The sequence below is a fragment of the Nocardia sp. NPDC023733 genome, from assembly GCF_040639775.1.
Taxonomy (GTDB): Bacteria; Actinomycetota; Actinomycetes; order Mycobacteriales; family Mycobacteriaceae; genus Nocardia; species Nocardia rosealba.
Genome location: NZ_JBFAAN010000004.1, coordinates 224,870 through 280,915 on the forward strand (window position 1 = coordinate 224,870; position 56,046 = coordinate 280,915).

56 protein-coding genes and 1 riboswitch (2 of these 57 only partly in view) are annotated in these 56,046 nt (G+C 68.4%); of the genes, 30 read left to right on the plus strand and 26 right to left on the minus strand.

The window, feature by feature from the left end; all coding sequences use genetic code 11:
* The 6 genes in view from AB0F86_RS19490 to AB0F86_RS19515 are tightly spaced (at most 29 nt apart) and all read right to left on the minus strand, a layout consistent with a single transcriptional unit that may run on beyond the window.
* Positions 1 to 646, minus strand: the 5' portion of a protein-coding gene (locus AB0F86_RS19490; protein ID WP_225278411.1) for an AfsA-related hotdog domain-containing protein. Its footprint begins 347 nt before the window's first position; 646 of the gene's 993 nt are visible here — the first part of the coding sequence; the start codon lies at positions 644 to 646; its stop codon lies off the left edge, out of view.
* 29 nt (positions 647 to 675) lie between these two features.
* A complete protein-coding gene (locus AB0F86_RS19495; RefSeq protein WP_356985343.1) occupies positions 676 to 2,379 on the minus strand; it encodes an ABC transporter substrate-binding protein in 1,704 nt (567 codons plus the stop codon).
* Positions 2,372 to 3,913 carry an ABC transporter ATP-binding protein gene (locus AB0F86_RS19500; protein ID WP_356985344.1) on the minus strand — a complete coding sequence of 514 codons (1,542 nt, stop codon included), beginning with the start codon at positions 3,911 to 3,913 and terminating at the stop codon, positions 2,372 to 2,374. The genes AB0F86_RS19495 and AB0F86_RS19500 overlap by 8 nt, the downstream gene beginning before the upstream one ends.
* A complete protein-coding gene (locus AB0F86_RS19505) occupies positions 3,910 to 4,959 on the minus strand; it encodes an ABC transporter permease (RefSeq protein ID WP_356985345.1) in 1,050 nt (349 codons plus the stop codon). The genes AB0F86_RS19500 and AB0F86_RS19505 overlap by 4 nt, the downstream gene beginning before the upstream one ends.
* Positions 4,956 to 5,990, minus strand: coding sequence for an ABC transporter permease (locus AB0F86_RS19510; protein ID WP_356985346.1), 1,035 nt, complete (start codon positions 5,988 to 5,990; stop codon positions 4,956 to 4,958). The genes AB0F86_RS19505 and AB0F86_RS19510 overlap by 4 nt, the downstream gene beginning before the upstream one ends.
* The gene (locus tag AB0F86_RS19515; RefSeq protein ID WP_356985347.1) at positions 5,987 to 6,808 is read right to left on the minus strand and encodes a rhodanese-like domain-containing protein; all 822 of its coding nucleotides are present in this window, start codon (positions 6,806 to 6,808) and stop codon (positions 5,987 to 5,989) included. Before AB0F86_RS19515 ends, AB0F86_RS19510 begins: the two co-directional genes overlap by 4 nt.
* 167 nt (positions 6,809 to 6,975) lie before the next feature.
* On the opposite strand from AB0F86_RS19515, the gene AB0F86_RS19520 reads away from it, so the two are divergent.
* Genes AB0F86_RS19520 through AB0F86_RS19530 form a run of 3 tightly spaced genes read left to right on the plus strand, consistent with a single transcriptional unit; the run spans position 6,976 to position 10,138 of the window.
* Positions 6,976 to 7,887 carry a rhodanese-like domain-containing protein gene (locus tag AB0F86_RS19520; RefSeq protein WP_356985348.1) on the plus strand — a complete coding sequence of 304 codons (912 nt, stop codon included), beginning with the start codon at positions 6,976 to 6,978 and terminating at the stop codon, positions 7,885 to 7,887.
* A gap of 8 nt (positions 7,888 to 7,895) precedes the next feature.
* Complete coding sequence (locus AB0F86_RS19525) at positions 7,896 to 9,191, plus strand: NtaA/DmoA family FMN-dependent monooxygenase (RefSeq protein ID WP_356985349.1); 1,296 nt, start codon at positions 7,896 to 7,898, stop codon at positions 9,189 to 9,191.
* On the plus strand, positions 9,188 to 10,138 hold the full coding sequence (locus AB0F86_RS19530) for an LLM class flavin-dependent oxidoreductase (RefSeq protein WP_356985350.1): 951 nt from the start codon (positions 9,188 to 9,190) through the stop codon (positions 10,136 to 10,138). Before AB0F86_RS19525 ends, AB0F86_RS19530 begins: the two co-directional genes overlap by 4 nt.
* A gap of 84 nt (positions 10,139 to 10,222) precedes the next feature.
* On the opposite strand, the gene AB0F86_RS19535 is transcribed toward AB0F86_RS19530, so the two are convergent.
* From AB0F86_RS19535 to AB0F86_RS19550, 4 genes are all read right to left on the minus strand, one after another.
* Positions 10,223 to 11,572, minus strand: coding sequence for an aminotransferase class I/II-fold pyridoxal phosphate-dependent enzyme (locus AB0F86_RS19535; protein WP_356985351.1), 1,350 nt, complete (start codon positions 11,570 to 11,572; stop codon positions 10,223 to 10,225).
* A gap of 97 nt (positions 11,573 to 11,669) precedes the next feature.
* The gene (locus AB0F86_RS19540; protein WP_225278401.1) at positions 11,670 to 12,539 is read right to left on the minus strand and encodes an alpha/beta fold hydrolase; all 870 of its coding nucleotides are present in this window, start codon (positions 12,537 to 12,539) and stop codon (positions 11,670 to 11,672) included.
* Positions 12,539 to 13,171, minus strand: coding sequence for a TetR/AcrR family transcriptional regulator (locus AB0F86_RS19545; protein ID WP_225278400.1), 633 nt, complete (start codon positions 13,169 to 13,171; stop codon positions 12,539 to 12,541). The genes AB0F86_RS19540 and AB0F86_RS19545 overlap by 1 nt, the downstream gene beginning before the upstream one ends.
* A gap of 105 nt (positions 13,172 to 13,276) precedes the next feature.
* Entirely contained in the window at positions 13,277 to 13,399 is a 123-nt protein-coding gene (locus tag AB0F86_RS19550) for a hypothetical protein (RefSeq protein ID WP_255283991.1), read from the minus strand.
* A gap of 293 nt (positions 13,400 to 13,692) precedes the next feature.
* Here AB0F86_RS19550 and AB0F86_RS19555 point away from each other — a divergent pair, with 293 nt between their 5' ends.
* Positions 13,693 to 14,142, plus strand: coding sequence for an SRPBCC family protein (locus AB0F86_RS19555; RefSeq protein WP_067484645.1), 450 nt, complete (start codon positions 13,693 to 13,695; stop codon positions 14,140 to 14,142).
* Positions 14,143 to 14,195: 53 nt separating this feature from the next.
* Here AB0F86_RS19555 and AB0F86_RS19560 read toward each other — a convergent pair whose 3' ends face one another.
* The gene (locus AB0F86_RS19560) at positions 14,196 to 14,645 is read right to left on the minus strand and encodes a MarR family transcriptional regulator (RefSeq protein WP_356985352.1); all 450 of its coding nucleotides are present in this window, start codon (positions 14,643 to 14,645) and stop codon (positions 14,196 to 14,198) included.
* A 114-nt stretch (positions 14,646 to 14,759) separates the two neighbouring features.
* Between AB0F86_RS19560 and AB0F86_RS19565 the strand changes: the two genes are divergently transcribed.
* On the plus strand, positions 14,760 to 15,719 hold the full coding sequence (locus AB0F86_RS19565; protein ID WP_356985353.1) for a superoxide dismutase: 960 nt from the start codon (positions 14,760 to 14,762) through the stop codon (positions 15,717 to 15,719).
* On the opposite strand, the gene AB0F86_RS19570 is transcribed toward AB0F86_RS19565, so the two are convergent.
* Positions 15,699 to 16,472 (minus strand): alpha/beta hydrolase, encoded by a 774-nt coding sequence (locus AB0F86_RS19570; RefSeq protein WP_225278396.1) that lies wholly within the window; start codon positions 16,470 to 16,472, stop codon positions 15,699 to 15,701. The two genes, AB0F86_RS19565 and AB0F86_RS19570, sit on opposite strands and share 21 nt — an antisense overlap.
* A 38-nt stretch (positions 16,473 to 16,510) precedes the next feature.
* On the opposite strand from AB0F86_RS19570, the gene AB0F86_RS19575 reads away from it, so the two are divergent.
* Positions 16,511 to 17,065 carry a TetR/AcrR family transcriptional regulator gene (locus AB0F86_RS19575; protein ID WP_225278395.1) on the plus strand — a complete coding sequence of 185 codons (555 nt, stop codon included), beginning with the start codon at positions 16,511 to 16,513 and terminating at the stop codon, positions 17,063 to 17,065.
* On the opposite strand, the gene AB0F86_RS19580 is transcribed toward AB0F86_RS19575, so the two are convergent.
* Positions 17,066 to 17,557, minus strand: coding sequence for a hypothetical protein (locus AB0F86_RS19580; RefSeq protein WP_356985354.1), 492 nt, complete (start codon positions 17,555 to 17,557; stop codon positions 17,066 to 17,068).
* Positions 17,558 to 17,715: 158 nt separating this feature from the next.
* On the opposite strand from AB0F86_RS19580, the gene AB0F86_RS19585 reads away from it, so the two are divergent.
* Positions 17,716 to 18,513 carry a DUF6585 family protein gene (locus AB0F86_RS19585; protein WP_356985355.1) on the plus strand — a complete coding sequence of 266 codons (798 nt, stop codon included), beginning with the start codon at positions 17,716 to 17,718 and terminating at the stop codon, positions 18,511 to 18,513.
* A 177-nt stretch (positions 18,514 to 18,690) separates the two neighbouring features.
* Here the strand turns inward: AB0F86_RS19585 and groL are convergent, their stop codons facing one another.
* Together groL and AB0F86_RS19595 are read right to left on the minus strand one after the other, a co-directional pair.
* The gene (gene groL / locus AB0F86_RS19590; RefSeq protein WP_225278392.1) at positions 18,691 to 20,313 is read right to left on the minus strand and encodes a chaperonin GroEL; all 1,623 of its coding nucleotides are present in this window, start codon (positions 20,311 to 20,313) and stop codon (positions 18,691 to 18,693) included.
* A gap of 244 nt (positions 20,314 to 20,557) precedes the next feature.
* Positions 20,558 to 21,286: a Clp protease N-terminal domain-containing protein gene (locus AB0F86_RS19595; protein WP_356985356.1), complete on the minus strand. Its 729-nt coding sequence runs from the start codon at positions 21,284 to 21,286 to the stop codon at positions 20,558 to 20,560.
* A gap of 73 nt (positions 21,287 to 21,359) precedes the next feature.
* Here AB0F86_RS19595 and AB0F86_RS19600 point away from each other — a divergent pair, with 73 nt between their 5' ends.
* Positions 21,360 to 22,625, plus strand: a complete 1,266-nt coding sequence (locus AB0F86_RS19600; protein WP_356985357.1) for a hypothetical protein — start codon at positions 21,360 to 21,362, stop codon at positions 22,623 to 22,625.
* Positions 22,626 to 22,645: 20 nt separating this feature from the next.
* Here the strand turns inward: AB0F86_RS19600 and AB0F86_RS19605 are convergent, their stop codons facing one another.
* From AB0F86_RS19605 to AB0F86_RS19625, 5 genes are all read right to left on the minus strand, one after another.
* Positions 22,646 to 23,836, minus strand: a complete 1,191-nt coding sequence (locus AB0F86_RS19605) for an FAD-dependent oxidoreductase (protein WP_356985358.1) — start codon at positions 23,834 to 23,836, stop codon at positions 22,646 to 22,648.
* An 81-nt stretch (positions 23,837 to 23,917) separates the two neighbouring features.
* Positions 23,918 to 24,790, minus strand: coding sequence for an RNA polymerase sigma-70 factor (locus AB0F86_RS19610; protein WP_356985359.1), 873 nt, complete (start codon positions 24,788 to 24,790; stop codon positions 23,918 to 23,920).
* A gap of 85 nt (positions 24,791 to 24,875) precedes the next feature.
* The gene (locus tag AB0F86_RS19615) at positions 24,876 to 25,754 is read right to left on the minus strand and encodes a phosphatidylcholine/phosphatidylserine synthase (protein ID WP_225278387.1); all 879 of its coding nucleotides are present in this window, start codon (positions 25,752 to 25,754) and stop codon (positions 24,876 to 24,878) included.
* The gene (locus AB0F86_RS19620) at positions 25,751 to 26,464 is read right to left on the minus strand and encodes a phosphatidylserine decarboxylase (RefSeq protein WP_225278386.1); all 714 of its coding nucleotides are present in this window, start codon (positions 26,462 to 26,464) and stop codon (positions 25,751 to 25,753) included. Before AB0F86_RS19620 ends, AB0F86_RS19615 begins: the two co-directional genes overlap by 4 nt.
* A gap of 69 nt (positions 26,465 to 26,533) precedes the next feature.
* On the minus strand, positions 26,534 to 26,806 hold the full coding sequence (locus tag AB0F86_RS19625; RefSeq protein WP_225278385.1) for a GlsB/YeaQ/YmgE family stress response membrane protein: 273 nt from the start codon (positions 26,804 to 26,806) through the stop codon (positions 26,534 to 26,536).
* A gap of 240 nt (positions 26,807 to 27,046) precedes the next feature.
* Here AB0F86_RS19625 and AB0F86_RS19630 point away from each other — a divergent pair, with 240 nt between their 5' ends.
* The 5 genes from AB0F86_RS19630 (at position 27,047) to AB0F86_RS19650 (ending at position 32,053) form a co-directional block, all read left to right on the plus strand.
* Positions 27,047 to 28,078 (plus strand): beta-ketoacyl-ACP synthase III, encoded by a 1,032-nt coding sequence (locus AB0F86_RS19630; RefSeq protein WP_356985360.1) that lies wholly within the window; start codon positions 27,047 to 27,049, stop codon positions 28,076 to 28,078.
* A 190-nt stretch (positions 28,079 to 28,268) separates the two neighbouring features.
* Entirely contained in the window at positions 28,269 to 28,448 is a 180-nt protein-coding gene (locus tag AB0F86_RS19635; protein ID WP_067642018.1) for a hypothetical protein, read from the plus strand.
* A gap of 85 nt (positions 28,449 to 28,533) precedes the next feature.
* Complete coding sequence (locus tag AB0F86_RS19640; RefSeq protein WP_356985361.1) at positions 28,534 to 30,201, plus strand: FAD-dependent oxidoreductase; 1,668 nt, start codon at positions 28,534 to 28,536, stop codon at positions 30,199 to 30,201.
* 8 nt (positions 30,202 to 30,209) lie between these two features.
* Entirely contained in the window at positions 30,210 to 31,649 is a 1,440-nt protein-coding gene (locus AB0F86_RS19645) for an ATP-binding protein (RefSeq protein ID WP_356985362.1), read from the plus strand.
* Between the two features lie 59 nt (positions 31,650 to 31,708).
* On the plus strand, positions 31,709 to 32,053 hold the full coding sequence (locus AB0F86_RS19650) for a UBP-type zinc finger domain-containing protein (RefSeq protein WP_225278381.1): 345 nt from the start codon (positions 31,709 to 31,711) through the stop codon (positions 32,051 to 32,053).
* Between the two features lie 2 nt (positions 32,054 to 32,055).
* Here the strand turns inward: AB0F86_RS19650 and AB0F86_RS19655 are convergent, their stop codons facing one another.
* A complete protein-coding gene (locus tag AB0F86_RS19655; protein ID WP_225278380.1) occupies positions 32,056 to 32,418 on the minus strand; it encodes a hypothetical protein in 363 nt (120 codons plus the stop codon).
* 138 nt (positions 32,419 to 32,556) lie between these two features.
* Between AB0F86_RS19655 and AB0F86_RS19660 the strand changes: the two genes are divergently transcribed.
* The 8 genes from AB0F86_RS19660 (at position 32,557) to mnhG (ending at position 42,094) form a co-directional block, all read left to right on the plus strand.
* Positions 32,557 to 34,755, plus strand: coding sequence for an AAA family ATPase (locus tag AB0F86_RS19660; protein WP_225278379.1), 2,199 nt, complete (start codon positions 32,557 to 32,559; stop codon positions 34,753 to 34,755).
* 57 nt (positions 34,756 to 34,812) lie between these two features.
* Positions 34,813 to 36,087: a hypothetical protein gene (locus tag AB0F86_RS19665; RefSeq protein WP_225278378.1), complete on the plus strand. Its 1,275-nt coding sequence runs from the start codon at positions 34,813 to 34,815 to the stop codon at positions 36,085 to 36,087.
* A gap of 108 nt (positions 36,088 to 36,195) precedes the next feature.
* Positions 36,196 to 38,979 (plus strand): Na+/H+ antiporter subunit A, encoded by a 2,784-nt coding sequence (locus tag AB0F86_RS19670; protein ID WP_356985363.1) that lies wholly within the window; start codon positions 36,196 to 36,198, stop codon positions 38,977 to 38,979.
* Positions 38,976 to 39,362 (plus strand): Na(+)/H(+) antiporter subunit C, encoded by a 387-nt coding sequence (locus tag AB0F86_RS19675; protein WP_067484576.1) that lies wholly within the window; start codon positions 38,976 to 38,978, stop codon positions 39,360 to 39,362. Before AB0F86_RS19670 ends, AB0F86_RS19675 begins: the two co-directional genes overlap by 4 nt.
* A complete protein-coding gene (locus AB0F86_RS19680; protein ID WP_356985364.1) occupies positions 39,359 to 40,957 on the plus strand; it encodes a Na+/H+ antiporter subunit D in 1,599 nt (532 codons plus the stop codon). Before AB0F86_RS19675 ends, AB0F86_RS19680 begins: the two co-directional genes overlap by 4 nt.
* The gene (locus AB0F86_RS19685) at positions 40,954 to 41,508 is read left to right on the plus strand and encodes a Na+/H+ antiporter subunit E (protein ID WP_356985365.1); all 555 of its coding nucleotides are present in this window, start codon (positions 40,954 to 40,956) and stop codon (positions 41,506 to 41,508) included. The genes AB0F86_RS19680 and AB0F86_RS19685 overlap by 4 nt, the downstream gene beginning before the upstream one ends.
* Complete coding sequence (locus AB0F86_RS19690; protein ID WP_225278374.1) at positions 41,505 to 41,765, plus strand: monovalent cation/H+ antiporter complex subunit F; 261 nt, start codon at positions 41,505 to 41,507, stop codon at positions 41,763 to 41,765. The genes AB0F86_RS19685 and AB0F86_RS19690 overlap by 4 nt, the downstream gene beginning before the upstream one ends.
* Positions 41,762 to 42,094, plus strand: coding sequence for a monovalent cation/H(+) antiporter subunit G (gene mnhG, locus AB0F86_RS19695; protein WP_225278373.1), 333 nt, complete (start codon positions 41,762 to 41,764; stop codon positions 42,092 to 42,094). Before AB0F86_RS19690 ends, mnhG begins: the two co-directional genes overlap by 4 nt.
* Here mnhG and AB0F86_RS19700 read toward each other — a convergent pair whose 3' ends face one another.
* The 5 genes from AB0F86_RS19700 to AB0F86_RS19720 all read right to left on the minus strand — a co-directional run bounded on the left by AB0F86_RS19700 (position 42,095) and on the right by AB0F86_RS19720 (position 46,342).
* A complete protein-coding gene (locus AB0F86_RS19700) occupies positions 42,095 to 43,438 on the minus strand; it encodes a DUF5933 domain-containing protein (RefSeq protein ID WP_356985366.1) in 1,344 nt (447 codons plus the stop codon).
* Positions 43,439 to 43,488: 50 nt separating this feature from the next.
* Entirely contained in the window at positions 43,489 to 44,631 is a 1,143-nt protein-coding gene (locus AB0F86_RS19705) for a glutamate--cysteine ligase (RefSeq protein ID WP_225278371.1), read from the minus strand.
* Between the two features lie 12 nt (positions 44,632 to 44,643).
* Positions 44,644 to 45,342 carry a superoxide dismutase family protein gene (locus AB0F86_RS19710; RefSeq protein WP_225278370.1) on the minus strand — a complete coding sequence of 233 codons (699 nt, stop codon included), beginning with the start codon at positions 45,340 to 45,342 and terminating at the stop codon, positions 44,644 to 44,646.
* Between the two features lie 88 nt (positions 45,343 to 45,430).
* Positions 45,431 to 45,994: a LytR C-terminal domain-containing protein gene (locus tag AB0F86_RS19715; protein WP_356985367.1), complete on the minus strand. Its 564-nt coding sequence runs from the start codon at positions 45,992 to 45,994 to the stop codon at positions 45,431 to 45,433.
* A gap of 42 nt (positions 45,995 to 46,036) precedes the next feature.
* Positions 46,037 to 46,342 (minus strand): DUF3263 domain-containing protein, encoded by a 306-nt coding sequence (locus tag AB0F86_RS19720; RefSeq protein ID WP_225278368.1) that lies wholly within the window; start codon positions 46,340 to 46,342, stop codon positions 46,037 to 46,039.
* Positions 46,343 to 46,523: 181 nt separating this feature from the next.
* On the opposite strand from AB0F86_RS19720, the gene AB0F86_RS19725 reads away from it, so the two are divergent.
* The 9 genes from AB0F86_RS19725 to AB0F86_RS19765 all read left to right on the plus strand — a co-directional run.
* Positions 46,524 to 47,111: a peptide deformylase gene (locus tag AB0F86_RS19725; protein WP_225278367.1), complete on the plus strand. Its 588-nt coding sequence runs from the start codon at positions 46,524 to 46,526 to the stop codon at positions 47,109 to 47,111.
* Positions 47,112 to 47,222: 111 nt separating this feature from the next.
* The gene (locus AB0F86_RS19730; RefSeq protein WP_356985368.1) at positions 47,223 to 48,176 is read left to right on the plus strand and encodes a GNAT family N-acetyltransferase; all 954 of its coding nucleotides are present in this window, start codon (positions 47,223 to 47,225) and stop codon (positions 48,174 to 48,176) included.
* A 43-nt stretch (positions 48,177 to 48,219) separates the two neighbouring features.
* Positions 48,220 to 49,035 (plus strand): exodeoxyribonuclease III, encoded by an 816-nt coding sequence (locus AB0F86_RS19735; RefSeq protein ID WP_356985369.1) that lies wholly within the window; start codon positions 48,220 to 48,222, stop codon positions 49,033 to 49,035.
* Positions 49,036 to 49,092: 57 nt separating this feature from the next.
* Entirely contained in the window at positions 49,093 to 50,286 is a 1,194-nt protein-coding gene (locus tag AB0F86_RS19740) for a homogentisate 1,2-dioxygenase domain-containing protein (protein ID WP_356985370.1), read from the plus strand.
* 8 nt (positions 50,287 to 50,294) lie between these two features.
* Positions 50,295 to 51,470 carry a fumarylacetoacetase gene (gene fahA / locus AB0F86_RS19745; RefSeq protein WP_356985397.1) on the plus strand — a complete coding sequence of 392 codons (1,176 nt, stop codon included), beginning with the start codon at positions 50,295 to 50,297 and terminating at the stop codon, positions 51,468 to 51,470.
* Between the two features lie 63 nt (positions 51,471 to 51,533).
* Positions 51,534 to 51,722: a hypothetical protein gene (locus AB0F86_RS19750; RefSeq protein WP_067979020.1), complete on the plus strand. Its 189-nt coding sequence runs from the start codon at positions 51,534 to 51,536 to the stop codon at positions 51,720 to 51,722.
* Positions 51,723 to 51,847: 125 nt separating this feature from the next.
* Complete coding sequence (locus tag AB0F86_RS19755; RefSeq protein ID WP_356985371.1) at positions 51,848 to 54,103, plus strand: MMPL family transporter; 2,256 nt, start codon at positions 51,848 to 51,850, stop codon at positions 54,101 to 54,103.
* A gap of 55 nt (positions 54,104 to 54,158) precedes the next feature.
* Positions 54,159 to 54,285: riboswitch (TPP riboswitch) on the plus strand.
* Positions 54,280 to 55,932, plus strand: coding sequence for a phosphomethylpyrimidine synthase ThiC (gene thiC / locus AB0F86_RS19760; protein WP_067485802.1), 1,653 nt, complete (start codon positions 54,280 to 54,282; stop codon positions 55,930 to 55,932). Its footprint overlaps the riboswitch before it by 6 nt.
* A 79-nt stretch (positions 55,933 to 56,011) precedes the next feature.
* Positions 56,012 to 56,046 carry the start of a hypothetical protein gene (locus AB0F86_RS19765; protein WP_356985372.1) on the plus strand. It continues 166 nt past the right edge of the window, so 35 of the gene's 201 nt are visible here — the first part of the coding sequence; its start codon is at positions 56,012 to 56,014; its stop codon lies beyond the right edge, outside the window.

Sequence of the window (56,046 nt, forward strand, 5' to 3'; positions counted from 1 at the left end):
CCTCCCCGGTGAGCACCGGGTTGGCGAGGATGGCATTGCGCGGGTTGTGCCTGCCCACCGAACCCGGGCGCATCCGGGCGACCGGCGGCTGGGCCGGAATACTCGGCTCGGCCGGCAGGCCGAGCGATTCGCGCCCACGCACCCGGATCCGGTTCCACACCGGCGCGGGCATCCACTGGTAGACCATGATCTCCCGGGCCGCCTCGTGGCCCTCGATCTCGGCGACCATTTCCAGGGTGAGGCCGATGATCTGGTCGTCGCGTCGTTTGTCGGCGATCACGCGCGCCTCGATGACGCAGTGCCCGGGGCACTGGCCGATGCGCAGGGTGTCGGCGTCGGCGATGGTGAAATCGGCGGACCCGAAGATGAATTTCTCCGAGCGCGCCACCCCGACGAAGGAATGCGCGTAATAGATGGCGACCTGCCGGAACACCTCGATCAGCAACAGCGGGTCATAGGTGGTCGCGGTGCCGCGATGATCGCTGAAATAGGAATGGTTGCGCGGTAATTGGGCGGCGAAGATCGCACCGTCCGGCGTCGGTTGCGCGTCGGTGAGGAACACCTCGGCGATGGATTCGCGGTGCACGAGTCCGCGCGGGATATTGCGGTCGAAGGTGAGGGTAGGGGTGGGGGTGGCGACGGTCATGATCGAGCCTTCCGGGAGGAGGATGCTGGTCAGCGGACGGCGATGTCGTAGGCCCAGCCGTTGACGCTGTTGCGAGGGGCATCGAACAGCGAGGTCGGGTTGTGCACGGTCGCGTCGGCGGCGACGCTGTTGCGGTCGGTGTAGAGGGGGATCGCGACGGCATTGTCGAGAAGGTGGGCGGTGATGCGGTTGAACAGTTGTTTGCGCTGTTCACGGTCGGTGGCTTTGGTCGCGTCGACGAGCCACCGGTCCACCTGCGGGTCGGCCAGCTTGGAGCCGCCGACGATGGAGCCGATGGTGATGCCGTCGATCTGGCCGTATTTCAGGTCGGGGGTGGTCGACCCGTAGGCGCGGTTGAACTGCAGCGACAGGTCGAGGCCGCCGACCTGACGGGGGAAGGCCTCGTAGTCGTTGCGGGCCAGCAGGTCGTAGATCTGGGCGTTGTCGACGAATTGCAGTTCCACCTGAATGCCGAGGTTCTGGCGCAATTCGGCCTGCCAGGCCTTCAGGAAATCGTCCTCGGGGTAGGTGGGGTTGGTGGCGACCAACCGAACGGTCAACCGCTTGCCGGTGCCGTCGGTGCGGTAGCCCTCGGCATCGGTGCCGGTCCAGCCGGCCTCCGCCAGCAGCGCTTTCGCCGCGTCGAGATCGGGGCCGCCCTTGTTCTCGAACTTCGGGTCGTAGTAGGCGCTGTCCGGGGAGATCAGGCTCCACGCGCGCTGCTGGGTGTCCTTGGTGAGACTCTTGGTGACAGCGGCGATGTCGACACCCTTGGCGATGGCGCGACGCACACGCACATCGGTGGTGGCACCGTGGGTGAGGTTGAGCATGATGACCCACGGCGAGGCGGCCGAACCGATCTGCTCGTACTGGAATCCGCCGACACCGTCGAACAGGCCGATATCGGTGGCCTTCACGGTGCCGATGGCGTTCACCTCACCACTGCGCAGCAGTCCGGCGCGGGTGGCGGCCTCGGGGATGAACTTCACCACCAGTTCGTCGACGTAGGCGGCACCCTGGTGTTTCGCGGTGGCGGGAGCCCAGTTGTAGGCAGCGTTCTTCCGGTACCGCAGTTCCTGGCCCTGCACCACTTTGTCGAGCACGAACGGGCCGGATCCGACGAACCCCGCGCCGCTGGTCAGCGCCTGCTTGTCGGCCTTCAGGCTGCTCGGGGCGACGATGGCACCGCTGAGCCCGCCGAGGGTGGACAGGAAATCGGCGCGCGGGGTGCTCAAGGTGATACGCACCTTGTACGGGTCGAGCACGTCGACCGCGCTCACACTCGAATACTGCAGCAGGCCCAGCACCGTCCAGGACGGGTAGTCGGGGTTGCGCAAGGCGTCGATATTCGCCTTCACCGCCGCGGCGTCGAACTTCTCGCCGTTGTGGAAGGTGACGTCCTTGCGCAGGGCGAATTCGTAGACCAGGCCGTCCGGCGAGATGGTCCATTCCGTGGCAAGCCAGGGATGGAACTGCTCGTCATGGTCCTCCGCGATCAAGCTGTCGAAGCTGTTGCGCAGCACCTGGGAGGCGTCGAAGGCCGCGCCGTAGTGCGGGCTGAGGCCGCGCGACGGATATGTCGGCAAGGCGATGGTGAAGGTGCCACCTGCCTGCGGCGGAGTGGTCGGGCCACCACCGCCGCCGCCGGGTTCGGGGTCGGCGGCGCAGGCGCTCGCGGCCAGCGCGGTGGCCAGCAGCAGCGCGGTGAACAGTCGGGTGAGGCGATTACGCACGCGAGGAGCTTTCTGTGGGAGCCGGGACCGCCAGTCGGGGGACGGCATCGAGCAGGGCTTGGGTGTAGGGCGAGCAGGGGTGGTCGAAAACGTCGTCGGCCGTACCTGATTCGACGACCACGCCGTGATTCAGGACGAGCACCCGGTGACAGATCTGCCGGATGACGGCCAGATCGTGCGAGATGAACACGATCGCCACGTCTTCGGTGGCGGCGAGTTCGGCGACGAGGTCGAGGATTTGGGCTTGCACGGAGATGTCGAGCGCCGACACCGGTTCGTCGCAGACGATCAGGCGCGGGCGGGCGCCGAGCGCGCGGGCGATATTGACCCGCTGCCGTTGCCCGCCGGACAGTTCGCGTGGGTGGCGGTCGATGGTGTCGGCGGGCAGGTGCACGGCGTCGAGCAAGCGCAGCACCTCGGCTCGCCGTTCGGGGCGCGGCACACGCAGCGCGACACTCTCGGCGATGATCTCGCCCACCCGGTAGCGGGGGTCGAAGGAACCGACCGAGTCCTGTGCGACCAGACCCAGCTCACCCGGTTTGCGAGTCCTACGCGTCAAAGGCTCGGTACCGAAGCGCATCTCACCGCTGTCGGGCTCGATCAGCCCGGTGACGATCTTGGCCACGGTCGACTTACCCGACCCGGATTCACCCACCACGCCGAGCACCTCACCCGCACCGACCTCGAAGGAGATATCAGTGATCGCCGGAACTCCCCGGTACGACTTCGTGAGACCTTCCGCGGTGAAAACCGGCTCGGTGACCCGCGCGCGAGCACTGCCGTGCGGCACGGCCGCGAGCAGCGCGCGGGTGTACTCGTGCCGGGGTCGCTCGATGACCTCACGGGCGGACCCCGCCTCGACGACCTCGCCCGCCCGCATCACCAGGATGCGATCCGCGATCGAGGAGACGACCGCCAGGTCGTGGCTGACCAGGATCATGGCCCGACCACCGGCGACCTGTGCGGCAAGCAGCTCGAGCACCTGCTTCTGGACCGTCACGTCGAGGGCGGTGGTCGGTTCGTCGGCGATGAGGACGTCCGGGCCCGCCGCGAGCGCCGAGGCGATCAGGGCGCGCTGGCGTTGGCCGCCGGAAAGCTGAAACGGGCGCTGCCGCTTGCGGACCCGCGGGTCGGCGATGCCGACGGAACGCAGCAGTCCGTCGATGCGGTCGTTGCGCTCGTTGCGCGGGACCGCGCTCAGCGACTCACCGATCTCGTCGGCGATGGTGCGCAACGGATCGAGGGCCACCAGGGCGTCCTGGAACACCAAACCGACTCGGGCGCCGCGTATTCCACGCCACTGCCGTTCGGAGAGGTCGAGGGCCGAGGCGCCGAACAGATCGAGCCGGTCGGCGCTGACCCGGCCGCCCGCGAGACCGACCAGACTGCGGGTGGTCACCGACTTTCCGGACCCGGATTCGCCGACGATGGCGAGGATTTCGCCGCGGCGCAGCTCGAGATCGACCCCGCGCACCACCTCACGCCCATCGAATTCGACGCGCAGGTTCCGGACCTGGATCAGGGTGTCGGTCATAGCTGCGCCCTTCGCTCGAAACGGTGACCGGCGTAGCGGCCGAGGACGGTCGTCGCCAGGACGACGACGGTGACGGCGGCACCGGGGAAGACGACCGACCACCAGGCGATCCGCAGATCACCGTGCGCTTCGGCCAGCATCGAACCCCATTCCGGCACGGGCGGTTTCGGGCCGAAGCCGAGGAAGCTCAGCGCGGCGGCCCCGAGAATGCTCGTGCCGAGCCCGAGGGTGACCACCACCGGCAGCGAGCGCAGCGCGTTGGGCAGGATGTGGCGGACCACGATCCGTGCCCGCGACCGCGTGAGCAGCCCCGCCTGCGCCACGAACTCGCTGCCACGCACCGCCCGGGTCTCGGCCCGCATCACCCGGGCGAACCGAGGTGCGGCGGCGATACCGATCGCGAGGATGAGGTTGGCGGTGCCGGTGCCGGTGAACGTGATGAGCACCAGGGCGAGCAGGATCTCCGGAAACGCCCCGAGCAGGTCGAACGCCCGCGAGGCGACAGCATCGACGAGCCGATTGCCGATTCCGGCGATCAAGCCGAGCGTCACCCCGATGGCCACCGCCAGCGCTGTCGCAGTGACCCCGATGAACAGTGACAGCCGAGCGCCGTGCACGACGCGGGTGAGCACGTCACGGCCGAGCTGGTCGGTGCCGAACGGGTGTGCAAGGGAAGGTGATTCGTGGGCGGCGAGCAGATCGGTGTGCAGTGGGTCGCTGCCCGACAGCAGGTCCGGTGCGAGTGCGGCGACGGCGGCCGACGCGAGCACAGCCGCCGAAACAATCACGCCCAGCGGCCATTTCGAGGCTACTGCGACCAACTGATGCAGCGCATGCACCTTGCCGCGCGTCTCCTGCCGGCCCACCGAAGTCCGAGACTTCGATGTCGACCCGTTGGTGGACCGCTCGGAGACCCCTCGAGGCACGTCGGCTGCCTCGACCGCGACGGCCTCGCTGTACCGCCCATCGGACGGACCGCCGGCGGTCGGGTCGACGCCGCCGGTCGGCTTCGCGGCTTTCAGGTGAGCGGATGCGGTGTCGGTCATGCGGTCGGCTCCTGGAGGCGGGGGTCGATCCACAGGTAGGCGAGGTCTACGAGGACCGTGACGGTGAGGTAGATGGCGGCGGTGAGCAGGGCGACGCCGAGGACTACCGGCACATCCGAATGGGTGACGGCGGCGATGGTCTCCCGGCCGATACCGGCCCGGCCGAAGACCTCCTCGATCACGACCGTCCCGGTGAGCAGTCCACTCACTGCCCAGCCGGCCAGCGTGGCGGCGGGGATCAGCGAATGCCGCAACCCGTGCCGCACCCGCAACCGGGTGGCGCTGATCCCGCGCGAGCGGGCGGTGAGGGCGAACGGCTGCTCCAGGGCGCGCTCTATCCCCTCCCGCATCACCTGCGCGAGGACAGCGGCGATCGGCAAGGCCAGGGTGACGGCGGGCAGGACGAGCCGCTGGAATTCGTTGCCCGCGGTCACCGGGAGAACTTTCAGCGTGAACGCGAACACCCAGATCAGCACCAGACCGGTCCAGAACGGGGGCGCCGAGGCGACGATCACCTCCAGCGTCGCGGTCGCCCGGCTGAACACATCACGCCGACCCGCCGTGAGCACGGCGAGCAACGGCGCCAGCACCACCGCGATCAGGAGCGCGAACCCCGCGAGCTGCGCACTGGTCACCAACTGCTCGCCGAACAGGATGTCGGCCACGGGTTCGCCGCGCACATACGAATAGCCGAGGTCACCGTGCAACATCCGGCCCAGATGCAGGCCGTACTGCACGAGCAGCGGACGATCCAGCCCCCAGTCCCGCTCGATCCGCTCCCGCAGGGCCGGATCACTCGACTCGCCCATGATCGCGGTCACCGGGTCGCCCGGCGCGATGTGCACCGCGAGGAACGCCAACGTGACGGCCGCCCACATCATCCCGACAGCCGAAAGAAGGACCCCGGAGACACGACGTGCGACGACCTGGTGCCGGCTCGCGACTATTCCCTTGCGCGCCTCGGCATCCTCTCGGCGCACCTTCGCGTGGTCGAGGGAGCTCGGTGCGACCCGCGCTTGTGATTCCGTCATGAGGTCGGCTCCCCCGCCTCGGCCGGGTTGTGGACCGGAGCGCCGACGAGGCTGCCCCATTCGGTCCACGAGCCGTCGTAGACGCGGAGGCGATGGTCACCGAGAAGGTCGGTGAAGATCAGCCAGCCGAGTGCGGCTCGGTGGGAGAGCCGGCAGTAGGCGATGATGTCGTCGGCGCCGGCGATGTCGAGTTCCGCTACGCGCGCGGCGATTTCGTCGATAGGCCGGAGCAGGCCCGCGGGGTCGAGTAGGTCTTGTGCGGGCAGGTTCAGCGCTCCGGGAATGTGCCCGTGGCGCTCGGCGCCGTGGTCGACCGGCTCCGACGACGGTGAAACGCGGTGTCCCGCGAACTCTTCGGGCGAGCGCAGGTCGAGCAGGACCGCCGGAGAGTCGATCGCCGCGCGAACCTGCTCGCGGCCGACGACGACCTCGGAGAACCGGGGCGGTACGAGGGGAAGCGGCGTTCGCGCAGGCTCCCCCCGGTCATGCTGCCACGCTGCGGTACCTCCATCGAGGTAGCGCAGATCGCCCCCGACTCCCACAGCGGTGGCGACCCAGAGTGCGTAGGCCGCGAATTGTGGTGGGTCTCCAGCGAAGACAACCGGGGCGTCGGCGTGGGCACCGAGAGCGTGGAGACGGTCGGCCAGCTCACGAGCAGTGGGGAACTCGCGGCGCGACCGGTCCCAGAGCAGGTCTTTCCAGTAGACGGACCGGGCGCCCGGGATGACGGCAGGCCCATGACCATTGGTCACTTCGATGACGACGGCGTCCGCGCGGCGGTTCCGTACCCACTGCGCGTCGACGATCCGGCTTGTCACGGCCGACCTCCCATCTCCCGGGTTCCGACGACCCGGCGGGAGAAACATAAGTCGGTCAAACACCCACGGGAACACAAAAAGTCAGGCGGACTCCAAATATGTGTTCCCACACCCGGACTACATATTCTCGGCCGGTCGAACACACCGAAATCGGCGAAAGGACCCCGATGCCCGGCGACCGTGCCGCCCACCTCGTCTCCGCAGCCGACCTGCGTGACGCCCCGCCCGCGCGGCTCGTGCTGCTCGACGTCCGCACGGCCGGGGAGCGCGCGAACTACCAGCGCGAACACCTGCCGGGTGCGCGATTCGCCGATGTCGACGCCGATCTGTCCGGTACCCCGACCGCCGATTCCGGCGCCCGCCCCCTGCCGGACGCGGACCACCTCACGGAATCGCTGCGCCGCTGGGGTATCCAGCCCGACAGCACGGTGGTGGTCTACGACGACGCCCGCTCGGTGGCCGCCGCCCGCGCCTGGTGGGTGCTGCGCTGGGCCGGTCTGACCGACGTCCGCATCCTCGACGGCGGACTACGTGCCTGGCAGGCGGCGGGCGGCCGACTCACCTCGGATCGGCCCGGGGAGCCGTCGAGTACACAGGGCAGCGGGCCCGACGCTCGCGGGAACGACGGCGCCAACGAACCCGATGCGTCCGGAATACGGGCCACCTCCGCCATCGCGCGACCGGGAGCACTGCCCGTCATCGAAACAGGCGGTGTCGCTGAGCTTCCCAGCCTCGGCACTCTCCTCGATGCCCGCCCGCCGGCCCACTTCCACGGTGGGGGCGAGTATCCGGGGCATATTCCCGGCGCCGTCAGCGCCCCGGTCTTCGACGACTTCGACGACGAGGGACTGCTTCTCGACGAGGCAACGCTGCGCGCCCGCTACCACCGCCTCGGCCTCGACGCCGGAGTCCCGGCCGCCAGCTACTGCGGCAGCGCGATGGCGGCGGCCCTGCAGGTGTTCGTGTTGGCGACGCTCGGCATCGAGATCGCCCTCTACCCCGGCTCCCTGTCGCAGTGGGTCGCCGATCCCGCCCGTCCGCTCGCAACGGAACCCTCTGTCGCCCTGTCGAATTCCTAGGAGCCCTCATGCCGAGACATGTCATTCTCAACGCGAATCTCATTCCGGGCGGCGCCATCGGCAGCCCGTGGCGGCGCGCACCGGAGCCGGCGGCCCACTTCGTCGAGATCGAGCACTACCTCGACGTGGCACGCACCGCCGAGCGCGGCCTGCTCGACGCGGTATTCCTCGCCGATTCCCCCGATATCCAGGCCAAGGACTGGACCGCGCCGAGCCGCCTGCTCGAACCGTTCGTCGCCCATGCCGTGCTCGCCGCGCACACCAGCCGGATCGGGGTGATCGTCACCGCGACCACCTCCTACAACGACCCCTACAACCTGGCCCGCTCGTTCGCGGCGCTCTCGTCGGTGTCGGGCGGGCGGGTCGGCTGGAACTTCGTGGTCACCGGCGGTGACAACGCCGCCCGCAACTACTCCCTCGACCAAGCGCTGCCGAAGGCCGAGAGGTATGCCAGGGCCGCGGAATTCCTCGAGGTCGTCACAGCGCTGTGGGATTCGGTCCCGGCGGATGCACTCGTCGGTGACAAGGCGACCGGGCGTTACCTCGATCCCGAAGTGGTCCGCCCGGTCGACCATGTGGGCAAGTTCTTCCGGGTGGCGGGCCCGCTGAAGTCGCCGCCCCTAACGCACGGCAAACCGGTGCTGATCCAGGCGGGCGCGTCGAGCCACGGCGTCGAGCTCGGCGCCAGGACCGCCGACGCGATCTACTCCGCGCATGTCGACCCCCTCTCCGCCGCTGCGCGCCGCACCGAACTGCGACAGCACGCCGCCGCGGCGGGGCGCGACCCGGACAGCGTGAAACTGCTTCCCGGCCTGATCATCGTGCTCGCCGACACCGAAGCCGCGGCAAGGCAACGCGAACGCGATCTCCTCGACCTGATCCCCGACGACGTGCAACTGACCAACCTGGCCGACCGTCTCGGTATCTCCCCCGACGACCTCGACCTGAACGCCCCGTTCCCGTGGGACAAGATCCCCGACGAGAACAGCGACGCGGGCTCACGCGGCCAGCGCGCGGTCCTGCTCGACAATGTGCGCGCGACAGGTGCCGATACCCGGGGCGCCGCACGGCTTCTCGCGTCCGGAAGCGTGCACGCCAAGGTCGTCGGCACGCCTGAGCAGGTGGCCGACTTCATCACCGACTGGTTCACCGAGGGCGCCGCCGACGGCTTCAACGTGATGCTCGACGAATTGCCCAGCGGGCTGGACGTTTTCGTCGATCACGTCGTTCCGCTGCTGCAGGCACGTGGACTGTTCCGCACCGAGTACCAGACCACAACGCTGAGAGGGCACTACGGCCTGTGAATCGCGCCCTGTTCGTCCAATTGCGCAGCGGCCCACCGGTTGCCGAGGTCTACCGCCGCACCATCGAGATCACGGTGCACGCCGAACGCCTCGGTTTCGGCACCGTCTGGTTCGCCGCACGGCACTTCGAGGCCCATCACGCGGCGCTGCCCTCGGTGTTCCCGTTCGTGGCCGCCGCTGCCCAGCACACCGATCACATCCGGCTCGGAACCGGGGTGGTGACCGTGCCTTTCGAGCATCCGGTCCGGCTCGCCGAGGACGCGGCCGTCACCGACGCGCTCAGCGGCGGACGGCTCGAACTCGGCCTCGGCAAGGGGCTCGGTTTCGGGCATTCCGCCACCAGTTACGCGGGATTCGGTGTGTCCGACGCCGAACGGGAGACGATCTACATTCAGCGGGTCGCCGAACTCCACCGCATCCTCGACAGCGGACAGGTCGGTGACGACATCGCCCTCTACCCACCGCCCGGCACCCTGCGGTCCCGGATCTGGCAGTCCACCGGGAACATCGACACGGCCCGCCGGATAGCCGCCGCGGGCGACGGACTACTGCCGCACGGCAATTCACAAGCACGTGCGGGCGGCAGTGTCACCGAACTGGTCGACGCCTACCTCGACGCCTCGCGGGAAACGCCACGGATCGGAACGAATGTGGCGGTGCTCCCCGGCGACAGCGAGCACGATTCCCTTGCCCTTCTAGAGGCAGACATCGCACTGAGCCCGCGCTACTACCCGCAGCCCACAGACCTGCGAAAGTATCTGACGGACAACAGGATCCTCATCGGTTCGAACGAGCAGATCACCGCGCAGCTCGCCCAGGACACCGACCGTCCTGTGGCCACCGACGTGCTCTACTACGTGCCGCTCGCCGTCCACCACCCCCGATACCTCGACTGCCTGACCCGGATCGCGGCCCTGTCGACGAACCAGGCGATCAGGACGGCCTGAGGGCCGAGGGGCGGCAGTCCGCGAACCCTCGGTGACGCGATCGAGCGCTGCATGACGGCCGATGTCCGGCCGCCCGCGAACGGGTCAGTCGAGGAATTCGCGGTGCGTCGACGCCGCCGCGTCCGCCAGCAGGGCCGCGAGTTCGGCGAGCCGTCGCGGGTCGTCGGGGAGTTGGGGAACCGCCACCCGGATAGCAGCGCGCGCCGCCGCCACATGTGATCGCGCGGCCGACCCGACGACCACCCCGTGCCGCGCGCAGCGGAGCAGCGCACCTTGTTCGTCGGCGACCTCGACCCACACCACCAGGCTGTTCGTCCCGGCCTCGGCGACCACCCCGTGTGCGGCCAGCGCCGCGATCAAACCGGCCCGCCGCGCGGCATAGCGTTCGCGGGCGGTGTCGATGAGCGCGGCCGCACCAGGATCGGTGATCAAGTGCGCCAAGGCGTTCTGCAGGATGCGGCTGTTCGCGGCGATACCGTGCACCCTGGCCCGGATGGCGCGGTCGACCAGTTCGGCACTGCCACCGATCACGCAGGTCCGGATATCCATCCCGAAGGCCTTGCAGTAGCTGCGCACTCGTACACAGCGTTCCGGGTACCAGCTCCCCAGGGAGGGTGCCTGCGCCGCGGCGAGCGGTCCGACCGCGTCGTCCTCGACGATCCACGGCTCCGCCTCCGCCGCCGCGAACACCTCGGCCAGTTCACCGGCCCGGCGTTGCGAGAGCACACCGCCCGTCGCGTACGCGCCTTCGGGCTGCAACACCACCACCGCCGGGCTCCGGCGCAATGCCTCGGCCAGCGAATCCGGCAGCGCCCCTTGCTCGTCGGCGGCGATCCCGATCACCCGATATCCGACCTCGGTCAGCGTATCCAGGAACCCGGGCATCACCGGTTCCTCCACCGCGACCAGCGCGCCGTCCGGGGCCGCCGCGTTCACTGCGAGAAACAAACCCTCCGAGCCGCCGCCCGCCGCGACGAACGCCTCGGCGGGGAAGGGCCAGCCGTCACATACCGCCGCGCGCAAACGGTCGGTGATGTAGTCGCGGCCGGGACGGTTCAGGTCGTCGGTGTGCAGCCCGGCGAGCATCGCGGGCGCCAGGTCGGGCTGCAGGGCGTAATCGGGGCTGCCGGTGAGCAGGTCACGCTCGGCGAGGGGGCGCCCCAGCGGCATTCCCCCGGCCGCGGCCACCACGGTGCCGCCCCGGCGATTGGTGGCGATCAGTCCCTCTTTGCGCAGCTCACCCCAGGCCGCGACGACCGTGCGGGTACTCAGACCGCAGTGCTGGGCCAGTTCCCGGATGGTCGGCAACCGGATCCCCTCGGCGAGGGAACCGTCGCGGATGAGCCGCGCCGTCACCGCCCGCACCGATTCGGATGTGTGCGAGGCGTCGGCCGCCAGCGCACGCACGAGCACCGCCGAACCCGGGTCGGTCACCGATTCTCCATTCGTCGCATATGGACCAGTATGACGAATATATGTATTCAGCGAACCGGTTTTGTTCCCGTGCGATTCGATCGTCTGTGTCCGCGTCTCAGCGGTCGCGTAGCCACTTCTCGACGGCGTCGACGGTGGAGTCCGGGTTGGTGATCCAGCCGTTGTGGCCAAGCGGTTCCGGCTCGAACCGGCGGGTGACCTCGGCAGCGGGCATCTTGCTCAGCAGATGGTCGGCGGAGGTCTGCGGGGTCATCTCGTCGCCCTCGATGGTGATCGACAGCACCGGGAACTTCAGCCGCGCGACGCGTTCCTCGTAATCGATATCGGCGCCGACCGGAACGAAGCGGCCGGTGCGGGCCAGGCGGGCCCAGTCCGACATGAGCACCTTGGACTGGCGGCCGTATGCCCGTTTGCCGAGCATGTCGCCCGGCCAGAAACCGGCGAGATTCGACGCGACCGCCACCGCGGCCGTGCCGACGAGCATCCCCGGACCGAGCACACCGCGGTAGCCACGGTAATACGGTGTGCCGGAGGCGATCAGGATCAGGCCGCCGAGTCGGCCGCGCACCCGGGCCGCGTACAGCACCGACAGCTGGCCGCCCATGCTGTGCCCGAGCAGGTACGGGGTGCTGCTGGGGAAACGGTGGCGCACCACCTGCAGCATCGCCGGAAAATCCACGGCGACCAATTCGTGGTAACCGTAGGTGCTTTCGGCACCGGGACGATGAGTACTACCGCCCTGACCACGCAATTCGCCGATGGCCACATCGAATCCGCGCCCGGACAGCTGGTGGGCGAAGTATTCGTAGAACTCACCGGGCACGGCGAGACCGGGCACGATCACGATCACCGGACGCGGGGCGTCGGGGGTCACCGGATGACGGTGCGGCCCGCGCGCCGGAATCAGCCGCACGGGCAGGGTGGTGCCGTCGGGTACCTGGATCGGGACGGTCTCGACCCGCGCCATCAAGCCCCGACCGCGCCGAGAATCACCCGGCTCAGCACCTGGATCACATCGTCGAGCGGCGGACGCGGATCGGCACCGCTCCAGCCGTCGACCACATAGTTCACCGCGCCGATGATGGCGAGCACCCGCAACTCGTAATCGCCGGACGGGATTTCGCCGTGCATGGCCGCGTCCTCGGCGGCGCCGGCCAGCAGCGAGCCCCACACCCGGCGTAGCTCGAGGCGGAACTTCTCGACCTTGGGTCCGGCGCCGACCACCTCGACCAGTGCCACCCGCGCCTTGCGTGGATCGGTGCCGATGGTCTCGACGTAAGCGCGTACGGCCGCGTCGATCTGGTCGATCGCGCTGGCGTCGCTTTTCGCCGCGAGGGCGGTAGCCACCGCCTCGCGGGATTCGCGGTCGATCTGCTCGTACAGCTCGAGTAGCAGCGATTCGCGGCCGGTGAACTCCTCGTAGAACTGCCGCGACGACAGTCCGGCGTCCTTACAGATGGCACCGACCGAACTGTTGGCGTACCCGTCGCGCGCGAAGACCGTCAGGCCTGACTCCAGAAAACGCGCACGCCGCTGGCGTTGCCGGTCCTCTACGGGCTGCCCGGCATACATTCGTCCCGTATTCGCATCCTGTGACATTGTCGCTGACAATACCGAAGGGCCCGATCCCCTCGTCATGGATCGGGCCCAACGACAGCCCTCCCGACTTACCGCGCGTTAGCCGGAAGTTTGCTTCAGATGCGCTCAGTTACCGGAGGTCTGGGCCGAACCGGTGCTCATCGAGCTGGTGAGCAGACTCATCAGCAGGGCGAGGATGCCGCCGTCGCCGCTGCTGCCGGAGTTGGACTCGGTGATGTTGTAAAGCATGGTGCACTCCAAGTTGACACTCTGTGACCTTCTGTCACTGGCGATTTGCCGTCTCGGACGATACCGAAGCCAAATGTGAATAGGAGGTGTTTTAAAGGAATTTCCCCCACTTTTCTGTGAGAACCCACAAGCCCCCGAAAACCAGGGCGGCGGATGCCCCGTCGACCGGACTCGAACCGGCGTCCCCGCTTCGTGGGTCGTGGGGGCAAAATCCGACTGTGGGCGGAGGGCTGAGACGGGCGGCGACCCTATGCTCGGTGTGACCGTACGTCACGCACAACCCGGAGGCACCGTTGCCGAACAATCTCGAAGCAAGTATCGACATCGCCGCATCGCCGGAGAAGGTCTGGTCGATTCTCGCGGACCTGAACCGGATGTCGGAGTTCAGCCCGACCACGGTCAAGATGCTGGCGATCGGTGGGGTTCGCGAAGGGGCGCGCACCATCAACTTCAACCGCGACGGCTGGAAGGTCTGGCCGACCAGTTCGCGCATCGTGCGGTTCGTCCCCAACACCGCGCTGGCGTTCCGGATGAACGAGAACCACACCGTGTGGAGCTACGAGCTCGCACCGACCGCCGCGGGCACCCGCCTCGTCGAGCGACGCACCCTCGACCCCAAGGGAATTCCCGGCTGGATGGGTCCGGTGATCAAGCTCGCCGGCGGCGAGGAGAAGTTCGAGGCCGATCTCGTCTCGGGCATGCACGAGACGCTGCGCAAGATCAAGGCCGCGGCCGAACGCTGACCCGTTCGCCCCAGAGAGCCCGCCGGACCCCTCCGGCGGGCTCTTCGCGTTTGCTACGGAAGATCCTGGCGGACTTCCTCGAAAGCCTGTGCCGTGCGGGTCAGCAGCGCGGTCAGCGTGGCGAATTCCGCGGCGGTGAAGCGGGCGGCCACGGCGCGTTCCACCGCGATCGCGCGCGCGTCGGCCGCCTCGGTGACCTCACGGCCCGCCTCGGTCAGCCGGGTCTCGAGGACATTCTTGTGCCACTCGTGTGGTGAGCGTTCGACCAGGCCACGGTCCTGCAGATTGGTCAGGACGGTATTCATCGTCGGCGGCGTCACCCCCGCCAGCCGGGCGAGAGCGGCAGCCGAGATACCAGGGTTCTCGGCGAGGTACATCAGTGCGCTGAACTGCGGAACCGTCAGCCCGGCCGGTTTGAGCGCGGCTGTTTTCGCCGCGATCATGGCTTGCTCGGCACGCTTGAGAAACGTGCCCAGCCTCTCGGTCGAGGGCATGGACGTCATGGCTGCATGGTATCCGCCCATTTCGAAGTATCACCCTTGACGAACATTAGAACTCTAATCTACATTTCTGTTCGTTCGATGATGTATTGCGTTACGTGAACGAGAGGCTTAACCATGATCAGGACCCTCGCGATGGCCGTCGCCTGCCTCGCGCTCACCGCCTGCGGTACCGACGACCCGGCCGCGCCACCCGTCCTGAGCACCGCATATGGACTGCCGGGCGCGGCCGTCTACCCCGAGGGCATCGCGCTCGATCCACGCACCGGAACCACCTATGTCGGCTCCTACGCCGACGGCACCGTGTTCCGCGCGGGAGCGGACGCGGCGACGGCCGAGGTATTCCTCCCGGCAGGCGCCGACGGCCGCAAGACAACCAACGGACTACGGGTGGACCGCGACGGCAGGCTGTGGGTGATCGACTCGACCGCGGGAGTCATGGTGTACGACACCGGTTCTCGCGCCCTGCTCGCCCGATTCGATGTCCCGGACACCCGACCGCGCTTCGTCAACGACCTCGCCTTCGGCGCCGACGGCAGCGCCTACCTCACCGACAGCATCCGCAATGTCGTCTACCGCGCCACCCTCGCGCACGCCACCGAAGGCCGGGGCGAGCTGACCGTAGCCGCCGATCTCGCACCGGTGCTCGGACCACGCGACCCGAAGACCTTCGAACTCAACGGGGTCGTCGCCGACGAGGCAGGCACCTACCTGCTCGTCGTCGCGATGTCGGCGGGCGAGCTGTACCGGATCGACCTCACCGGCGCCGAGCCGATTCGCAAGGTGGCACTGACCGGCGGCACCGTGCGCAACGGCGACGGCCTGGAACTGCGCGGCGACACGCTGTGGGTGGTGCACAACACCGACAACACCATCAGCCGCTGGACCGTCACCGACCACGGCGGCGCGGCCGCGCGGGAACGCGAATTCCACGATCCCGCCCTGAGCATCCCCACCACGATGGTGCACTCCGGGGACCGGGCGCTGATCGTGTCGTCTCAGTTCGACAAGGGCGGCCCGATGGGCACAGACGAGAAGCCGGGGCCGTTCGTGGTGTCAGCGATCGACGGGTTCTGACCGCACGAATTCCTCCAGCACAGTGACGAATTCGTCCGGCTGTTCGACCTGCGGGGAATGCCCCGCGTGCTCGACCAGATGCGTGCGCGCCCCGGCGGCGGCGAAACGGGCGAGGGTGGCGGTGGCGTCGTAGAGGTGGTCGTGGCGGCCGTGCACGGCGAGCACCGGTACGTCCAGCGCCGCCACCCTGGCGTCGAGCGGCCGGGCGGCGAAGTCGTCGGCGCGGGCACCGACGGCATAGGCCAGGCCCGTCGGCGCGGCCGACCGGAAGTCGCGCACGACCGCCTCGGCGAGACCGGGCACCGACGCGTAGCGGAACCGCGGGGCGAACAAGGTCCGATTGCCTTGGCGGATCACGAAACCGGGCGTCCAGCGCTGCGCTAGCCGCACCGACCACGGGCGGACCACCCAGCGGGCGAAACCCGGAATCCGCGCGGCCGTGTAGTCCGGGCTCTGCCCGACCACCACCGCGCGTGCCACACGGGGCAGCGCTGCCAGCTCGAGGGCGATCTCCGCGCCGAACGAATGGCCGACCACCGTCACGTCGGTCAGGTCGAGTTCCTCGAGCAGGGCCGCGATGGGCGCTGATCTGGCCGGGGCGGCGAAATCCTCCGGCGCGGCGCGAAGGTCCACCCGGATCACCCGGAAACGGGGAGTCAGCCGCTCGGCGGCCGCGCCGAACCAGTCGACCGAACCCGGGATTCCGTGCACGCACACGATCGCCGGGCCCGCGCCTTCGTCGACAAACTCCACCACTCGAGCCTAGCGCGGCCATTCGATAGCGTATGGCTGTGAAGTCACCCTCCGCTCGCAGGCTCAGCGCCGACGACTGGGTCGCCGCCGCGATCGTCGCCCTCGGCGAGAACGGTCTCGCCGGCGTGGCTGTGGAACCGCTCGCCAAACGTCTCGGCGCCACCAAGGGCAGCTTCTACTGGCACTTCAAAGACCGCCCGGCGCTCGTCGACGCCGTCCTCGCGCACTGGGAACGTGAGGGCACCGACGAGGTGATCGCCGCGCTCGAGAAGCTCACCGACCCCGCGCAGCGGCTGCGGGTGCTGTTCACCGATGTCATCGACTACGCCACCGAAGGCCGTGAGGAACTGGCGTTGCTGGCCGCCATCGACCAGCCCGCGGTCGCCGCTGCCATGCGACGGGTCGCCGCGCGGCGGATCGAGTACGTGGCCGCGCAGTTGCGTCTGCTCGGAGTGGCCGCTGAGCAGGCGGATACGCGGGCGGCGGTGGCCGTCGGTATCTATCACGGGATCAATCAGCTGGCGCGCGTTTCTCCCGAAAGCCTGCCCGCCACCAGCGAATTGGTCGATTCGATTCTCGAACGGCTGATGTAGTCAGTCGAGGCCGAGCTTGACGAAAGTCCAGTAGAGCAGCCGGGCGCGCAGTGGCCGGCGGTACGGCGCGGGCGGGGTGCCGACGGCGGTTTCGGCGTTGTCGAGCAGTTCCTCGAGCAAGGCGTCGTGCAGCGGACGAATGGCGAGGTGCCAGCCCAGGAATCCGGATACGCCACGGGTTTCGGCCGAGATCACATGGCGCAGGGCGCTTGACGTGCCTTTGCCGATCACCTCGAAGGTGTGGGTGCCTTCGAGCATGAAACCGGGCGTGAAGGTGAACTCGACGAATTCACCTGGGCGGTGGGCGGTGCAGGTGTAGAGAGTGGAACCGTGGCCGCCTGTCGCGCCTTCGGCCAGTGGGCCGTCCAGCTCCAAGGGTGGCCATTTCTCGCTGGGCCACAACGGGTTTCCCGCAATCGCCACTTTGTCGAGCAGTTCGCCGACCTGTGCGGCCGGTGCCTGAATTGTTCGCTCGTGAATGTTGCGGATCATTCATCCAACCTCTCAGCGGTGCCCCTGCTCAAACCATACGCATGCGTATGGATGGTGTCCAGGCCGGTCGTGGGCGGATTCCGGGCGCCCTACAGGTGGCGTTATCTGCGCCGGTCGAATACGCTTCGCCGCGGATGAAACGCCTCATGGAGGGACAAGTGATCACTCCGAACAGGCCGGAGACCGTAGCCGAGGCTCGCCACCCCGTGCCCCTGACCCAGCTGATACACCTCATGGCGGAGTACCAGCAGCTCGGTGCGCACCGCGACACCTTCCTGGCCACTCCGGCCGACGACACCTTCGTGCGCGGGTGCGGCATCGTCGCGGGCTGCATCGCGTTCATCGGGGTGATCTGCCTGATCGTCGGCGCGTGGCCCGGTGCCATCGCACTGCTCATGATCGCCGCGGTCCCGGTGATGCTCGCTTTCCGGCGCGGAATCATCAACCGGCAGAACCGCGCCGCCCGCATCGACCTGTTCGAATACGGGGTCACGGTGTACCACTCGGGTCAGCGCGTCGCCGGCTTCCGGTGGGACACCACCGAGGTGCGGCAGGAGGAAATCCCCTTCCACGACACGGTTCCCGTCGCCTACCGCCTCGAACTCACCGGTCCCGCGGGCCGCGCCGAAATAGACGAAGAGGGCTTCGCCCGCGCCCGCGAATGGGCACGCGCAATCCAATCCGCCGTCACCGCAACCCAACTCCCCCTGGCGGTGGCCGCCATCGACAACGGCGAAACCGTGAACTTCGGCGACCTCGGCCTCTCCCTCGACGCCCTCACCTACAAGGGCGAACACTTCCCCTGGACCAACATCCAACTCATCGACGCCCGCAGCGGCCACATCCGCCTCAAAGTCGCAAGCATGTGGATGTCGCTGGCCCCCGTCAACACCATCCCCAACTTCTACATCTTCAACGAACTAGCCGAACGCCTCCGCCTGACGCCTGTCGGCTAGATCGGACTACTCGCAGGCACGATCGGCGTTTGCCTTCGCCTGCTCATCGGTCGCGCCTGACTACTCGCCGGATGACGGGCGAACGCCACTTCATGCTCCTGTCGGACAGACCGAAGGCCGGTCCACTCGAGAGTGGACCGGCCTTCGTGGACTTGTAGAACTAGCTGATCGAACCGATCAGAAGTCCATGCCGCCCATGCCGCCGGTGGGGTCGGCGGCGGGGGCCGACTTCTCCGGCTTGTCGGCGACGACGGCCTCGGTGGTGAGGAACAGGGCCGCGATGGAGGCCGCGTTCTGCAGGGCCGAACGGGTGACCTTGACCGGGTCGGCGACGCCGGCGGCCAGCAGGTCCTCGTACTCGCCGGAGTCGGCGTTCAGGCCGGAACCCGCGGGCAGGTTCGAGACCTTCTCGGCGACCACGCCGGGCTCGAGGCCGGCGTTGAAGGCGATCTGCTTCAGCGGGGCCGACAGCGCGACGCGCACGATGTTGGCACCGGTGGCTTCGTCACCGGTCAGCTTCAGGTCGTCCAGTGCGGGCGCCGACTGCAGCAGGGCCACGCCACCACCGGCGACGATGCCCTCTTCGACGGCGGCCTTGGCGTTGCGCACGGCATCTTCGATGCGGTGCTTGCGCTCCTTGAGCTCGACCTCGGTGGCGGCACCGGCCTTGATCACCGCGACGCCGCCGGCCAGCTTGGCCAGACGTTCCTGCAGCTTCTCACGGTCGTAGTCCGAGTCCGAGTTCTCGATCTCGGTGCGGATCTGCGCCACGCGGCCCTTGATGGCCTCCGCGTCGCCCGCGCCCTCGACGATGGTGGTCTCGTCCTTGGTGACGACGACCTTGCGCGCCTGGCCGAGCAGCTCGAGACCGGCGGTCTCCAGCGACAGGCCGACCTCTTCGCTGATGACCTCGCCACCGGTGAGGATGGCGATGTCGGCCAGCTGGGCCTTGCGACGGTCACCGAAGCCCGGAGCCTTGACGGCGACGGACTTGAAGGTGCCACGGATCTTGTTCACGACCAGGGTCGACAGGGCTTCGCCCTCGACGTCCTCGGCGATGATCAGCAGCGGCTTGCCGGCCTGGATGACCTTCTCCAGCAGCGGCAGCAGGTCCTTGACGGTCGAGATCTTCGACGACACGAGCAGGATGTACGGGTCCTCGAGGACCGCTTCCTGACGCTCGGGGTCGGTGACGAAGTAACCGGAGATGTAGCCCTTGTCGAAGCGCATACCCTCGGTGAGCTCCAGCTGGAGCCCGAAGGTGTTGCTCTCCTCGACGGTGATGACACCTTCCTTGCCGACCTTGTCCATCGCCTCGGCGATGAGCTGGCCGATGGCCGGGTCACCGGCGGAGATACCGGCGGTGGCGGCGATCTGCTCCTTGGTGTCGATCTCCTTGGCGGAGTCGAGCAGGCGAGCGGTGACGGCCTCGACGGCCTTCTCGATGCCGCGCTTCAGACCCAGCGGGTTCGCGCCGGCCGCGACGTTGCGCAGACCTTCACGCACGAGCGCCTGGGCCAGCACGGTGGCGGTGGTCGTACCGTCGCCGGCGACGTCGTCCGTCTTCTTGGCGACTTCCTTGACCAGCTCGGCGCCGATCTTCTCGTACGGGTCCTCGAGGTCGATCTCCTTGGCGATGGACACACCATCGTTGGTGATCGTGGGGGCGCCCCACTTCTTCTCGAGCACGACGTTGCGACCCTTCGGGCCCAGCGTCACCTTGACAGCGTCGGCGAGGGCGTTCAGACCCCGCTCGAGACCGCGACGGGCCTCTTCGTCGTACGCAATTGTCTTGGCCATTGCGTTGAGATCCTCCACATGTCTATGGCTGACACACGAGACGACCACAGGTTGGATCGTCCCCAAGTACGCTGGCCAGGTGCGGTGCCCGCGACGGACGACCGAGGGTGTCGATGGAACCCGATCTCACCGTCCCGACCTGGCACTCAACAGACGTGAGTGCCAAAGCCATTTTTAGCACTCGGGTGACGAGAGTGCAAGGTCGCCTCCGGCACGGCCGCACCGCACCGGAGACGACCGACGGTCAGGAATCACCCTTGGCGGCGAGGAACTGTTCGAGCAACGCGACGAGGTCGGCCTCTACAACAGCCTTGTCCAGGCCGAGGTCACTGAGCACGCCCGAGCCGTTCTCGTGCTCGAGCAGCGCGAGCAGGATGTGCTCGGTGCCGATGTAGTTGTGGCCGAGGCGAAGAGCCTCGCGAAACGTCAGCTCCAGCACCTTCTTGGTCTCCCCGTCGAAGGGGATGAGCGCGGGTACATCGTCCGCGGCGCCGGGCAGCCCCGCGGTGGCCGCTTCGCGAACAGCGTCGAGTTCGACACCGCGGGCCTCGATCGCCTTGGCCGCGAGACCTTCGGACTGGCCGATGAGGGCCAGGATCAGATGCCCGAGGGTGATCTGGTCGTTGCCCGCCGTGCGCGCCGATTCCTGCGCGTCGACGACGACCTGCCGTGCACGCGGGGTGAACTTGGCGAACCCGGCCTGCGGGTCCATGGCGGCGGCGTCGCCGGGCTGTTTGGGAACGAAACGCTTCTGCGCGGCCTGCTTGCTGACGCCCATGCTGGCGCCGATGTCGGTCCAGGAGGCGCCGGAGCGGCGGGCTTGGTCGACGAAGTGGCCGATGAGGTGGTCGGCGACCTCGCCCATGTGGTCTCCGACGACCACGGCGTCGGAGAGCTGTTCGAGGACATTGTCGGGACGGGCCTTCTTGATGCCGTCGATCAGATCGTCGAGGCGGATGTTCGGTGTGCTCATGCGTCAACTCTAAGTTGACGATACCGCTTCGTCAACCCTTGGTTGACGATCCGTTGATGGCAGAGTGGGCGGTATGGGGAGAATCTCGGGGTGGATCCTGCGGGTCGCGGGAGTAGTGGTGACCGCGTGTTGCCTGATCGCGGCGGGACGCTTCCTGCTGCCACAGCCAGGAGCCGGGGAAATACCGGGCTCAACGGAACGGCAATTGTCGTTTCTGCGCGCAGCCCTGGACGACGGTGCCGATACGGCAGCGCAGCAACAGTTTCCGGAGGGACATCTGTTCTCGAATGCGCTCTACGGACTGGCCTGGGTGCAGGCCGCGCACGCCGAGCCCGGACTTGGCTCGCAGGCCGTGCGCGAATCGCGGTGGGCGCTTGCACGACTGGAATCCGAGGAGGGGCGGGCGGTGTTCAGTCCGCAATTGCAACCCGCCTACGGGATCTTCTGGGCAGGGTGGACGAACTGGTTGCGCGGGGCGATCCTGACGCTCGACTCGTCGGACTCCGTTCAGGTTCAACGGTTCTCCGAGCACAGTCAGGAGATCGCGCAGGCGTTCGCGGCGTCCGACACTCCGTTTCTGCAGGCATATCGAGGGCAGGCGTGGCCGGTGGACTCCACGGTCGCGATCGCCTCGCTTCGTCTGCACGACAAGCTGTTCGGTGCGCGCCATTCGGCGGTGATCGAGCGGTGGCTGGATCACGCGCGGTCGCGCCTCGACCCATCCACAGGCCTGCTCCCCCACCAGGTTTCCGCTGTGGACGGCTCGACGAGCACTGGCTCGAGGGCGACCTCCCAAGCGGTGATTCACCGGTTCCTGCCGGAGATCGATCCGGAATTCGCGCGAGCACAGTACTCGCTGTTCCGCAACCGATTCCTCTCGCACCCTGGCGGTTTCGGGCCCGCGATACGCGAATATCCACACGGCGTGGACGGCAGCGGTGATGTGGACTCGGGGCCTTTGATCGCGGGCATCAGCTTGTCGGCCACGGTGGTTGCCCAGGGCGCCGCCCGCGTCAACGGAGACGACGCCCTGGCCCGAGCCCTCGCCGCCGAAGGTGAACTACTCGGCCTGCCGATCGACCTGCCCAGCTCGAAACGTTATGCGTTCGGCCTGGTCCCGATCGGTGACGCCTTCGTCGCCTGGTCGTCCACCGCCCGACCTTTCGTCACCGAACCACCGTCCGCCACTTACGAATTGCGCTGGTGGTGGCGCCTGCCGTGGCTCGCGCTACTGACCCTGATCGCCCTCACCCCGTGGGCCTGGCGGATCACCGCCGTGGCGCGAAGTGCCGTGCGCGCCGACTCCCGAGCCGACAGGCCCTCAGCGTCGGGCATCTGACACGGCGGCGGTTGCGGCTGTCAGCGCAGGCCGACCGCCATTCCGGCACCGCGCACGATCAGTTCCTTCACCACCGCACCGGTGCGGCCCCGGATCACGCGCCCTCCGGGAGTGTCGTCGGCATTGAGCACCTGGATGACGGCATCGCGGCGGCCGAGACTGAGGCATTGGAGCTGGTAGCGGAAGTTCATCGGCTCCGGCTCGACACCCTTGGCACGGGCGACAATCGCCCGGGCCACGTAACCACCTGCGGGAATAGCCGTGGCACAAGCCATACGGAGCGGACGATCGCCCGGCCCTGCGATCAGCGCCGCATCGCCGGCGGCGTAGATGTCGGGGTGGGAGATCGAGCGCAGGGTCGCGTCGGTCCGGATGCGGCCGTGTTCGTCGACCGCGAGGCCGGCGCGGCGAGCCAGATCGGGAACGGTGAAACCAGCTGTCCAGACCACTGATTCGGCTTCGATGACGGTGTCGTCGGCGAGCCGAACACCTATCGGCAGCACCTCGACGACCTTCGCCGACGACCGGATCTCCACCCCGAGCCGGGTGAGCGTGGCGCGGATGCTCTCGACGGCCCGCGTCGACAACCAGGCGCCCGGCTCATCGGCGCCGAGCAGAGTCACCGCCGAATACCGTTGCGATTCGGCGAGTTCCGCCGCCAGCTCGATGCCCGTCGACCCGGAGCCGACCACAACGACCCGCCCCTCGGGCAGGGCACGCACATCCTCGGGCGTCGCGACAGACCGCGCGTATCCGGCCACGCCCGGTGCACCCGACCGATCGGCCGCGCTACCGAGCGCGTAGACCAACGTGTCGTAGGCGAGTGACCATTCACCGATGTCCGAGGCCTGCCGACGACCAGTGCCTTCGGGTGCGCCGTCGCCCGACCACTGATCGGACTGGCCGGCCTGCCCCACCGAGGTGCCGCCGTCGGCAAGCTCCTCGAGATGAACCTGCTTGGTCACCGGGTCGAGACCCGAGATTCTGGCCTGAACGAACTCTGCCCCCTTGCGCTCCAACAACTTCCGCAGCTCCCAGCGCTTGATCCGCTGCCCCGCCGCCTCCTGGTGCAACCGCACACGCTCGACGAACTCGGCGCGGGAATCGACCACGGTGATCGTCGTGTCACGCGACGTGCGCGCCAGACGGCGGGCCGCCGCGAGACCCGCGTACCCCGCGCCGAGAACGACGATCCGATGCTGACCGGTCATGGTGTGGCTCCTCTCGATGTGCCGACACCCTCCAGACCGGACAGCCCCCGCTTTCCTGACAGGTCGCGGTGGTGATCCGGCTCACGCCGCGAATCGGTCCAGTTTGTCCGGGTTCACCACGATGAGGACCTCGTCGACCAGACCGGCCTCGTCGACTTCGAAGAACAGCACGGAACTGGCCTGCACACCGTCGGCCCGCACGACCAACGCGAGCGCGCCGTTCACCTCGTCGAAGGCGAATGTCGCTGCCGGGGTGAGGAACTTGGTGAGTCCGACGAGGTAGCGCGACACCTGGTCGGGGCCGGTCACCGGGCGGCGGGCGGCGGTCACCTTGCCGCCGCCGTCGGCCGTGCTCACCACGTCGGCGGCCAGCATGGCGCGCAAACCGGCGACATCACCGGTTGCGGCGGCGGACATGAATCGCTCGAACAGGGCACGCACCTGCTCGCTCGGCACCGGGTAGCGCCGCTTCCCGCCGCGCACCCGGGTGGTGGCCCGATGCAGGATCTGCTGCGAGTTGGCCTCGGTGAGGTCGAGCATCGCCGCGATCTCGGCATGCGGGTAACCGAACGCCTCGCGCAGTACGAACACCGCCCGCTCCACCGGGTTGAGCCGTTCCATCGCGGTGAGCAGCGCCAGCGAAACCGATTCGCGTTCCTCGACGGTTTCCAGCGGACCGAATTCCCCGGAGGGCACCGGCTCGGGCAACCACGGGCCGACATAGGTTTCGCGCCGGGCACGCGCCGACGCCAGCTCGGTGCGGCACAGGTTCACGGTGACCGTCGTCAGCCAGGCTTCGGGATTGTCGATGGCGGTCCGGTCGGCGGCGGCCCAGCGCAGGTAGGCCTCCTGCACCACGTCCTCGGCCTCGCTCGCGGCACCGAACATGCGATACGCCAGCGCGAACAGCCTGGACCTGTGCTGAGAGAACTCCGTGATCCCGTCCGATTCCACCCGCACTCCCTTGCCGTAGTGGCGCTACGGTACCGCCCGCCCGGACCGGCGATCAGCAGGATGTGGGCGGCGTCTCGCCGGGCAGCTAGTCGTCGCGCGGCCGACGTAACCGCAACCGCGCCGACCCGCGAATCGCCGGGCGACGGATCTGCGGCATCCGGCGCTGCGCGCGCCGCTGGGCCCGCCGCTCGGCGGGTTTGTGCTGCCAGGTCTCCGGGCGCGCTGCCACCCAGCGCGCCGAGCGCCAGGCGAACGGGATGTGACCGAGGTACAGCGCGACCAGGATCAGCAGCAGCACGATCGGGTAGGTCACCAGCAGCGCGGCCGCGACCGCGACGAGCACCAGCAGACCGGCGGCGGCCTGCGGTGCCACCGACACCGACTTCATGGCGAGCGTCGGGATGGTGCTCACGCACAGCAGGGCGGCGAAGGTGGTCCACACGGCGACGAAGGTGAAGCTGTCCCACCAGCCGTCGCCGAACTGCACCTTCAGCGCGATCGGAACCAGCGCGATCAGGGCGCCCGCGGGCGCGGGCACACCGGTGAAGTACTCACGCGCCCAGTTCGGGCGGGAATCGTCGTCGAGCAGGGTGTTGAACCTGGCCAGGCGAAGCACCAGGCTCACCGCGTACATCAGGGCGATGATCCAGCCCGCGCTGTACCCGTCGAGAAGCGTGACGTAGAGGACGAGCGCGGGCGCGACGCCGAAGGAGATGGCGTCGGAGAGCGAGTCGAGTTCGGCGCCCATCTTGGAGGTGGCGTCGAGCATGCGCGCCAAGCGGCCGTCGAGGGTGTCGAGCACGGCGGCGGCACCGACCATGGCCAGCGCGATGCCGAGTTCACCGTCGAGCCCGAACTTCACCGCCGACAACCCCGAGCACAGCGCGAGGATGGTGACGATGCTCGGCAGCAACCGGACCGAACGCGGCCGACGGCGGCGAGCCGAATGCGCCTGTTCGATCATCCCAGCACAGCCAGCACGGTTTCGGCTCCGATCGTGCGCTGACCGGGGGTCACCAGCAGTTCGGTGCCCGCCGGGAAGTAGGTGTCCACGCGGGAACCGAACCGGATGAGTCCGTAGGTGTCACCGATGGTGAGCTGATCGCCGACGCGGGCGTCGCAGACGATGCGGCGCGCGAGCAACCCGGCGATCTGCACGACAACGACCTGCTTGCCCTCGGCCGTCTCGATGAGCATGCTGTTGCGCTCATTGGCGTCGGAGGCCTCGGCCAGGTCGGCGGAGAGGAATTTGCCCGGCTGGTGCAGCACCTCGCGCACGGTGCCGGACACGGGCACGCGCTGCACGTGCACGTCGAGCACAGACAGGAAGATGCTGACTCGCGGCAGCGGCTGCTCGCCGAGGCCGAGTTCGGCGGGCGGCACGGCCGTGTCGACGAGCGCGATCTCACCGTCGGCGGGTGCGACGACGATGCCCGCGCGGTTGGGCGGCACCCGGTGCGGGTGCCGGAAGAAGGCTGCGCAGGCCGCCGCGGCGGCTAGACCGACCCGCCGAACCCACTTGTTGCGTCCGCCGACGACCGCCACCGCCAGCGGTGCCGCCACGAACGGCAGGCCTGCGGGGTGCAGCGGAGGTACAGCGGCCCGGACCAGGTCGACGACATGGCCGACGCCGGTGGTCTCGGGCGTGCCGGGCGGGGTGGGGCGGCGTGCCACGGGCTCCCTCTTTCGTGTGATGACAACAGCGATCACACCTTACGGGAAGCCCGTCGCCCGCAGTGGCCGTCAGTGCACTGATCTGCGCCCGGTGAAGAGTCCGACCAGGAACAACAGCAGGCAGGCACCGGCCAGACAGGTGATGAAGCTGAAGATCCAGCCCGCGCCTTCGACGTCGACGCCGAACAGCTTCAGGACGAAGCCGCCGAGCAGGCCACCGACGACACCGACGACGATGTTGAGCAGGATCCCCTGCTGGGCGTCGGTCTTCATGAACTTGCTGGCTATCCATCCGGCGAGTCCGCCGATGATGATCCAACCAATGATCCCGAGTCCGAGCATTGTGTACCTCGTTCCCTCGAAGGGTCGGCTAGCTATCGCCTCGTCTCACAGTTATACCCCGCGGCTCTTGTGACAATCGACACTCTTCGGACAGATTTTCGCGCTAATATGAGGAGGCCTCATGTCTGCGCGTTCACATGTTGTCCACGCAGGGGTCACGGGCGATGAGGGACCGATTTCGATGCTTCAGGTACACCCAGCGGTGCAACCCGCAGGTTGCCAGGTACAGAGGAGATACGCATGGCTGCTCGAATCGCCCAGACGACTGGCGCGGAGCACACCGCGATCCTCGGGCTGGGCGTGTACCGCCCCGCCCGGGTGGTCACCAACGACGAGGTCGCGGGCCCGATCAACTCGAGCGACGAGTGGATCCAGACCCGGTCCGGCATCAAGACCCGCCGCTTCGCCTCGGAATCGGAGACCGTGCAGTCCATGAGCGTTGCCGCCGCGCGTGACGCGATGGCCGCCGCGGGTGTCGCCGCCGATCAGGTCGACTGCGTCATCGTTGCGACGTCCACCCACCTGCTGCTCACCCCGGCCATCGGGCCGCGCATCGCCACCGACCTCGACATGACCGGCGCCGCCGCGTTCGACATCTCCGCGGGCTGTGCCGGCTTCTGTCACGCCATCGGCATGGCCTCGGACCTCGTGCGCGCCGGCACCTCACAGCACGTGCTGGTGATCGGCGTCGAAAAGCTCACCGACACCATCGATTTCACCGATCGTTCCACCGCCTTCCTGTTCGCCGACGGCGCGGGCGCGGTGATCGTCGGGCCCGCGCCGGAGCAGGGCATCGGCCCGACCGTGTGGGGTTCGGACGGCACCCAGCACCACGCCATCCGCCAGAGCAAGGACTGGATGGAGTTCTTCGCCGAGATCGAGGAGAAGGGCGTCGAGGCGGTGCGGCCGTATCTCACGATGGAGGGCACGGCGGTGTTCCGCTGGGCCGCGCACTCGCTGGAGAAGGTGTGCCGGGAGGCGATCGATCGCGCGGGCCTGACCACCGACGACCTCGACGCGATGATCCCGCACCAGGCCAACGGCCGCATCATCGAGATCATGGCCCGGGTACTGAAGCTGCCGGAGAGCTGCGCGCTGGCCAACGACATCGAGGAGGCGGGCAACACCTCGGCAGCCTCGATCCCGCTGGCCATGGAGGCGTTACTGCGCAAGGGCGAATCGAAGCCGGGCGACACCGCCCTGCTCATCGCCTTCGGCGCCGGGTTGTCCTATGCCGCACAGGTGGTCACCATGCCCGCCTGGAAGTCCTGACTCGGCAAATCTCACAACGACGGCGGTGACCTGCACCGAAGCAGGTCACCGACCGGCCCCTTCGGCCGTGTCCACCCCGTCCCGCTTGCACCAACTCGGACATGCTGGCAAACTCTTCGCTAATCGAAGTAGCTGACCGAAGAGGCTCAGCCGCCCGGCATACCCGTCGTCGACCCCGAGGTGATCGGCCGTGAAACTGCGCTCACTCCTGCCACGCAGGCACATCAACGAGGTTCCGCTGCTCCCCACCATCGAGCCGGACGACAGCTTCGCCCTGCGCAGCGCCTTCACCCGCCGCAAACGCGACGAACGCCTCGAACGCCTGCTCACCCCCAGCGAGCTCGACTTGGTACTGCAGCGCCAGCTGTGACATGGAGCGCTGACGCGCTCGAGTCGGGGCCCTTCGGGCCCCTCCGGGAAAAGACTCACCAGCTTTCGCAGGAGATACTTGCGGGGTGAGCAATCCCGCCATGACCAAACCGGCCATTCTGAGCGTCGACGACGATCCCGGCGTTTCGCGGGCGGTGGTGCGCGACCTGCGCCGCCGCTTCGGCGCCGACTACCGCATTCTGCGTGCCGAATCGGGTCCGCAGGCCCTCGAGGCACTGCGTGAGATGAAGCTGCGCGGTCAGCCGGTGGCTGTGCTGATCGCCGATTACCGCATGCCGGGGATGGACGGCATCGAATTCCTCGAGCAGGCGATGGACCTGCACCCGTACGCGCGCCGCGTATTGCTCACCGCCTACGCCGACACCGACGCGGCGATCAACGCGATCAACGTCGTCGATCTCGACCACTATCTGCTCAAGCCGTGGGATCCGCCGGAGGAGAAGCTGTATCCGGTGATCGACGGACTTCTCGACGCCTGGCGCAGCGCCGAACAGCGACCCGTCTACGAGACCAAGGTGGTCGGTGACCGGTGGTCGCCGCGATCCTCACAGGTGCGAGAGTTCTTGGCGCGCAACCAGTTGCCGTATCGCTGGTACCCGCGCGACGAACCCGAGGGTGCCCGGCTGCTCGAGGCGGCGGGCGCCGACCCGCAGTCGTGTCCGGTGGTCATCACCCAGGCCGGCGAGGCACTGATCCAGCCGACCGACAGCGAATTGGCCGAAAGTTGCGGTCTCAGCGTGCAAGCCAGTGACGAGTTCTACGACCTGATCGTCGTCGGTGGTGGTCCGGCCGGGCTCGGCGCCGCCGTCTACGGTGCCTCCGAGGGTTTGCGCACCGTGCTGGTGGAGCGCACCGCGACCGGCGGGCAGGCCGGGCAGAGTTCGCGCATCGAGAACTATCTCGGCTTCCCCGACGGGCTTTCGGGCGCACAACTGGCCGACCGCGCACGCAGGCAGGCCGCCAAGTTCGGTGCCGAGATCGTCACCACCCGTGAGGTCGTCGGTCTGGAGGTGAACGGCTCGGCGCGCACCGTGCGCTTCGCCGATGGTGGATCACTGTGCGCGCACACGGTTCTCATCGCCACCGGCGTGGACTATCGACGTCATCCGGCGCCGGGTGTCGACGAATTCACCGGGCGCGGCGTGTATTACGGCTCGGCGATGACCGAGGCCACCGAATGCGCCGAGCAGGAGGTGTACATCGTCGGTGGCGCGAACTCCGCCGGGCAGGCCGCGGTGTTCCTGTCGCGGCACGCGCGCGGGGTGCACCTGGTGGTGCGTGGCGACTCGCTGGAGAAGTCGATGTCGCACTACCTGATTCAGCAGATCGCGCAGATCCCGAACATCACCGTGCACACCGAAACCGAGGTGACCGGCGCCGACGGCGACCAGCATCTGGAACGGATCGTCCTGCGCGACAACCGCAACGGCACCGAGGACAAGGTCGACGCGCAACGGTTGTTCCTGTTCATCGGCGCCGCACCGCAGACCGACTGGCTCGACGGTGTCGTCGCTCGCGACGACGCCGGTTACGTGCTGGCAGGCCCCGACCTGCTCGTCGACGGCGCGCGCCCGGCAGGCTGGGAGCTGCCGCGCCCACCGCACCACCTCGAAACCAGCGTTCCCGGAGTGTTCGTGGCCGGTGACGTGCACGCCGAGTCGGCCAAGCGGGTCGCCTCGGCGGTCGGCGAAGGCGCCATGGCCGTGATGTTCGTGCACCGGTACCTGTCGTAGGAGGCGTGATGTCGGTCTGTGATCCCGAAGAACTGCGAACTCTGTTCCTGTTCGAAAAGCTCGACGACGCACAGCTTTCCGAGCTGTGTGCGGCCGGTCGCATCGAATACGTCGATCCGGGGCCGGTGTTCCTCGAGGGCCAACCCGCGACCTGCTTCTACGTGCTCATCGACGGCGAGGTGAAGCTGACCAAGCTCTCGGGCGGGGTGGAGGTGGAGACCAACCGCACCGATCAGCGCGGTGTGTACGCGGGCGCGTGGACGGCGTACCTGGGCGACAAGGCCGAGCCGAACTACAACGGGTCGATGTACGTGCTGCGCCGCTCCCGGTTCCTCGTGCTCGAAGCGGCCGATTTCTCGCGGATGATGCACGCGTGGTTCCCGATGGCGGTGCACCTGCTCGAGGGCGCGTTCTTCGGTGGGCGGCGGTCGAATCAGCGCATCGCCGAGCGCGAGCGGCTCGTGGCGCTCGGTTCGCTGTCGGCGGGGCTCACCCACGAGCTCAACAATCCCGCCGCCGCTGCTGTGCGCGCCACCGCCGGGTTGCGTGAGCGGGTGGCCGGGATGCGGCACAAGCTCAAGATGATGGCCGAGGGCAAGTTCCCCACCGAGGCCCTCGTGCACCTGGTAGAGCTGCAGGAACAGGCCGCCGAACAGGTGGCCAAGGCGCCGGACCTGTCCCCGCTGGAGGCGGCCGACCGCGAGGACGCCCTCGCCGACTGGTTCACCGACGAGGGCATCGCCGACGGCTGGAACCTGGCGCCCACCTTCGTGCAGGCCGGTCTCGACGTCGACTGGCTCGAAGGGGTGAAGGCGACCCTGCAGGCCTGCCATGCCGACGTGTTCGAGGGCGCGGTGCGCTGGCTGAACTACACCATCGAGACCGAGTTGCTGCTGAACGAGATCGTCGACTCCACCGGCCGCATCTCCACGCTCGTCGGCGCGGCCAAGCAGTACTCGCAGATGGACCGGGCGCCGTACCAGGTCGTCGACCTGCACGAGCTGCTCGATTCCACCCTGGTGATGCTCAACCGCAAACTCGGTGACGGTGTGCGGGTGGTCAAGGACTACGACCGCGCCCTGCCGCCGGTGCCGTGCTTCGCCGCCGAACTCAACCAGGTGTGGACGAATCTGATCGACAACGCGGTCTACGCGATGGGCGGCGAGGGCACCCTCACCGTGCGCACCTACCGCGAGAACGATTGTGTGGCAGTCGAAATCGGTGATACGGGTCCCGGGATTCCCGAGGAGTCGCGCAACCGCATCTTCGAACCGTTCTTCACCACCAAACCGGTCGGTGAGGGCACCGGTCTCGGCCTGGACATCTCGTTCCGCATCGTGGTGAACAAACACGACGGTGATATCCGCGTCGATTCCGTTCCCGGCGACACGCGGTTCACCGTGCGCCTGCCCTTGCAACCCGCACAGCAGGTACCCGCCGGGTCGTAGGGTTCCAAGCACGCCGAGAACCCCCGCGGCGCGAGCCGCCTGGAAACGGAGGTCAGCGAATGCCAGAAGGAATCGATCCAACGGTGCCGCCCAGCGGGCCGGGGTGTGCCGAGTGCACCGAGGCCGGAGGCTGGTGGGTGCACCTGCGCCGGTGCGCGCAGTGCGGGCACATCGGTTGCTGTGACAGCTCCCCCAGCCAGCACGCCACCCGGCACTACGGCAGCACCGGTCATCCGTTCATGCAGAGTTACGAGCCCGGCGAGGACTGGTTCTGGAACTTCGCGACCAACGAGATGTACGAGGGCGGACCCGAACTCGCGGCGCCGACCAGTCATCCCGCCGAGCAACCCGCTCCCGGCCCGGCGGGCCGGGTGCCGGAGAACTGGCAGTCACTGATCCACTGAGGTCAGGGCGTCATCCCGGCGGCCTCGGCCACCGTCTTGTCGGCATTGCCCGGTGCCAGGCACACCAGTTTGGCGGTGCCGAGCGCCACGTTCGGGCTGCCCTCGAACGGACCGCCGGGATTGTCGGCCAGGATCTGCTCGATGACCCGCGTCTGCGCGTCGTTGTCGAGTGACTTGAATTCCGAGCAGGTGACCTGCGAACCGCTCGCGGCCGCCTTGGACGTGGTCGTGGCCGGTGCGGTGGTGCTCGCGGGCGTGCCCTTGCGCAGGCCGGAGGCGTCGGTGGCTTCGTCGGTGGAACCGCAGCCTGCCAGGATCAGGGTGAGTGCCCCGGCAGTCGCGACGACGGAAGAGATTCGGTTCATCTGCTGGTTTCCCCGGTGGATCGCGGCGCCGGCACGTCCGGCGCGTCGGGTGCAGCGTACAGACTCCGACCTTGGGATGAGCCAATCGATCGCTGATCGTCCACAGCACCGGGTGCGGGCAGCGGGCAGAATGGCACGGTGGCTGAACTTTCGCTGACCGCTCGTCTCAATCCCTCGGCCGCCGATGCCCGTCGCGGGGTGGTTCGTCTGCATCCGGAGACGCTCACGGCGCTCGGCCTGCGGGAATGGGACGGTATCGCGCTGATCGGCGCACGGCGCACGGCCGCGGTGGTCGCCAAGGCGCCCGCGGGCAGTCCGCCCGGCGTCGCCCTGCTCGACGATGTGACCCTGTCGAATGTGGGTCTGCGGGAGAACGCGGCAGTGACCGTCGCCCCGGTGACGGTGTTCGGCGCCAAGCAGATCTCGCTCAGCGGTTCGGCGCAGGCGATGGCGAGCATTCCCGCCGTGACGCTGCGCCAGGCCCTGCTCGGCAAGGTGGTCACCGTCGGCGACACGGTGTCGCTGCTGCCGCGCGACCTCGGCCCCGACATCAGCTCCGCGGCGACAACTCAGGCGCTGGCGCGCACATTCGGGATCGCCTGGACCACCGAGCTGCTCACGGTCACCGCGATCGATCCACGGCCGGGTCCGGTGAGTGTGCAACCGAATTCGGCGGTCGGCTGGGGTAGTGGCGCGGCGGCGGTGCAGCACGCGGTGGAGCGCGACGGTGGCCCGCTCGCCACCTCGCTCGAAGTGCCGACGGTGAGCGCGGGCAGCGCGCCCGTGCCGGTGGAGGATCTGGCCGGCGTGCAGAGCCAGGCTGCCAAGCTCGCCGAATGGCTGAGTCTGGCGCTCGACGAGCCGGAACTGCTGAAAGTCCTCGGCGCACCGGCACATCTCGGCGTGCTCATCACCGGTCCCGCAGGCGTGGGCAAGGCGACCCTCGCCGAAGCGGTCGCCGCGCCGCGCCGCGTCGTCGTACTCGACGGGCCGAGTGTCGGGGCGAGCGAGAGCGGCGCGCGGTTGCGTGAGGTCGCCGAGGCGGTCGCCGATATCGCCACCGGCCAGGGCGGGGTGCTGATCGTCACCGATATCGACGCGTTGCTGCCGCTGGAGGCGGACCCGGTCGCCACCCTCATCCTCGACCAGTTACGGGCCGCCGTCCGCGAGCCACGCGTCGCGCTGCTGGCGACCACCGCGCATCCGGCACAGGTGGATTCGCGATTGCGGGCACCGGATCTGTGCGACCGCGAGCTGGCACTGCCGCTGCCGACCGCACTCGTGCGCCGCGCGCTGCTGGAACAGCTGCTGCGCAAGGTGCCGTCGGGCAAGCTCGACCTCGATGTGATCGCTTCGCGCACACCGGGTTTCGTCGTCGCCGATCTCGCCGCGGTGTGCCGGGAGGCGGCGGTGCGCGCGGCCGGTCGGGCCAGCCGGGAACAGGCCGAGCCCGAACTCACCCAGGACGACCTCATCGGCGCGCTCGACGTCATCCGGCCGCTGTCGCGTTCCGGCACCGAGGAATTGGCCATCGGCTCCCTCGATCTCGACGACGTGGGCGACATGGTGGAAACCAAACAGGCGCTCACCGAGGCGGTGCTGTGGCCGCTGCGCCACCCCGACTCGTTCGCCCGGCTCGGTATCGAGCCGCCGCGTGGCGTGCTGCTCTACGGACCGCCCGGTTGCGGCAAGACCTTCCTGGTCCGGGCCCTGGCCGGGACCGGACAGCTCAGTGTGCACGCGGTGAAAGGCGCTGAGCTGATGGACAAGTGGGTCGGTTCATCGGAGCGCGCGGTGCGCGAACTGTTCCAGCGGGCCCGCGATTCGGCGCCGTCGCTGATCTTCCTCGACGAGGTCGACGCGCTCGCCCCACGCCGGGGACAGAGCAGCGACTCGGGAGTGTCGGACCGGGTGGTCGCCGCCCTGCTCACCGAACTCGACGGGGTGGAGCCGCTGCGCGATGTGGTGGTGCTCGGGGCGACCAACCGGCCCGAACTCATCGACCCCGCCCTGCTGCGCCCGGGCAGGCTGGAACGGTTGGTGTTCGTTCCGCCGCCCGACGCGGCCGCGCGGCTCGACATCCTGCGCACCGCCGGTCGTTCGGTGCCGCTGGCCGACGACGTCGACCTGGCCGCCCTCGCCGACGACCTCGACGGCTACTCCGCCGCCGACTGCGCCGCCCTGCTGCGCGAAGCCGCCCTCACGGCACTGCGCCGCGATATGGCAGCCGCCGATGTCACCGCCGAGGACGTGGCGACCGCCCGCCGCACCGTACGTCCCTCGCTCGACCCCGCGCAGGTCGAATCGTTGCGGGAGTACGCGCGCAACCGGGGATGAACCGCCCCGAGGGCTGATTTCCCAGGTGGTGCGTGTTTCGCCGGTATCGTCGGAACCGTGCCCAGGATCGGTGATGGTCTGGATGCGGTGACAGCGTTCGCGGGTGCCGCGGTCGCGGGCATGGCGCTGTTCTTGCCGTTCACGTTCCGCACCACCGCGGCCTCGTCGCTCGATTCGCCGTACCGGGTCACCAGCCTGGTCAACAGCGTCCCCCGGGCCGCCGCGCTCGGGCTCATCGTCGCGGTGGTCGTCGCGGTACTGGTTCGTCCGCTCACCCGGCCCGGGCTGGTCTGGCTCGCCGCCACCTGCGCGACGGCGGCACTGGCCGTGAACTACTACATCGGCACCCTGATGACCTCGGCCGATGTGCTGACCACCCAGAACTACATCGACAGCATCTGCGGCGGCGCGGCCTACGGCGCGCTCGGGATCTGCTCGTTGCGAATGCGCTGGCCCGCGGTCGGGTTCGCGGTCGGGACGATCCTGGTGTTCGTCTACGGCGAGGTGGTCGCCATCTTCACCTCGAATTCGACCCAGGCCGACAAGTCCGCGCACAGCCCGACGTGGCTGGTGCTGTGCGCCCTTGTCCTGCTCGCGGTGAACACCGCACGGCACCAGCACGGCGTCATTCTGGGTGCCCCGCCCCGGCTGGCAGCCGACCTGCCGATCTCCCCGATCATCGCGACCACCCTGCTCGCGCTGACCCTGCTGCTCACCACCGAATGGCTCTCGGGCGAATTCGACGGACGCCGCGCCAGCACCGCACAGGTGGGACTCGCGGTGGTCCTCACCGTCGCCGCCGCCTTCGTCACGGCCCTGCTGCTCCCCGATCGTGACGGCGCCGCCGTGCTGCTCGCGGTCAGCCTGGCCGCCGTGGCCGACTCGCTCGGTGACGCACCGAGCCTCGGCTGGAACCTGCTGGTGGTGATCGCGGTGGTCGTGATCACCGTGCTGGCCGGGCTGGCGCGGCCGTCGCCGTGGCCGGTGCTGCTCGGTGCGGCCGCGATCGCGATCTTCTCCCTGTTCACCGACGATTTCGGCTGGACTGTCACCTGGGTGATCGGCACCGGGTTGCTCGCCGCCGTCGCCGGGTACGGTTTCGCCTCGGTGCGGGTGAGTTATCTGCCGAGCGCGGTACTGGCCCTCGGCGCGCTGTATCTGCCGTCGATCCTGTGGGCCATCCCCACCCGCCTGCGCAACTGGCCAGCGGGCGGGGTGAACGCCGACGACCGGACCCCCGGGTTCACGGCGCTGGCCATCACGATCGGCGCCGCGGGCGCGCTGGCGCTGTTCTACTGGATCAGGCCCGCCGAACCGGCGCCCAGGTCATAGCCGCACCGGTGCCGACATGGCCGACGCGACAGCCTCGGTGCCGACGCGCATCGTCTCCGCGCCCGTAGGATCGGGGCTCGCCACACGCTAGGAGACCCGGAGGCGCGGTTGCTCGCTGTCCTGCTCGCTCACGCAATGGCCGCGCTCGCGGCCCCGCTGTGCGTGCGAGCGCTGGGCCGCAACGCTTTCTATCTGCTCGCGCTGGTCCCGCTGGGCAGTCTCGGGTGGGTGATCGCGCACTGGGGCGTCACCGTCACCAGCCGGGTGCGGTGGGCGCCGCAGATCTCGATGGACATCGACCTGCGCTTCGATTCCCTCGCCGCCGTGATGTGTGTGCTCGTCCTCGGCATCGGCGCGCTGATCCTGGCCTATTGCGGGCGCTACTTCGACCGTCACGAGGCGAGGCTCGGGATATTCGCGGCCGAACTGATCGGCTTCTCCGGTGCCATGTTCGGCCTGGTGACCAGCGACAACATGCTGTTGCTCTACGTGTTCTGGGAAATCACAACGGTGCTGTCGTTCCTGCTGGTCGGCCACTACGCCGAGCAGGCCGCGAGTCGCCGCGCCGCGATCCAGGCACTGCTGGTCACGGCGGCGGGCGGACTGGCGATGCTGGTCGGCATCGTCATCCTCGGATCGCGCTACGACAGTTTCCTGCTGTCGGACGTGCTCGCCCGCGAATCTCCACCCGGCGGGATCGCGGTGTCGGTGGCGGTGGTGCTCGTGCTCGTCGGGGCGCTGAGCAAGTCGGCCATCGTGCCGCTGCACTTCTGGTTGCCCGGTGCGATGGCCGCGCCTACACCGGTGAGCGCCTACCTGCATGCCGCCGCGATGGTGAAAGCGGGCATCTATCTGGTCGCCCGCCTGGCACCCGCACTCGCCCAGACTCCACCGTGGCATGTGCTCGTGCTGCCGTTGGGGATCGCGTCGATGCTGTTGGCCGGCTGGCGGGCCATGCAGGTACACGACCTGAAACTGGTGCTGGCGTTCGGCACGGTGAGCCAGCTCGGACTGCTCATCACCATGATGGCCATCGGCACCCCGGATGCCGCACTCGCCGGGCTGGCGCTGCTGGTGGCGCACGGGCTGTTCAAGGCGTGCCTGTTCATGGTTGTCGGCATCATCGATCACGGCGCGGGCACTCGCGATCTGCGCCGGTTGTCGGGGCTCGGGCGGCGCGCGCCGGTGCTGTGCGCGGTGGCGGCGACCGCGGCGATCAGTATGGCGGGGTTGCCGCCGATGCTCGGGTTCGTCGGCAAGGAATCCGCCTTGAGCGCGGTGTGGGCGGCACAGGTGCTGAGCCCGCCGGTGCGGGTGCTGCTGCTGACCGGTATCGCCGTCGGTTCGGCCCTCACCGTCGCCTACAGCGCGCGGTTCCTGTGGGCCGCGTTCGGCACGAGCCCCGGCGTCACGACAACCTGGCACGCGCCGGGACCGCTGCTGGTCGGCCCGCCGGCCGTGCTGGCGGTGGCCGGGCTGGCGGGCGGGTTCGGCGCCGGGGTCGTCGACGAGTGGCTGAGCCCGTACGCCGAGACCCTGCCCGGCGTCCTCGACGGGGCACTCGCGCTGTGGCACGGCTTCACACCCGCCCTCGCGCTCACCGCCGTCATCGTGCTGGTCGGCTTCGCATTATTCTTGGTACGCAACCGAATTCACGAGTCCGCTCGCCCACGACTCGGCAATGCCGACCGGGGTTACGACGCCGCGCTGCGGGCGATGGACCGGCTCTCGCTTCGCCTCACCGGCACGGTGCAATCCGGTTCGCTGCCCGTCAGCCAGGCCTTCATCCTCGGCACGCTCATCGTGCTGCCCGCCGTGATGCTCGCGACCGGTACCCGCACGGGAATCACCCTGCACCTGTGGGATTCGCCCTTGCAGGCGGTGATCGGCGCGATCATGATCGCCATGGCGCTCGCGGCGACGGTGCTGCGCAACAGGTTGGCCAGTGTGCTCGTGGTCGGTGTCACCGGATACGGCTGCGGCGTGATCTTCGCGCTGCACGGCGCACCGGATCTCGCGCTCACCCAATTCCTGGTCGAGACACTGACTCTGGTGATCTTCGTGCTCGTGCTGCGCGGGTTCCCGGCCGAGATCACCGACGGCTACGCCGCCGCGTTCAAGGTCCGTCGCGCGCTGCTCGCGATCGCGGTCGGCGTCACCGTGACGGTACTCGCCGCGTTCGCCTCCGCCGCCCGGCACAGCGAACCGATCTGGCGCACCATCCCCGACGCCGCCTACCGGGTCGGCGGCGGCAAGAACGCGGTGAACGTGCTGCTCGTCGACATCCGCGCCTGGGACACCCTCGGCGAGATCTCGGTCCTCGTCGTCGCCGCCACCGGCGTTGCGTCGCTGGTGTTCCGCAGCCGCCGCTTCGGCAGCGCGCCACGCGCCGTCGACGCACCGAACTACAACCCCGACGCCGTGAGCTGGTTGCCTGCCGCCCGGCTGCTCGACCGGCGCGAACGCTCGATGGTCCTGCAGATCACCACCCGGCTGCTGTTCCCGACCATCATGGTCCTGTCGGTGTACTTCTTCTTCTCCGGACACAACGCACCCGGCGGCGGCTTCGCCGGGGGCCTGCTCGCCGGGCTCGCCCTCACCCTGCGCTACCTGGCGGGTGGACGCTACGAACTCGGCGAAGCCCTCCCGGTCGACGCCGGACACCTTCTCGGCGCGGGCCTGGTCCTCGCCGCCGGGACGGCGACCACATCGCTGCTGCTCGGGGCCCCACCGCTGTCCTCGGCGATCATCGAGATCACCGTGCCGGTGCTCGGCCACCTCAAACTCGTCACCGCCATGTTCTTCGATCTCGGCGTGTACCTGGTGATCGTCGGCCTCACCCTCGACGTCCTGCGCAGCCTCGGCGCCCGCCTGGACAAGGAGATCTCATGAGTGCCAACCTCGTCATGCTGCTCACGATCGGCGCGCTCACCGCCTGCGGGGTGTACCTGGTGCTCGAGCGGGTGGTGTCGAAGATGCTGCTGGGGATCATCCTGCTCGGCAACGCGGTGAACCTGCTGATCCTCACGGTCGGCGGCGGGCCGGACGGGAACCCACCGGTGCTGTCGGGCTCGGACACCTCGCCCGACGGCATGGCCGATCCGCTGGCCCAGGCGATGGTGCTCACCGCCATCGTCATCACGATGGGCTTGGCCGCGTTCGTGCTCGCCCTCGCCTACCGCGCCTACCGGCTGACCACCACCGAAGACGTCCGCAACGACCCCGAGGACACCCAGGTCGCGGCCCGGCGCGAGAGCGAGGACCCGGCCGAATGACCCTCTCCCCCCAGCTGCTTCCCGACCTCGCCGCGCTGCCGGTGCTGGTCCCGCTGCTCGCCGCCGCGGTCACCCTGATCTTCGGGCGCCGACCGCGCGTCCAGCGGCTGGTGTCGATGGTCGCGCTGTCGGGTGTGCTCGCCATCAGCGCGCTGCTGCTGTACCTCGCCGACCGCGACGGCACGACGGCGGTGCAGGTGGGCGGCTGGCCGACCCCGATCGGCATCACCCTCGTCGTCGACCGGCTCAGCGCGGCGATGCTGCTGGTCTCGGCGTTCGTCCTGCTCCTGGTGTCGATCTACGGTGCGGGGCAGAACATCTCCGACGGCGACGACAACCAGCCGACCTCCATCTACCGGCCCACCTACCTGGTGCTCACGGCCGGTGTGTCGATGGCGTTCCTGGCCGGTGACCTGTTCAACCTGTTCGTCGGGTTCGAGCTGCTGCTCGCCGCCTCGTTCGTGCTGCTCACCGTCGGCGCCACCGAGGAACGCATCCGCACCGGCATCGCGTACGTGATGGTGTCGATGGTGTCGTCGATGATCTTCCTGATCGGCATCGGCCTCACCTACGCGGCCACCGGCACCCTGAACCTCGCGCAACTGGCCGTTCGGCTCGAGGCGACACCACAGGGGGTGCGCACAGCCTGCTACGCCGTGCTGCTCGTGGCGTTCGGCATCAAGGCGGCGGTTTTCCCGCTGTCGAGCTGGCTACCCGACTCCTACCCCACCGCGCCCGCGCCGGTGACCGCCGTGTTCGCGGGCCTGCTCACCAAGGTCGGTGTGTACGCGATCATCCGGACGCACACGCTGTGGTTCCCGGACGGCGCGTTCGACGACATCCTGCTGGTGTGCGGGCTGGCGACCATGCTCGTCGGCATTCTCGGCGCGATCGCCCAGACCGATATCCGGCGCCTGCTGTCGTTCACCCTCGTGAGCCACATCGGGTACATGGTTTTCGGTATCGGGCTGGCCGGGTCGGCCGGGCTCACCGGCGCGGTGTTCTATGTGGCCCACCACATTCTGGTGCAGACGGCGCTGTTCCTCGCCGTCGGCCTGATCGAGCGCCAGGCCGGGTCGGTGTCGCTGCGCCGCCTCGGTGGGCTCGCCTCGGCGAGTCCGCTACTCGGACTGCTCTTCCTGATACCGGCACTGAATCTCGGTGGTATTCCGCCCTTCTCGGGCTTCATCGGCAAGGTGACCCTACTCGAGGCGGGTGCGGCCGACGGTAGCGTGCTGGCCTGGGTGCTGGTCGCCGGTTCGGTGATCACCAGCCTGCTCACGCTCTACGCGGTGGCACGGGTCTGGGGCAAGGCGTTCTGGCGCCCGCGCGAAGAAGCACCCGAGGGTCATCTCAGCGCCGCGAAACCGCCCACCCTGGTGGAGGATTCGACCGACGTGCAGTACGAGGACCGCACCGACCCCGGCCGCATGCCCGCGCTGATGGTGCTCGCCACCGCCGGGCTGATCGCCGCGGGTCTCGCGCTCACCGTGTTCGCCGGGCCCGTACTCGGTATCGCCGAACGCGCCGCGGCCGATCTGAACGACCCGTCGGTGTATATCGAATCCGTCCTCGGCGGACAGGAGCCGCGATGACCGTGTTGCGCCGGCTCGTGAACCGGCAGAACGTCTTACGACTCGGCGTCCTCGCCTGGCTGACCGCGGTGTGGGTTGCCCTGTGGGGTGACCTCAGCGCGGCCAATGTGCTCGCCGGTGGAGTGGTCGCGCTGATCGTCGTGTTCGCGCTTCCGCTGCCACGGATCCCGGTGACCGGCCGGTTCCACCCGCTGTCCTTTCTCGAATTGATCGCCGCGGCAACCTATTACGCACTCGAGTCGAGCGTGCAGGTGGCCTGGTTCGCGCTGCGGCCCTCGGGCCCGCCGGTGTCGGGTGTGCTGCGCGTGGCCCTCGGCATCCAGTCGGATCTGGTGCTGGTGATCTGTACCGATCTGCTCAATCTCATTCCCGGCACCATGGTGCTCGAGATCGACCGTCAGCGCTGTGTGGTGTACGTCCACGTGCTCGATGTGGGCAGCGACAAGGCGGTCGACGACTTCTACCGCACCACCCGCCGCCTGGAACGTCTCATCATCGACGCCTTCGAACGTCCCGGCGAGCGGCGTCACGGACCGGAGGTTCAGGTATGACCGTCGTCGCCGTCATCGCGGCGGTGCTGCTGTCGTTCGCCGCCATCTGCACCGCCTACCGCGTACTCGCCGGCCCGAGCACCCTCGACCGGGTGGTCGGGATCGACTCGCTGATGGCCATCGCCGCGTCCGGGCTCGCGGTGTGGGCGGCCTACAGCAACGACACCACCGTCGTCCCGGCGATCGTCGCGCTGGCCCTTGTCGGTTTCCTCGGATCGGCCGCGGTGACGCGCTTTCGCGTGCGGGACGACCGATGAGCGGCTGGGAGTGGGTGTCGGCACCGCTGATCGTGCTCGGCTGTGTCCTCGCCTGCACCGCCGCACTGGGGATCGTGCGCTTCCCCGACACTCTCACCCGGATGCACGCGGCGACGAAACCGCAGGTGATCGGCCTGATCATGGTTCTCATCGGCACCGGGATCGACCTGCGCGGCGACGCCAATGTGTGGATGCTCGTGCTGACCGGACTGTTCACGATCATCACCGCACCGGTGGTCGCACATCTGCTCGGGCGCACCGCCTACCGCGAGCAGCGGCACCGCGACGGCCTGTTGCGCGTCAACGAACTCGGCGACGAGGTGGACTGACTACACCCGCACCGCGGCCGGTGCCCGGTCGGGCGCGGCGGCGAACCAGGTGAGGTGGAACGCCACGGCGACCGCCGCGAGCAGCCCGATCACGATGGCGCCGGCCGGCACCGGGTACTGCGCCATCTCGACCGCCAGGTAGCGGTAACCGAGGAGCAGACCACCGAACACGGCCGATCCGAGGGCGACCAGGCGGATCCGCGCCGCGTCCCAGCCTCGCTCGGGTGCGCGCAGCGCCGATTCGACGGTCAGGCACAGCACCACACCCGCCACCAGATCCACGCCGTAGTGGTAACCGAAACCGAGCGTCGCCGCGACCGTCGCGGCCAGCCAGAACGCCCCGCCCCACCGCAACCACGCGGGCGCGCGGCTGCCGTCGACATCGCGACGCGTGTGGATGAACAGCGACAGCGCCCATGCGGTGTGCATCGAGGGCATGCAGTTGCGCGGGGTGAACTCGTCGAACGGCAGCGGCGCCGGACTCTGCCCGATCGGCGGCAGCGCCGAAGGCCAGAAGTTGCCGAGCTGGAAGCCGTTGCCGTCGGCGCCGAAGGCGAACATCGGGCCGACCACGGGGAACAGCACATAGAACAGCGGCCCGACCAACCCGAGCACCAGGAACGTGCGAACCAGATAGTGCCCCGGCCAGATTCCCGTGCCGACCACACCGCGCAACTGCCACACCGCGACGACGATCGCCGCCACCGGCAGCTCGATGTAGACCCAATGCAGCACCGCGTACACCTCGGGCCCGAGGACCTCGAGCACCCGGCCGACCACCCACGACGGGTCGCCGAGCGCGTGATCGGCGAGCAGCAGGTATTCGTCGAGCACCGTCGGGTGTACCGCCGAGGTGACGTGCAACCACACGTCGCCGACCTTCGTCGCCAGGATGAGCAAGGCACCCAGTGCCGCGGCCTTCAGCGCGTCGGTCCGTTCGCGGCCCTGCCAACGCACCGCCGCGATGATCGCGAGGGCGGTGAGCACGATGGTCGGCCCGTTGCCGACGGTGAACGGTTTACCGTCGAGCAGCCGCAGCGCGACGAACACCGCGTCGATCCCGATCGCGGCGCTCACCGCGAACACCCGCCTGCGCGCCGACACCCCGACCAGCGCGAGGACGAGACCCGCCCACGGAACCGACATCGACTTGGGCGTGCCGACATAGTCGCGCGCCAAGCTGGCGAGTGGTCCTTCGAAGCCGCTGATCGACGCCGCGATCTGCAGGCCGATCAGCAGTAGCAGGACCGCCGACACCGCGACTGCGGCGAGCGTCCTCGGTTCGCGCAGACGGGAACCGAGGGTGGCACCCCCCGCGGCAGCACGCGGATGTTCGACAAGCATCCACCCATCGTAAACGGCGGGTTAACGCCACCGGGCTGGGTAGTTGAACGCTACTGATCCAGCTCGCGTACCAGCGAGTCGACCACCGCGACAAGATCACCCTGGGACTGCGCGGCAACCCGGCGTTGACGCTGGTAGGAGGCACCGTGGCGGGGGATCTCGGCCACGGCGGCGAGCTCGTCGGCGCAGCCGAGACGGCGCGCGGTCGGCTCCAACCGGGTGAGCAGATCCATCAGATCGTCTGTGACCAAACGCTCATTACTCGCGTCGTCGACGATCACGATGGCGTCGAGTCCGTAGCGCGCGGCCCGCCATTTGTTCTCCTGCACATGCCAGGGCGGCAGGGTCGGCAGCTGTTCACCGTCGTCGAGCCTGCGTTCCAGATCGACGACGAGGCAGTGGATAAGCGCGGCCACCGACGCCAGTTCGGCGCGGCTGGACAGCCCGTCGCACACCCGGATCTCGATGGTGCCCCACTTGGGCGCGGGCCGGATGTCCCAGTGCATGCCGCCGAGTTGTTCGAACACACCGGTTTTCATCTGGTCGTGCACGAAACCCTCGAACTGACGCCAGTTCTCGAACTGGAACGGCAGGCCCGCCGTGGGCAGCTGCTGGAACATCAGCGCGCGGTTACTGGCATAGCCGGTGTCGTCGCCGGACCACATCGGCGAGGACGACGAGAGCGCGAGCAGATGCGGATACGACAGCAGCAGCGAGTTCAGGATGGGAAAGACCTTGTCGCGGTGGGAAACTCCCACGTGCACGTGCACGCCCCAGATGAGCATCTGCCTGCCCCACCACTGGGTGCGCTCGATCAGCTCGTCGTAATGCGGTGAGCGCGTGAGCTGCTGGGCCGACCACTGGGCGAACGGGTGCGTGCCCGCACAGAACAGGTCGACACCGAGTGGGTCGGCCGCGCGGCGCACGGCGTCCATCGTGGTGCGCAGGTCCTCGACGGCGCCGCCGACGGTCTCGTGCACGCCGGTGACCAATTCCACCGTGTTGCGCAGCAATTCCTTGGTGACCTGCTGTGTCCCGTCGTGGGCGCGCAAGTCGCCGACGGCATCGAAGACCGCCGAGGCGGTGTTGGACAGATCGCGCGTGACCTTGTCGACGAGCGCGATCTCCCACTCGATGCCGATTGTCGGCCGGGGCGAACCGCGAAACGGCACCGGCTGAATTGCCCCGGCCATCAGCGGGTCTCGCTAACCGACGACGCCGCAGGCCACTCGGGCACCCGCGTCACCGGTGGACAGGGTGGTCTCGTCCGGGCCCGTGCCGCCTTCCCGGGTGTAGCGCGGCGGGATATTGCCGAAGTTGTCGGCGCCCGCGTGCACGATCAGGGCCTTGCCCTTGATGTTGTCGAGGGTGACGCTGTCGGTGCGGGTGACCAGCTTGGCCGAGCCGTCGGCGCCGACCTGCAGGGAGGTGAGGTCGCCGCTGGCCGGGTGCGAGGTGGCCCCGCCGACCTGCAGATGCCCACCGGCCGAGGTGAAGTCGCCCTCGCAGGTGCCGTTCTGGTGGAAGTGCAGGCCGTGGAAACCGGGGGTGAGACCCTGCGCCTCGACAGTGACGACCAGGTGGTTGCCCTCGGCGACGATGGTCGCGGTGCCGACACCGGCGCCCGCGCTGTTCTTCAGCTCGGCCTTCAGACCACCGGTCGAGGCACCGTGGTCGCCGCCGTGCGCGCCCGGTTCGCCGGAGGCAGAGGGGGCGGGATGGCCGGTGCCGTGGTCCTCGCCACCGCCCGCGGGGGCGGACGAACCGGTCCACACCGGCGGCGTGGTGCCCTTGACGTCACTCGACTCCTGGCTGTTGGTGCAGGCGGCGAGCCCGAACGCGGCGACCGCGACAACCGGGGTCACAATGCGCCAGGACGGGCGACGAGTGGACGACGTGGCCATCAGGGGACTCCTTATCGGACTGGGGCAGTACCGCTGAAGATGATGCCACAGCGCGAACACGCCCTGCGGCACCGCGTGCCGTGCCGGCTCAGCGTCCCGTCAGGACGACGACGACACCGGGCGTGGTGTCGGCGGTCTTGGGGGCCACGGTTCCGCCGACCTGCGCGGCGATCTCGGCGGCCGCGGCCTCTTCACCCGGCGCGGTGCCGTAGTACACCGTGGTCGTTGTCAGGTTCGAACCGCTGTAGTTGCCGGTGCTCACATTGGTCCAGCCCGCCGCGCCGAGTTCGCTCGCGGTGCGCGCGGCCAGGCCCGCGACGAGGCTGTTGTTCAGGACGCGGACGGGAATGTCCTTGTCGCCCGTGACCGCGGCCTGTGTGGTGGTCGTGGTCGTGGTCGTCGGCGCGACGGTGGTTGTCGTCGTCGGGGCGGCGGCCGCGCTGGTCGTGGTCGGGGCGGCCGTGGTCGCCGGGGCCTGCGCCACCGCGCTCGAGGTGGTGGTCTCGGTCTGCTCGACCGGATCGGCCGCCTCGGCACCGGAATTCGACAACGACATCGCACCCAGGCCGGCGAAGACGATGGCCAGCGCGATCAACACCATCGCCAGCGCGCGCAGCGGTGGGCCGCCGGGGGTGGGATTCGGGTTGCTCACCCGCGCAACCCTAGTCGCATCGACGGGGATGTGGCTCGCATGTCAGACCTGGAAACCGAGTTTGCGGGCGGCACGGGCCTTCTGCCTGCTCGCGCGCAACCGGCGCAGTCGCTTGACCAGCATGGGGTCGGCCGCGAGTGCTTCTTCCTTGTCGACGACGGCGTTGAGTACCTGGTAGTACCTGGTGGCCGACATCGAGAACAGTTCGCGGATCGCGTCTTCCTTGGCGCCCGCGTACTTCCACCATTTGCGTTCGAAGTCGAGGATGTCGAGTTCACGCCGACTGAGACCGGAGCCATCGTCGCCGGCCGAATCCTGGGGGATGTGCCGAGCCGCTGCGCCGTCCATCTTGCTCCCTCGCCGAGTATCACGAGATGAAAATGACGCTTGCACGTCGCGGATCATTCAACCATGAGCCCACCCGATCCTTCGACCGCTGCCCCGGCGTGTTGGCTGAGGGCCAGTAGGAGTGTCGCGGCGCACAGGGGCCGCCGCTCGCGCGGGCGATACCGCGGCGATAATGGCCACCATGGCAATTCTCCCGATCGTGATCGTCGGTGACCCCGTTCTCCACACCGCTACCGCCCCGGTGACGGAGACCCCGGCAGAGCTGGCTGGGCTGATCGCGGACATGTACGACACCCTCGAGGCGTCCAAGGGTGTCGGCCTCGCGGCCAATCAGGTCGGCGTCGGCAAGCGGCTGTTCATCTACGACTGCCCCGATTTCGACGCCGAGGGCAACCAGATCCGCCGCCGCGGCGCCGTGATCAACCCGGTGCTCGAGACCTCCGAGATCCCGGAGACCATGCCCGATCCCGACGACGACGAAGAGGGCTGCCTGTCGGTGCCCGGTGAGCAGTTCCCCACCGGCCGCGCCGACTGGGCACGCGTCACGGGCACCGACGAGCACGGCGAACCGGTCGACATCGAGGGCGCCGGCTTCTTCGCGCGCATGCTGCAGCACGAGGTGGGCCACCTCGACGGCTTCCTCTACGTCGACGTGCTGATCGGCCGCAACGCCCGCGCCGCCAAGAAGGCGATCAAGCGAAACGGTTGGGGCAAGCCGGGTTTGAGCTGGGTGCCGGGCACCGTCCCGGACCCCTTCGGCAATGACTGATACATGGCGGCTGGCGCCGCGGGTTGTCGGCCTGTTCCCTCGATCTTCCCTCCCTCCGGGCACTCCTTCGTCGCATCCTCCGGTCAGTCCAGATCGAGGCGGCCGACAACCATGACGGACATCCCCATAGGCAAGCGGGTGGTGATGCGGTATCAGCTGCCCGAGGGTTATCCACAGCCGCTCACCGATGTGATCGGCGAGCTGGTGTCGATGACGCCGCCGTCGGTGCGCACCGCCGAGGGTGAGGTGGTTTCGGTGGCCCCGGATCGGGTCGTCGCACTGAAAGCGCTGGGACCGAGGCCGATTCGGACCAAGGAGATCCGGTCGCTGGAGACGGCGGCGGCGGGCGGCTGGCCCGGTGTCGAACACACGTGGATCGACGGCTGGCTGGTCCGCGCGGGCAACGGGTACACCGGTCGCGCGAATTCCGCTGTGCCGCTGGGTGAGTCGGGTGTGCCTGCCACCTTGTCGATCGAGACGATGCACCGGATCGCCGACTGGTACACCGCGCGCGGTCTGCCGCTGCTGCTGCAACTACCCGACCGGCTCGCTCCGGTTCCGCCCGGCTGGAACAGCTGGAGCGAGACCGTGGTGCTCGGCCTGGACATCTCGAACTTCGTGCTGCCCCAGGGCCCTTCGATGGTTCGCGTCGCCGCGCAACCGGACGAGGGCTGGTTGCGCACCCACCGCTACCGTGGCGAGATCCCGCTCGACCCGGCCGTTCGCGAACCCGACCGCGACGTGCTCACCTCGGTCCTCGACGGCACCGTCGGCTTCGCCACCCTCGGCGTGCCCGAAGCCCTCGCCATCGGGCGCGGCGCGGTGACGACGGCGCCGGACGGCCGACGCTGGGTCGGCCTCACCTGCGTCGCCGTGGCCGCCGCGCACCGTCGCAACGGCCTCGCCACCCTGGTCTGCGCCGAGCTGATCCGCTGGGGCGCCGACCAGGGCGCCACCCACGCCTACGTCCAAGTCGAAGTCGGCAACGCCACCGCACTGGCCCTCTACCGCGAACTCGGCTTCATCGAACACCACTCGTATCGCTACGCCGCGCCGCAGGGATAACCCCCGGTAACCTCGGTAGATACCCCCGGAAAGGACCTCGCACGTGCGTCTGGCCACCTGGAATGTGAACTCGATCCGCTCCCGCGTCGACCGGGCGACGGCGTTGCTCGACCGCCACGACATCGACGTGCTCGCGCTGCAGGAAACCAAGTGCCGTGACGACCAGTTCCCGTTCGAGCAGTTCGAGGCGGCCGGTTACGAGGTTGCCCATATCGGGCTCAATCAGTGGAACGGTGTGGCCATCGTGTCGCGGGTCGGGCTCGACGACGTGGAGGTGGCGTTCCCCGATCAGCCCGGTTTCGACAAGAACGCGGGTGATTCGCTGCTCGACTCGCCGGTGGTCGAGTCGCGGGCGATCGGCGCGACCTGCGGTGGGGTGCGGGTGTGGAGCCTCTACGTCCCCAACGGCCGCTCGCTCAGCGACCCGCACTACGCCTACAAACTCGAGTGGCTCTCCACGCTGCGCGCCGATGCCGCCGGCTGGCTCACCGAGGACCCCTCAGCCCAGATCGCCCTGGTCGGCGACTGGAATATCGCACCAACCGACGACGACGTGTGGAATCCGAAGCTCTTCGAGGGCAAGACCCACACTTCCGCACCCGAGCGCGCCGCCTTCCAGGCCATGCTCGACACCGGCTTCCGTGACGTGATGCGGCCGTTCGCGCCCGGCCCCGGCGTCTACACCTACTGGGACTACACCCAGCTGCGTTTCCCCCGCAAGGAGGGCATGCGCATCGACTTCGTGTTGGCCTCCCCCGCCCTTGCGGACCGCACCAAGGAAGCCTTCGTCGACCGCGAGGAACGCAAGGGCAAGGGCGCCAGCGATCATGCTCCCGTGATCGCCGAGTTCACCGACTGAGACTTATTCACAGCGGTACCGTGGGGTCAGGAATATCCGACCCGCGGGAGGTTGTGCATGTTCTACCGGTGTGTTGGGGCGGTGCCGCCCAAGCGGCATACGCAACATCGCGATGAGCGGGGCAACCTCTACTACGAGGAGCTCATGGGCGAGGAGGGGTTCTCCGGAGACTCCTCGCTGCTCTATCACCGGGGCCTGCCGCCCGCAATCGTCGACTCGACGGTGTGGGAGCTGCGCGATCAGTCGTTGACACCGAATCATCCACTGCGCCACCGTCATCTGCGGTTGCCCGACCTGTTTCCCGGCGACACGCCTGCGGCGACCGATCCGGTGACGGGCCGGCGGTTGCTGCTGGCGAATGCCGATGTGCGGATCTCGTACGTGGTAGCCGAGGCGGCGTCGCCGCTGTACCGCAATGCCATCGGCGACGAGCTGGTGTACGTGGAATCCGGTGCGGCGGTGGTGGAGAGCGTGTTCGGCACAGTGCCGGTACACCAGGGCGACCAGCTGCTCATGCCGCGAGCGACGACGCACCGCTGGCTGCCGACGGGCGGAGCGCCCTGTCGCGCGTATGTGATCGAGGCGTCGAGCCACATCACCCCGCCCAAGCGGTACCTGTCGAAATTCGGTCAGCTGCTGGAGAATTCGCCGTACTGCGAGCGGGATCTGCACGGGCCGACCGCACCGTTGCTCGCCGAGGGCACCGATGTGGAGGTGCTGGTCAAGCATCGCGCCGGAGCGGAGGTGATCGGCACCAGGTTGACCTATGCCACTCATCCTTTCGATGTAGTCGGCTGGGACGGGTGCCTGTACCCGTTCACTTTCAACATCGCCGATTTCGAGCCGATCACCGGGCGGGTGCATCAGCCACCGCCGGTGCATCAGGCCTTCGAGGGTGCCAATTTCGTGATCTGCAATTTCGTGCCGCGCAAGGTGGATTACCACCCGCTCTCGATTCCGGTGCCCTATTACCACTCGAATGTGGACTCCGACGAAATCATGTTCTATTGCGGCGGAAACTACGAGGCGCGCAAGGGTTCCGGGATCGCGCAGGGCTCGGTGTCGGTGCATCCCGGTGGTTACGCACATGGTCCGCAACCCGGCGCCTACGAGCGCAGTATCGGTGCGGAATTCTTCGACGAGCTGGCGGTGATGGTGGATACGTTCCGGCCGTTGCAGCTCGGTGAAGGTGCGCTGGCCTGCGAGGATCCCGGATACGCGTGGACCTGGTCGGGACGTGGGCCCCGGTGAGCGGGCGGTTGCTTCGCGTCGAGGTGGCGCCGGACTCGTTGTTCGGGCCGGAGAACATGCCCTACGGGGTATTCGCCCCACCGGGTGAATCCTTCCGGGTGGGTGTGCGTCTCGGCGATATGGTCCTGGATCTCGCCGCGCTGCTCGGCAATCCGGTCTTCGCCCGTCCCGATCTCAATGCGTTTCTCGCCGCCGGGCCCGCTCGATGGGGCACGGTTCGGGCGCGCTTGCGCGAATTGGCCGATACCGCACTGCCGGTCGAGGTCGTGCACCCCGTGCGTTCGGTGCGGCTGGCCTTGCCGGTGACGATCGGCGATTACGTCGATTTCTACGCGAGCATCGACCACGCGAGCAATCTGGGCAGGCTGTTCCGGCCCGACAGCGAACCGCTGCTGCCGAATTGGCGTCATCTGCCGGTGGGATATCACGGGCGAGCGGGCACCGTCGTGGTTTCCGGCACCCCGGTGATCCGTCCACAGGGGCAGCGCCGGACCGATTCGGGTGCACCGGAATTCGGCCCGTCGCAGCGGCTGGACATCGAAGCGGAATTGGGGTTCGTGGTCGGCACGGGGTCGACGCTGGGCGTTCCGGTTGGTGTCGACGATTTCGCCGAGCACGTCTTCGGGGTCGCCCTGGTGAACGACTGGTCCGCGCGCGATATCCAGGCCTGGGAGTACCAGCCGCTCGGACCGTTCCTCGGCAAGTCCTTCGCCACCTCGCTGTCGGCGTGGGTCACTCCGTTGGCTGCGCTGGAACAGGCGCGGGTGCCGCTGCCGACCCAGGACCCCGAACCGCTGCCCTACCTGCGCGGCGCCGCCGACCACGGCCTCGATATCGACCTGGCGGTGGCGTGGAACGGGGAGGTGGTCACCCGGCCGCCGTATGCGCGGATGTACTGGTCGCCCGCACAGATGCTGGCCCACCTCACCGCCAACGGCGCCTCGATCCGCCCCGGCGACCTCTACGCCTCCGGCACCATCTCCGGTCCGGAACCGGCCCAGCGCGGTTCGTTCATCGAATTGTCCTGGGGTGGAAGAGAACCCATCTCCGTGGGCGAGGAGACTCGAACGTTCCTCGCCGACGGCGACGAAGTCACCATCACCGCGACCGCCCCCGGCACCGCCGGGCGCCCCATCGGCTTGGGCGAGGTCGGCGGACGGATCCTGCCCGCGCGCCAGGCATGAGGCGCGGCAGGACCTGAGAACTCGGGTCTTCCGCCGCCCAGCGCGCATCGATACGGTGACCCGATGAAATCGACGATCGCCGCAGTAACCGGGTTCGCTCTGATCACCCTGGCTCAGCTGCCCCTGGCCGCACCCGCCTCCGCATGCGGGCCCTACCCGGTGCCCTGCGAGCCGAGCTCGGGCCAGCAGGTCGGCGACTTCTTGTCGCGGCTGGCCCAGACCTTGCTCAGCGGGTCGTCGGCAGCACCGTAACGGCCGAGGCATCCACCCAGGGGCGGAGATGGTACTCCGTCGGCGTCCGCCCTGAGGTGGTATCGGGCGGAAATGTTGCCGGGATACGGTGACACCTCGATACTTCGAACTAAAGGGTGCCGAGGATGTTGACGAGAATCGCCCGTATCGCTGTCGGCAGACCGCGACTGATTGTCGCGGTCGCGCTGCTGCTGATGATCCTGTGCGGCGCGATCGGCGCCACCGTGCACTCGAACATGAAATCGGGCGGATTCGTCACCGAAGATCTCGATTCGGTGCAGGCCAGTCAGTATCTGAGCGAGCACTTCCCCGGTAGCGAACCGAACTACGTCCTGCTGGTCACCGACCCGGTGTCGGTCGACTCCCCCGAGGCCCGCGCCGCCGCCGATGCCGCCGTGGCCGCGCTGCGCACCTATCCCGAGGTCAGCGGGGTGCAGTCGTATTGGACCTCGCGTCCCGACTTGAAACAGGCGCTGCGCAGCAAGGACGGCAACCGCGCGCTCATCCTCGCCAGCATCGAAGGCGACGACGCCGAACTGCCGGACCGGGCGGGCAAGATCACCAAGGCACTGGCGGACCACGACGGGCCGGTGACCATCGAGGCGGGCGGTCTGGCCGCCACGTTCTCCGACATCAACACCCAGATCAGCAAGGACCTGATCCTGGCCGAGGCCATCGCCATCCCCATCACCGGCCTGTTGCTGGCGCTGGTGTTCGGCAGTCTCGTGGCGGCCGCGTTGCCGGTGGCCATCGGGCTGTTCGCGATCGCCGCCGCGCTCGGCATTCTGCGTGTGCTCACCGCCGTCACCGATGTGTCGATCTTCGCCCTGAACATGACCACCGCCCTCGGTCTGGCGCTGGCCATCGACTACAGCCTGTTCATCGTGAGCCGCTACCGCGAGGAACTCACCGGCGGATCCACACCCACCGAGGCCGTGATCCGGTCGATCCGCACGGCCGGGCGGACGGTGGTGTATTCGGCGCTGGTGGTCGCGCTGTCGCTGTCGGCGCTGCTGGTGTTCCCGCAGTACTTCTTCAAGTCGTTCGCCTACGCCGGTATCGCGGTGGTCGCCGCGGCCACGGCCGCCGCGGTCATCGTGCTGCCCGCGCTGCTCATGCTGGTCGGGCACCGCATCGACGCCGGTGACCTGCGCACACCGCTGCGCAAGTTGTTGCGGCTTGCGCCGCGCGAGGAGAAGCAGCCGCGCCAGACTTTCTGGTACCGCCTGGTCACCGCCGTGATGAAGCGGCCGCTGCCGATCGCGCTGGCCACCACCGCGTTCCTGCTGCTGCTCGGATCACCGTTCCTCGGCGTGCAGTTCGGCTACCCCGACGACCGCTCGCTGCCCACCGAAGTCGCCAGCCGTGAAGTCGGCGACGTACTGCGCACAGAATTCGACGCCGACATGGCGTCGAGCGCGACCATCGTGCTGCGCGAATTCCGGGGCGGCCCGGCCGAGCTGGACGCGTACGCGCGCGAGCTGTCCAAGGTGCCCGACGTACCGGCGGTGCTGAGCAGCGCGGCCGTGTACCGCAACGGCCTGCGGGTGGCGGCGGGTGTGCCGGAGATGTCGGACCCGTCGGCGGGTGCGTACCTGTCGGTCGCCACCCGGCTCGATCCCTACTCCGACGCGGGCCGCGACCAACTCGACACGATCCGCGCCGTGCCCGCGCCCACCGACGCGCTCGTCACCGGTCCCGCCGCGCTGAACCAGGATTCCGTGGAGGCCATCACCGGCAAGCTGCCGCTGGCCGGTGCCCTGATCGCGATCACCACGCTGGTGCTGTTGTTCCTGTTCACCGGCAGCGTCGTCCTCCCGGTGAAGGCGCTCGCGCTCAATATCCTGTCGCTGGCGGCCACCTTCGGCGCGATGGTGTGGATCTTCCAGGACGGGCACCTGTCCGGGCTGCTCGGTTTCCAGGCCACCGGCACCCTCAACCTGGCCATGCCGATCCTCATGTTCAGCCTGGCGTTCGGCGCGTCCATGGACTACGAGGTATTCCTGCTCTCCCGCATCCGCGAGGAATGGCTGGCCGGACCCAAGACCACCGAGGGCAATACCGAGGCGGTCGCGATGGGTGTGGCACGCACCGGGCGCATCTTCACCGCCGCCGCGCTGCTGATGAGCATCGTGTTCCTCGGCGTCGCCACCTCCGGTGTGTCGATGATGAAGCTGTTCGGGCTCGGCTGCGCGCTCGCCGTCATCAGCGACGCGACGGTCATCCGCGGCCTGCTCGCACCGGCTCTCATGCGGATGATGGGCACCTGGAACTGGTGGGCGCCCAAGCCACTGGCGAAGCTGCACAACAGGTTCGGTTTACACGAGGCCGACGACGACCTCCCGGCCGCACATCCGACACTCGAGAAGACCTCCGCATAACCCGATCGCCGGGCGGGTCGCACCGCCCGGCGGGTATCGTCGGCGGCGGAGAATTCCACATCAACACGGGGGCTCGCACCAGCGGGCTGAGAGGACGGCTAGCCCTTTTTCCGGGCGATCAGGGCCGTCGACCGTATGAACCTGACCGGGTAATGCCGGCGTAGGGAGGACTGTTCATGGGCACAGCCACGTCGTCGAACGGCAACACCGCCGGAGTCGACACCGTCACCACCGGACCCATCCAGGGCAGCGTCAAACACTACAAAGAGGTCGACGGCCTGCGCATTCCCGTGCGCCGGATCAACCTCACCAACGGAGACCACTTCGACGTCTACGACACCTCGGGCCCCTACACCGACGACAACGCGGTGATCGACCTCGAGGCCGGTCTGCCGAAACTGCGCGACGAATGGACCAAGCCGCAGATCGACGGCCCGCCCACCCAGCTGCACTGGGCGCGCCAGGGCGTCGTCACCGACGAGATGCGCTTCATCGCCGCCCGCGAAGGCGTCTCGGCCGAACTCGTGCGCGAGGAGGTCGCCGCCGGGCGCGCGGTGATCCCGGCCAACCACAACCACCCCGAACTCGAACCGACCATCATCGGCAAGAAGTTCCTGGTGAAGATCAACGCCAATATCGGCAACTCGGCGGTGTCGTCGTCGATCGCCGAGGAGGTGGAGAAGATGGTGTGGGCCTCGCGGTGGGGCGCCGACACCATCATGGACCTGTCGACCGGCAAGAACATCCACGAGACCCGCGAGTGGATCCTGCGCAATTCGCCGGTCCCGATCGGCACGGTGCCGATCTACCAGGCGCTGGAGAAGGTGAACGGTGATCCGACCAAGCTCACCTGGGAGCTGTACCGCGACACCGTGATCGAGCAGTGCGAGCAGGGTGTGGACTACATGACCGTGCACGCGGGCGTGCTGCTGCGCTACATCCCGCTCACGGCCAAGCGCGTCACCGGCATCGTCTCGCGCGGCGGATCCATCATGGCCGCTTGGTGTTTGGCGCATCATCAGGAATCGTTCCTGTACACGCACTTCCGGGAGCTCTGCGAGATCCTCGCGAAGTACGACGTCACCTTCTCCCTCGGTGACGGCCTGCGCCCCGGCTCCATCGCCGACGCCAACGACGAGGCCCAGTTCGCCGAACTGCGCACCCTCGGCGAACTCACCAAGATCGCGAAATCCTATGGCGTGCAGGTGATGATCGAAGGGCCCGGCCACGTGCCGATGCACAAGATCGTCGAGAACGTCCGCCTCGAAGAAGAACTCTGCGAAGAGGCACCGTTCTACACCCTCGGCCCGCTCGCCACCGATATCGCGCCCGCCTACGACCACATCACCTCGGCCATCGGCGCCGCGATCATCGCCCAGGCGGGCACCGCGATGCTGTGCTACGTCACCCCCAAGGAGCACCTGGGTCTGCCCAACCGCGACGACGTGAAAGTCGGCGTGATCACCTACAAGATCGCCGCCCACGCCGCCGACCTCGCCAAGGGCCACCCGCACGCCCAGGACCGCGACAACGAATTGTCCAAGGCCCGTTTCGAATTCCGCTGGCACGACCAGTTCGCGCTCTCCCTCGACCCGGACACCGCCCGCGAATACCACGACGAAACCTTGCCCGCCGAACCCGCCAAGACCGCCCACTTCTGCTCCATGTGCGGCCCGAAGTTCTGCTCCATGCGCATCTCCGCCGACGTCCGCGAATACGCCGAAAAACAAGGCCTCACCGACGTCGCCGCCATCGAAGCGGGCATGGCCGAGAAATCCGCCGAGTTCGCCGACCACGGAAACCAGGTGTATCTGCCGGTCGTCTCCTGACGGCAGCGATCAGCCCCCGAAATCCACCCCAGGATTTCGGGGGCTGTTGCTACTCACCGCGGTCCGTAGGGTGCTGTCCATGACCACCCGAACCAAACGCGTCATCGCCGGGGC

Excerpts from the sequence above, each read along its gene's own strand:
- AB0F86_RS19725 (WP_225278367.1), top strand. The coding sequence starts at position 46,524 with ATGGCAATTCTCCCGATCGTGATCGTCGGTGACCCCGTTCTCCACACC.
- AB0F86_RS19525 (WP_356985349.1), top strand. The coding sequence starts at position 7,896 with ATGCCGAGACATGTCATTCTCAACGCGAATCTCATTCCGGGCGGCGCC.
- AB0F86_RS19730 (WP_356985368.1), top strand. The coding sequence starts at position 47,223 with ATGACGGACATCCCCATAGGCAAGCGGGTGGTGATGCGGTATCAGCTG.
- AB0F86_RS19605 (WP_356985358.1), bottom strand. The coding sequence starts at position 23,836 with ATGACCGGTCAGCATCGGATCGTCGTTCTCGGCGCGGGGTACGCGGGT.
- AB0F86_RS19755 (WP_356985371.1), top strand. The coding sequence starts at position 51,848 with ATGTTGACGAGAATCGCCCGTATCGCTGTCGGCAGACCGCGACTGATT.
- AB0F86_RS19685 (WP_356985365.1), top strand. The coding sequence starts at position 40,954 with ATGACCGTGTTGCGCCGGCTCGTGAACCGGCAGAACGTCTTACGACTC.
- AB0F86_RS19540 (WP_225278401.1), bottom strand. The coding sequence starts at position 12,539 with ATGGCGCGGGTCGAGACCGTCCCGATCCAGGTACCCGACGGCACCACC.
- AB0F86_RS19655 (WP_225278380.1), bottom strand. The coding sequence starts at position 32,418 with ATGAACCGAATCTCTTCCGTCGTCGCGACTGCCGGGGCACTCACCCTG.
- AB0F86_RS19705 (WP_225278371.1), bottom strand. The coding sequence starts at position 44,631 with ATGGCCGGGGCAATTCAGCCGGTGCCGTTTCGCGGTTCGCCCCGGCCG.
- AB0F86_RS19560 (WP_356985352.1), bottom strand. The coding sequence starts at position 14,645 with ATGACGTCCATGCCCTCGACCGAGAGGCTGGGCACGTTTCTCAAGCGT.
- AB0F86_RS19630 (WP_356985360.1), top strand. The coding sequence starts at position 27,047 with ATGGCTGCTCGAATCGCCCAGACGACTGGCGCGGAGCACACCGCGATC.
- groL (WP_225278392.1), bottom strand. The coding sequence starts at position 20,313 with ATGGCCAAGACAATTGCGTACGACGAAGAGGCCCGTCGCGGTCTCGAG.
- AB0F86_RS19690 (WP_225278374.1), top strand. The coding sequence starts at position 41,505 with ATGACCGTCGTCGCCGTCATCGCGGCGGTGCTGCTGTCGTTCGCCGCC.
- AB0F86_RS19680 (WP_356985364.1), top strand. The coding sequence starts at position 39,359 with ATGACCCTCTCCCCCCAGCTGCTTCCCGACCTCGCCGCGCTGCCGGTG.
- AB0F86_RS19505 (WP_356985345.1), bottom strand. The coding sequence starts at position 4,959 with ATGACCGACACCGCATCCGCTCACCTGAAAGCCGCGAAGCCGACCGGC.
- AB0F86_RS19750 (WP_067979020.1), top strand. The coding sequence starts at position 51,534 with ATGAAATCGACGATCGCCGCAGTAACCGGGTTCGCTCTGATCACCCTG.
- AB0F86_RS19645 (WP_356985362.1), top strand. The coding sequence starts at position 30,210 with ATGTCGGTCTGTGATCCCGAAGAACTGCGAACTCTGTTCCTGTTCGAA.
- AB0F86_RS19520 (WP_356985348.1), top strand. The coding sequence starts at position 6,976 with ATGCCCGGCGACCGTGCCGCCCACCTCGTCTCCGCAGCCGACCTGCGT.
- AB0F86_RS19675 (WP_067484576.1), top strand. The coding sequence starts at position 38,976 with ATGAGTGCCAACCTCGTCATGCTGCTCACGATCGGCGCGCTCACCGCC.
- AB0F86_RS19600 (WP_356985357.1), top strand. The coding sequence starts at position 21,360 with ATGGGGAGAATCTCGGGGTGGATCCTGCGGGTCGCGGGAGTAGTGGTG.
- AB0F86_RS19710 (WP_225278370.1), bottom strand. The coding sequence starts at position 45,342 with ATGGCCACGTCGTCCACTCGTCGCCCGTCCTGGCGCATTGTGACCCCG.
- AB0F86_RS19550 (WP_255283991.1), bottom strand. The coding sequence starts at position 13,399 with ATGCTTTACAACATCACCGAGTCCAACTCCGGCAGCAGCGGCGACGGC.
- AB0F86_RS19615 (WP_225278387.1), bottom strand. The coding sequence starts at position 25,754 with ATGATCGAACAGGCGCATTCGGCTCGCCGCCGTCGGCCGCGTTCGGTC.
- AB0F86_RS19740 (WP_356985370.1), top strand. The coding sequence starts at position 49,093 with ATGTTCTACCGGTGTGTTGGGGCGGTGCCGCCCAAGCGGCATACGCAA.
- AB0F86_RS19545 (WP_225278400.1), bottom strand. The coding sequence starts at position 13,171 with ATGTCACAGGATGCGAATACGGGACGAATGTATGCCGGGCAGCCCGTA.
- AB0F86_RS19500 (WP_356985344.1), bottom strand. The coding sequence starts at position 3,913 with ATGACCGACACCCTGATCCAGGTCCGGAACCTGCGCGTCGAATTCGAT.
- AB0F86_RS19580 (WP_356985354.1), bottom strand. The coding sequence starts at position 17,557 with ATGATCCGCAACATTCACGAGCGAACAATTCAGGCACCGGCCGCACAG.
- AB0F86_RS19650 (WP_225278381.1), top strand. The coding sequence starts at position 31,709 with ATGCCAGAAGGAATCGATCCAACGGTGCCGCCCAGCGGGCCGGGGTGT.
- mnhG (WP_225278373.1), top strand. The coding sequence starts at position 41,762 with ATGAGCGGCTGGGAGTGGGTGTCGGCACCGCTGATCGTGCTCGGCTGT.
- AB0F86_RS19700 (WP_356985366.1), bottom strand. The coding sequence starts at position 43,438 with ATGCTTGTCGAACATCCGCGTGCTGCCGCGGGGGGTGCCACCCTCGGT.
- AB0F86_RS19595 (WP_356985356.1), bottom strand. The coding sequence starts at position 21,286 with ATGAGCACACCGAACATCCGCCTCGACGATCTGATCGACGGCATCAAG.
- AB0F86_RS19720 (WP_225278368.1), bottom strand. The coding sequence starts at position 46,342 with ATGGACGGCGCAGCGGCTCGGCACATCCCCCAGGATTCGGCCGGCGAC.
- AB0F86_RS19565 (WP_356985353.1), top strand. The coding sequence starts at position 14,760 with ATGATCAGGACCCTCGCGATGGCCGTCGCCTGCCTCGCGCTCACCGCC.
- AB0F86_RS19510 (WP_356985346.1), bottom strand. The coding sequence starts at position 5,990 with ATGACGGAATCACAAGCGCGGGTCGCACCGAGCTCCCTCGACCACGCG.
- thiC (WP_067485802.1), top strand. The coding sequence starts at position 54,280 with ATGGGCACAGCCACGTCGTCGAACGGCAACACCGCCGGAGTCGACACC.
- AB0F86_RS19625 (WP_225278385.1), bottom strand. The coding sequence starts at position 26,806 with ATGCTCGGACTCGGGATCATTGGTTGGATCATCATCGGCGGACTCGCC.